Raw genomic sequence first — 57671 nt, 5'->3', positions numbered from 1 at the left:
CATGGAAGGCGATAACAACACTGGCTGGCGATCCATATGTTCTTCTACATTGATTGAATCCATTTCAGTCCCCTATTTAGCTACTCTTTTTTAGTTTAGCTAACATTTGCCAATTCAGGGCAGGATCAAACAGATAAGATTAACAGTTACAAGCAATTCCATAGGAATAACAAAGAAAACGATTAATAAACTATCCATAGAAAGCATTACTGTAATGAACTTAAACGTAACTGATTAAAAACAAACGAATGCTTAGTGAGCTAAGATTTGGGCAATAAAAAACCGAGTTGTTATCAACTCGGTTTTAAAATAACGATAAGCTTGAGCTATTTACAAAGTGGCTCTCTGAAACTTACGCCAGTGTCCCACGGTTGCTCAATCCAGGTATCTTGAGCGATATCGACAATATAGTCATCGACCAAAGGTTTACCCGCAGGCTTTGCACAAACGGTGACAAACTTAGCCTTAGGGTAGATATCACGTACGATTCTAGCCGTTGAGCCACTATCAACAAGATCATCGATTACAATAAAGCCTTCGCCATCGCCAGGCGCTTGCTTAATGATCTTCGTTTCTCTTTGGTGGTCGTGATCGTAACTTGAAATACAGATCGTATCGACATGGCGAATGCCCAATTCACGAGCCAAAATGGCTGCAGGTACTAAACCACCGCGGCTAACTGCAATAATGCCTTTCCACTGCTGTGCAGGTAACAGGCGCTCAGCCAACTCACGGGTATAACCTTGCATTTGATCCCAAGTGATCAGAAATTTCTTGCTCATGTGCAACCTTTTTATGCGAATACGCTATTTTAGGGGAAAGAGATTGCGCGGCATTTTGGCTTTTTATTCAAAACCATACAAATATAAGTTCGTGACCCAATTCACATATTTTAACTAACGGGTCATTGGACATCAGCTAACGACTCGCGTTAATGCCAAAGCGTTAATCTATCGGTCTCATTGTATAGATATTTGTTAATCAATTTGTTGGTGCCATGATTATAAACACGTTGAGCCGAGGTTTAGGAAATGAGTATTTTGCGCTAAAAATTGCTAGGCATGGGTAAGCTATTTTAGATCAGCACTTTTTAATTGTTGATATTTGTCTAATACACCATTACGGGCCAGGCCACGCTTTACACTGCTGCACAATTTTCCAAAGCGGCGTATTTCATCAAATTGGGGGGTTCTGCCATTTGATATTGCTGACTCCCAGTAGCTTAATTCGCTATCCACTAACTCTATGAGTTTCTTCGGACAACCTATACAGCTGCCATCTGGGCCGCAGACAAAAGTTTCAGGTTCATATAATGGGAGCTCCTGCTTAACCTGCTCAATAATGTTTAGCATAGCCGTGGCACGATCGGGCTTAGTCTCTTTATTAGGAGTAGGAGCTGTTTTAGGAGCGGTTTCAACAGCTATAGTTTGCTTCGTCATAAAATGCTTAAACAGTCAAAATCTAGCTACATTATATAAGCTAGTGGCTCTTTACATTAGTGAATATTTATTTAAGTACTTATTTACTAAAACACTCGCTTATCTGAGCTCGTACTCGTTTAAGCAAACACTCACTTTAGCAGTCACTTATTTATGTAGGTATTTATGAGCGAGTTTCTTAAGTGAGTCATCGCGTTTTTCCCTTTACCTAAATCCCTTTTTCTAGCTTCCTTGTTCTAACTCCCTTGTTCTAGCTATTTTCTCTAGGTTTAACCCTCTATAGGTATAATATTGCATCGCTTTAAAATATTGTAAATAGAGGTGCACGATAGGAAATGTTTACCTTCCGTGCACATCACTTCACATTAAAGATCTGACCAAATCATCACTTGCGCAGGTTCGTTGTTTTTTCGAGTCGCTCGGTACATGCCTTCGGTATTAAAAGGGGTTGCGATATTACCTCGTTGATCGATTGCAATCACACCGCCTGTGCCACCAGCCGTGATCAAACGTTGATTTATCACTTCATCGGCCGCTTGAATAATGGACTTGTTTTGGTATTTCACTTTTGCACAAATATCGCCTGCCACGTGGTAACGTATAAAATACTCACCATGGCCCGTTGCCGAGACTGCGCAAACACCGTTCTCAGCATAAGTTCCCGCACCTATCACAGGCGAATCACCAATACGGCCAAAGCGTTTAGCCGTCATACCGCCCGTAGAGGTGCCGGCTGCAAGGTTACCGTCTTGATCTAAGGCTACTGCGCCTACCGTGCCAAATTTATAGTCAAACTCACTGTAATCAAGGGCGCTTTGCTGATAATTATGGTGCATATTAGCGCCAGTACTGGCTTGATAATCTGGATTCGACTCCGCTTTTTGGATTTTTCCTTTGGCAGTTTTTAACTGTTGATAACGACTTTCTGTGTCAAAGTGATTAGCCGGTACTAACGTGAAGCCTTGAGTTAAGGCAAACTCTTCAGCGCCCTGACCCGCAAGCATCACATGGGGAGATTTCTCCATGACGGTTACAGCCAAATCGATAGGGTTTTTAATGTGTCTTACCCCTGCGACAGCCCCAGCATTCATGGTTTTACCGTCCATGATAGAGGCATCCATTTCGTGGCTGCCATCATAAGTGTACACAGCGCCAAGTCCAGCATTAAAAAGTGGGCTATTCTCTAGGATATTTATTGACGCTCGAACAGCAACTAAACTGTCGCCACCTTTAGCGAGAATATCATAGCCAGCATCCACAGCTTGTTGTAATTTTTCCCGATACGCAGTTTGCTGCTCAGCGGTTAAATTGGCCTTGGAAATAGTGCCCGCACCACCATGAATCGCAATTGAGAATGGTTTATCACTGGCCACCACATTTACAGACAAGAATGACGATAAAACAACTAACATTGTAGAACTGAACGACTGATACTTCACAAACCGCACCCAATTATATTTATTTGCTCTCTTTGTAACTATTTTCGGCCATAATTACAATCAGCAACTTGCTTGAGTGCACTATTCTAGTGACAATAGGCTGTCCTAATAATAAGAGTCTAATTTTGTTGATAAGTTTAATCCGAATGCTGAGCTTAATCTTGATACTTGTCACTCTGACAGTAACAACGTTTTCCGCCCAGGCAAATGACTGGTTAACACTTAACATAAAAGGTGTTGAGGGAAGCCTTGCACGTAATGTTCAAGCTCACTTAGGCACCTTACCCGACTCCAGCGTACAACGCCGAGCCTATATCTTTAACGCCGAAGATAACATTAACGCAGCGATGCACTCTATGGGCTATTACCACAGTAAAATATCCCAGCAGATCATCAACAATGAAAAGAAAGCCTGGGTGCTCAAGATTAATATTGATGCGGGACCACCGACATTAATCAGTTGGGTTGATATTCAAGTTAAAGGTGAAATGCGTAATGACCCCATTTTTGAAAAATGGCTCAGTCAATTAACGATCCGTCCTGGAGATAAACTCAATCAAGGTACTTACGACGATATCAAGTCTCAACTACTGACTCTCGCTCTGGCTAGAGGCTACTTTGATGGTAAGTTTGATTTAGCTCAAATCGCCGTCAATCGTGACTTTAACACTGCAGAAATCTCACTTTATTATGACTCAGGTAAGCGATATCACATTGGTAAAGTCAGTTTTACAGGCTCTACCTTAGAGCCACAAATTTTAGAACAGCTGATCCCTTTTAAACTAGATGCCCCCTATAGCACCGCTAATTTAGGTCAATTAAACAGACAACTGTTAGATACCGGTTACTTTTCTAATATCAAGGTGTTGCCTCTTGTTGATCAAGTAAAAGACTTACAAGTTCCGATTCGTGTCGAACTGAGCTCTCGACCTTATCATTCAATAGAGTTAGGTCTAGGTGCAGATATCGGTAACACTGTCGATAACAATCTTGAACCTAGAGTACGAGTCACTTGGCGTACCCCACAAATTAATAAATATGGTCACTCACAGGAAACGACTGCCGAGTGGTCACCGGATAAACCTAAGTTTTTAACGACTTATACTATCCCCCTCACCCATCCCATTGACGATCAGTTAAAGATCCGAGTTGGAATGCTACGGGACAAGTATGGTGTTACACAGGTATACAATGCCGACGAGCGCCAATTTAATAATACCGGGCAACTTGAATCGACCAAAACAGTATTAGCGGTGATAAGACATCAACGCCTTGAAAGTAAATGGCTGTTTAACTATTCAGCCGAAGTGATGAGCGAGAACTACACTCAATCGGGGGTTGACTATGATCCTAGATACGTTTTATTTGGCACTAGCCTCTCTAAAACGGTTCGTGGTGATAATTCTCTCGATCCGAAATCAGGTTTCTTCCAATTCTATAGTCTCGAATATGCCGACCCTAATTTAGGTTCGGAAGTTAGGCTTGCACGTTTACAGTCCAAGTTCATATGGATAGATACATTTTTTGAAAAGCACAGGATAGTTTCCCGGTTAGATATGGCAGCCAACTTAACCAGTAACAATTCACTGGCAGAGATCCCGCCTTCATTACGTTACTTTGCAGGTGGAGACCAAAGTATTCGTGGTTATAGTTACAATGAGCTAGGCCCTTATATTGACAGTGTTAATGCCGAAGGAGAAGTTGTCAGGGAGGTTGTTGGTGGGCGTTACTTGATGGTCGGCAGCTTGGAATATCAATACTATTTAACGCCACATTGGCGGGTTGCAACATTTATCGATGCCGGTAATGCTTTTGACGTTAACCAAGTAGAACTTGTGACTTCCGTCGGTGCAGGTATTCATTGGATCTCACCTATCGGCCCCGTTAAACTCGATATCGGTATCGGTTTGAAAGAGACTGATACTATTAGTCGCCCTTGGCGAATTCATATCACTATGGGGTCGGTGTTATGACGACTTCTGAACAACAGTCACAAACCACATTCCCCCAGCAACCAGCAGCAAATAAACTCAGTTTGAAAGCTAGAGTATGGCGTTGGTTTAAACGAATAAGTCGGGTGATTATTTACACGCCACTGCTTATTTTAGTCTGCGCCGCAATATTAATTGGTACACAGTTTGGCAGTCATATTGCGGTAAAGTTGGCCGACACCTTGGTGCCTGATTTGGAACTTGATTACAAGTCAGGTCAAATTAACCGCCAACTTGAACTCAATTATGCCGCTTGGCAAATGCATGGCGTTAAAGTAGAGATCTCAGATCTGGTGCTTGCTTGGAATCCCATGTGCTTAATGCAAAAACAACTTTGCGTAGAGCAGTTAACTAGCTCAAAAGTCAATGTTGAAATAGACACTGCACTTCTTGGTGAAGAATCCCCAACACAAGCTAAGACAGAGCTCGCACTTAACAATGACCATATCCAGAACTCATCGTTAACCGCTGCCCCTAATACCCTTGCCAGCAACGTCAATAATAACGCCCTTACAACTGGTTCAACACAGAGTGATTCAACTGAGCGCAGTAACACTAAGAGCAATGAAACTGAACCCGATAAAACTAAGAGTGATGAAACAGAAAACCAAGAGATCACTCTGCCATTTGCGATTACCTTAGTCAGCGGAGCCCTACAAAACGTCACTGTTCGCGTGAATGATATGGACTTTAACGCCAATCAGCTCAATTTAAGTGCCGAGTGGCTTGCAACGGGGATCCGTGCAAGCTCCATTTATTCTGAAGGCTTACTTGTCTCTATTCCTTTCGAAGAGACCACACCGGAACAAGCACTGACCACGACTATCTCGCCGAAAGAGAGCAACAAAACCAAAGCAAAACAGACAAATCCAGATATAAATAAAGCGACTGAAGATTGGGCTATGGCAAATCTTCCACCAGTATTTATGCCTATTCCAGTCTTTGTTGAAGCCTTAAATATCGACAATGGTGACTTAGTGCTTGGGCCGCGTAAAGATCATTTTAGCCACCTGCACTTAAGTGGCAGCTACCAACAGTTTTTGATCAATATTGATGATTTTAAAGCTAGCCACAGTTACGGTGACGTTAGCCTTATAGGACAAATGTCGCTTATTGACGATTATCCAATGGATATAAAGTCCTCCATATCACTTCACCAAGTCACTGAATTGCCAGGACTTGAAAAACAAAACGTCAACATTACCGTCAAGCAAGGCTTTAAGGATCTTACAAGCCATATCGTCGGTAGCGGTCAATTCAGTTTCGACATCAACTCGACAATCGACCTCACTAAGCCAAATATTCCCTACCAACTAAGTTTGAACGCTAAAAAGTTACAATGGCCACTAAAAGACGCTGAGTATAGTGCCGCCAATATTACGCTCACCAGCCAAGGCGACTTAGGCACTCAAAGAGTAACGATGAGAAGTTTATTCTCCTCAAACTACCAACCAACGCTCGACATTGACGCTGTACTGAAACACGCTAATAGTCGTGTTGATATTGAAAAGCTACACGCTTATAACGACGTCCTTGGCTCAGTCATCCTACAAGGCCAATTTAAATATGGTGAGCAATTAAGTTGGGACGCCAAAGTTGCTGCGCAAAACTTCGATATTAGTCAGCTAAAAGTAACACAGAGCCAAGTCTTGCCTAACAGTGATATTACTGGCCCTTTAAATACTAGCGGTAAGTTCAGCCTCGCCGACAAGACTTGGTCTATCGATATTGAACAAGCTAACCTTAGTGGGCATGTTATGCATTACCCGCTCAATGTTGACGGCGGGATCGCCATTAACAATAAATGGTATTTAAGCTCTGATGGCCTCAATGTTACTGCTTTAAAGAGCCGACTATTTATCCAAGGAGAAGTCGATAAGCGCTGGGCGTTGACTGGAGAGCTTAATGTGCCCAATTTAAGTCTATGGCAGCCTGACGCCAAAGGGACCATTAACGCAGATATTAATGTATCGGGTGAAAACGAACATCCCGATATTGCGGTCTCGCTCAATGCTAACGAACTGCAGTTTTTAGCGCTAGAGCTTGCAAATTTGTCGCTAGCTGGACACTACAAACCATTCGATAATCAAGCTTTTAAGGCTGCACTCAACTTGCAAGAGTTTAGCTACCAAGAACTCGACCTCTCCAGTATCGTGGTAAACACAGAGGGGGATTTAATCCAACAGTCACTCACTCTCAAATCAGATGGCGATGTTAAACTGACAACGGATATTAGCAGTCAGTACAACGAGCTTAAACAACGTATTAACGCGCGGGTTAATCGGCTTTCACTAAATTCTAAACTCGGTGATATTAGCCTTGAAGCACCGATGACTGCTGAATATAGTTTAGATAAAAATGAAGGCAACATCGCACCATTTTGCCTGTCCCACATCGGTGGGCAATTATGTGCAAAGATGCCAATTCAACTCGGCCTAACTGGCCAGGCTGGAATCGAATTTGTTGGTGATCTTGGCGTCTTAGTCGAACCTTGGTTACCTGAAAGCCTTGATTGGAAAGGCCCAGCGACATTAACCTCAAACTTACAATGGTTTGAAGATAAAAAGCCCACCGGCAATGTAGAATTATCGCTATCACAAGGCCATATCGACTTTAAAGCAACCAATAATAGTGATGTCGCTATTGGCTATAAGTCGCTACTGCTACGTAGCCGTTTAGATGAAAAGCAGCTGGTTAGCTCACTGTCTCTGGAATCCCACGACATTGCCAGTATGGATGCCAATCTGGCGATTAATGTCAGCCCTGATAGAAAAATGCAGGGACAACTGTCGCTACAACAAATTAACTTACAAGCTTTAGCTGAATTACTACCTGAGCTTGAAGTCCTCGAAGGACAAATCTCAAGTAAATTGCAAATAAGCGGTAGCTTAAACGAACCTCAAGTATCAGGTGAAGTATCACTCAATAAGGGGTCAATCATGGCTACAGCAAACCCGACATTATTAGAAGATATCGATCTCGATTTTATCTTTTCGGGCAAAAAAGCAAAAATTGATGGCGAACTCAAAATGGGCAAAGGGAAAGCCTACGTCGACGGCCAGCTAGATTGGGCACAACAAAAGCTCAAAGGTTCTTTCGGTTTAAAGGGTAAAGACTTAGCCGTGATCCAACCGCCGCTTGCTATTTTAAATGTAGGAACGGATTTACAAGTAAAATTCACCGATCATTCTTTCGATATTAGTGGTGATATCAATGTGCCATCAGGGCACATAACCATAGTACAACTGCCAGAAGGCGGTGTTGCCCTTTCAAAAGATGTCGTCTTTACCGACAGCCAGGCATCTGAGCAAGCAAAAGTATCACCGCTCGCCGTGTCAGCCCAAGTAAACTTGAATGTTGGCAATAATCTACGCGTCGATGGCATGGGGTTAACAGGTAAACTGCAAGGTCAGTTAGAATTAAAACAAGATCCTTTTAGACCTCCTTTACTATTTGGAGAAATCAAGGTCGTCGACGGCAATTACAAATTTATGGGGCAAACTCTACAAATACGAGCAGGCGAAATGCAGTTTGTTGGTCCTATTGACGTGCCAAACCTTAATATTGAAGCGGTTAGAGTCATTAAGGATGAAGATGTTGTTGCAGGCGTGCGCATCACCGGCACCCCGATGAAACCCATTGTTAATCTATTTTCAAATCCTGCCAAAGAGCAGGCTGAAATTCTCAACTATATTGTCAGAGGGACTGGGTTGAGTGACAACAGCATAGATCAAAATAGCGGCTTAATGATGGGAGCCGCCCTTTCATTGAGCAGTCAAATTGACGGCGGCGCTATTGGTAACATAGGTAATACCGCCACCAGCATTATTGAGAAGATTGGCTTCTCTAATGTGCAACTCGATGCAAATGATGATGGTCGCTTCGCTATCAGTGGCTTTATCGGTGACAAACTGATGATCAAATATGGTGTTGGCGTATTTAACCCAGGTTATGAAATGACAGTTAGATACTACCTGTTATCGCAATTGTACCTAGAAAGTGTGTCAGGCTCCATTGAGCAGTCTCTCGATCTCTATTACCGCTTTGACCTGTAGCCCAATAATCACTATCTGTTGCTCAGTTAATACTAAAAGCAAAAAGCCATCGTTACGATGGCTTTTTAATTAATTTGATATACGTGACATTCTAGGTATCTGATTGACCCAGTTCTTTTGGCATGTCATCACGTAGGCTCTGCCACATAACGCCACTATTAATACCATAAGTGCGCATTAACGCAGGTACATCAGTGTAATTTTTATCGATAGCAAGTTGCTGCAACTGCTTATAAAAATCCATCGCCAATGCTCGTGCTTCAGCACTTGAGAAATAGTAACGCCCCACTCTGCTATATAAGCCTTTAAATCCATTTAGGATTAAAACATAAAGTGGATTACCTGACGAAAATGCTAAGGTGTGCTGTAGTTCGTAATCGAAATCCGCATAGGCCTGAGCAGTATCTTCAAGCTCATTAATCGTCGCCAGTGCTGCAACTGCTTTATCAGGACTATTGCGAATAGCACCTCTAAAATAAATTGCACTGACACTGCTTCTCGCAGACAGCAACTGGTCTACTAATTCAGGAAAACCATCCGGGTTAAGATCAGCAATCGTCTCTAGAATGTTTAGTCCTGACGTTTCCCAGAAATTATTAACACGGGTTGGTTTACCGTGCTGAATCGTAAGCCATCCGTCTCGAGCCAAACGCTGCAGTACTTCACGCAATGTCGTACGGGTGACACCAATCAATTCTGAAAGCTCACGTTCAGCGGGCAGAATAGAGCCTGGAGGAAACTTATTTTCCCAAATGGATCGTACAATATACTTCTCTGCAAAGCTTGCAGGGCCTTTGGCATTGATGATCATAAGCCTACTCTATCCGATTATTAGTGTTGTTCTGTGACTGATCATACCAGAGCGGTAGGAAATGAAAACTAAAACAGGCTTATTAGACGATGACTAGCGAAATAAAGCTGTCGAACCGCTCACTTTTTGCGCTAACAGTTCAGTTTAAGTGATATTTTTTTGATATAGATAGCTGTTTCGTCATTAGGGGCTTTTTAAGTTATCGAAAAGGTTTTACCTTTAGCATTGGCTTATTTATCTCTAGTAGAAAATTCAACCATTTTGGCTACTAGAAACTATAAAAAATCAATAGAGAGGATTCCATGCCTGTGACAATGAGTCGGGCGTTTCTTGACAACTTCTTGGGTAATTCACCTAAGTGGTTCAAACTCGCGATCATATCGTTTTTGGTGATCAACCCAATCGTATTTTACTTTAACCCGTTTATTGCAGGCTGGCTGTTAGTTGTTGAATTTATTTTCACCTTAGCTATGGCCCTTAAGTGCTACCCATTACAACCGGGTGGATTATTAGCGATTGAAGCTGTGGCTATCGGCATGACTTCGCCGAGCCAAGTGCTACATGAAATCGAAGCAAACCTTGAAGTAGTGTTACTGCTGGTCTTTATGGTCGCCGGTATTTACTTCATGAAGCAGCTGCTACTTTTTGTCTTTACCAAGATGATTACTAAGGTTCGCTCAAAAGTTGCTGTATCGATGATGTTCTGTATGGCATCGGCATTTTTGTCTGCTTTCTTAGATGCACTAACTGTTATCGCAGTTATCATTACCGTCGCTGTCGGTTTCTACTCTATTTACCACAAGGTAGCGTCGGGTAAAACTTTTGGCGATAGTCATGATCATACATCTGATGGCCATGAGCAGCTATGTCAAGAAGAACTCGAGTCTTTCCGAGGTTTCTTACGTAACTTGCTGATGCATGCTGGTGTGGGTACCGCTCTTGGTGGTGTTTGTACTATGGTTGGCGAGCCACAAAACCTGATCATTGCAGCCCAGGCAAACTGGCAATTTGCTGAATTTGCTATCCGCATGTCTCCAGTGACAGTACCTGTATTCTTTGCTGGTATTACGACTTGTTTCTTAGTTGAGAAGTTCAAAGTCTTTGGCTACGGTCAACAGCTGCCTGAGGCAGTTCATAAGATCTTATCTGATTACGATGCTCATGAAGATGCTAACCGTACTAAACACGATAAAGTTAAATTACTTATTCAGGCACTTATTGGTGTGTGGTTAATCGCAGGTCTTGCACTGCACTTAGCTTCTGTTGGTCTAATCGGTCTATCTGTTATCATTCTTGCAACAGCATTTAACGGTATCACTAATGAACACGCACTGGGTAAAGCATTCGAAGAAGCTCTGCCATTTACAGCACTATTAGCGGTTTTCTTTGCTATCGTTGCAGTCATTATTGATCAGCAGCTGTTCGCACCAGTAATCCAATGGGCACTAAGCTATGAAGGCAACACTCAGTTAGTCATTTTCTACATTGCTAACGGTCTATTGTCGATGGTAAGTGACAACGTATTCGTTGGTACGGTTTACATTAACGAAGTGAAAGCTGCGCTACTTAACGGCCAAATCACTCGTGATCAGTTCGATCTACTTGCTGTTGCTATTAACACCGGTACTAACCTACCTTCTGTTGCAACACCAAATGGTCAAGCTGCGTTCCTATTCCTACTGACCTCTGCGATTGCACCGCTTATTCGCCTTTCGTACGGCAGAATGGTGTGGATGGCATTGCCGTACACTATCGTATTGTCTATCGTAGGTGTGCTGGCAATTCAATTAGGTGGCCTAGAACAGATGACTCAGTATTTTTATGACAGTCAAATGTTAATCCACCACTCTGCTCAAGCAGCGGCGGATGGTGTAATATCAGCACATTGATAAGCATTATTTGAACTATTTTTTAAATAGTTAGTCATATAAAACGCCCTATTCAATAGGGCGTTTTTTATTTGCAATGGAGACTTTATCGTTGAATGCACTAATTCGTTTTTCCCACTCAAGAACAGCTTGGCTAACCTTAATGCTCTCAGCTGTTGCACTTGAGCTTGCCGCGCTCTTTTTTCAACACATCATGAAACTTGATCCCTGTGTTATGTGTATTTATCAGCGCGTTGCAGTATTTGGAGTCGTCTTTGCAGGCCTAATTGGTACTATCGGTCATCGCTCACGTATCGCTCGTGCGCTCGGAGTTATTGTTTGGGGGGTTAGCGCGGCTTGGGGGTTAAAGTTAGCGCTGGAGCTTGTCGAAATGCAGATGAATCCCTCTCCTTTTGCAACCTGCTCATATCTACCTGAATTTCCAACTTGGCTACCACTTCATGAATGGTTACCTGCTATCTTTATGCCTACAGGCATGTGTACTGATATTCCATGGGAGTTTATGGGCGTCACTATGGGGCAATGGATGATTGTGGCATTTAGCGGCTACCTGCTCGCTTTACTGATTTTTATCATCCCATCATTAAAGAAGTCAATCTAGCTACCTAGGCGCTCCTATCAGTAATTCTTTATACTGACTGCTATAATGCAGGCTTACAAAGCAAAAACGCTCTATTAGAGCGTTTTTATTATTTATATAGATATTGATACCTGAGTATTAATCAACATCTTTCATTGGCCAAAGCACTATGTGACCTTCAATATCTCGGATCTTAGTTTCACACGTTACCTTACCAGCTACCGACATTCCCGCTAAAATCATCGCCTCTTTCGAGCCCGTTTTTAAAGGATGCCAAGTAGGCAATTCTCGCCCCAAAAACAGGCGACGATATGCACAGCTATCGGGCAACCAAGTTAACGACGCGATATTGTCAACGGTGACTTTGGTACACGATGGCACAAAGCTAAAGCGTTGATCGTAATTCTGACAATGGCCCACTTTATTATCGAGTAACTGACAAGCGGCATTCGTGTAATAAAGTTGCTCAGTTTCGTCGTCAATCAATTTATTTAGGCAACACTTACCACAACCATCACATAATGACTCCCACTCTTCGGTCGTCATCTGTGCTAAGGTTTTTTCATTCCAAAACGCCATGCTTAAATCATTCACTCATCCAAATCAGTTAGCTGGCTATTATACAACGCTATGGCTGTCATTCGCACTAGGGCATTGCCCTACTTACACCTTTTAGATGGGCTTATTATTAAAATCTGTGATTATGATTAGAAAAGATACTGCGTATCCTTAAAAGGATTATTAGCGCTAACGCTGCCGAGTTAACGGCAAAGTTAGCGTAAATATGGGCCTAGCGCGGAGGTGATAACAAACAACCACGATAAAATCTCTCTTTTACCGTTTAAGTGAATGCTTAAATGATCGCCGGGTACTTAATTCTCTCTGAAAGATAAGCGACAGTAATAGCAAAGTAATCTGAGTCATTCCAACGTAGTAAACCGCGATAGTTATCATAAACCAGGTACTTACGCCCTTTTTCCCCATCAGGCATCACCAGTGATATCTGCATATCATCGCGCTTAGGTAAATCACTACCATCAAAACGGCGCACGCCAAGTTCCTGCCATTGATTAAAGCTTTTCTTTATCTTTAAGTCTGCAAGACTTGCTTCAAATGACTTAGGTAGCTGAACTTGCCGACCCCAGGTTTCAGACTCTTTCCAACCAGCTTGCTGAAGATAATAAGCAGTAGATGCAAATGCATCACTGATGTTATTCCATATATCCCTCTTACCGTCCCCATCACCATCTTGAGCATAGGCAAGATACGAGCTAGGCATAAACTGAGTTTTGCCCATTGCGCCAGTCCACGAGGCTTTTAATTCAGAAAATCCAATATCGTCACGCTGTGCAATTTTTAATGCGGCAAAGAACTCTTTACGATAAAAGTCTTCTTTGTGCCCTTCATAGGCTAACGATGCGGTTACCGATAAAACAGGGAACTCACCGCGCAATTGACCGAAGTTAGACTCTACGCCCCATAACGCCACAATGAAGCGTGGCTGCACACCATAACGTTGACCCATTTTCTCAAGTTCAGGATAATGTTGTTTATACAAAGCACGCGCCGCATCAACAGTTGATTGCGGCACGGCTTTGGGGAGATAGGTTTCAAGCGTAACAGGGCCTTCAGTCTGGTTTTGTCCAGTTACCATCGCTTTTTTAAACAATTTAATTTTTGGAAAAACATCATCTATCGTTTGTTTACTGATGCCTTTATCAATGGCATCTTGTTGTAGCGAGTTAACGTAATCACTAAAACTACCTTTAGGCTCACTTGCCGCACTGACGACGTTAGGCGACAAACTTAAACAGCAAGCCAGTGCTAGAACATGTTTTCCAAAAACCATAATACCCCTTGTGTTACATCTTTTATGGCATTAACCCTTTTTAATCCGGATTAAAACCGATGTCTTTTTTATGTTGTTCTAATAAATTAACAACAGGAGGTGGTAACTGTAAATAAAATCCTTTTTCTTTCAGTTCAGATCTTACTTTTTTTATATCGGCAAAACCTAAATGATCACGCTTTTCGATGGGTAGCATCATCACTAACTGCGGCTCGCCAAACATGGCCATTAATGCTTCAGGAACACGTTCAAAATCATTACGTTTTTCAACGAAAAGATAACTTTCAGCCTTTCTACGGCTTTTATATACTGCACAGATCATATACGACTCAAATTCCAAACTATTCAACTTGCCAGCTACGAATGCACACTATAACATGGACCGTTAGGAATATAATGGATATCGGCCCTGTGCTGAATTTTTTCTAGAGAGCGATTCAGGAATGCAAACACCTAGCCTCGAATTAAAAGGCTCTTCTTTTACTCTTTCTGTACTGCATATCAACAATAATGATATGGCAGTTATTGCCGCAGAGTTAGATGCTAAGCTTGCCATTGCACCACAATTTTTTATTGGTGCGCCTTTAGTGGTCAACCTTAGCGCTATAAAAGCTCCAGATTTTGACATACTGGGTTTAAAAGAAATTTTAACCAGTCGTCAATTGATTATTGTTGGCATAACCAGTGCGTCTAATGAGCTAACTAAACAAGCTAAATCGATTGGTCTAGCCATAGTCAAATCAGGTAAAGAAGCCACTTCACAGCCTCAAATGCCTAAAACGACCAAAATCGTTAAACAAAATGTCCGCTCAGGGCAACAAATCTATGCCAAGAATGCAGATTTGATTATTGTCGGTGCGGTGGGCAATGGTGCAGAAGTGATAGCCGACGGCAGTATCCATATATATGGCACATTACGTGGTAAGGCGATGGCTGGCGCTGCTGGCGACAGAAACGCGATTATCATGGCACAAAAAATTGAAGCAGAGCTCGTATCGATTGCAGGTCAATACTGGCTAACTGAAAATCTTCAGCAAAACGGAGCCGCTCCAAGCGGTTGTATTCGCCTAGAGGGCGAATCGCTTACGGTTGAATCATTGCCTCTGTAAGAGCGCAAAATTGAAAGGATTATTATAAATGGCGCAAATTATTGTTGTCACATCGGGTAAAGGTGGCGTGGGTAAAACCACCTCAAGTGCTGCTATTGCCACAGGTCTTGCGATGAAAGGCCATAAAACCGTGGTTATCGATTTTGATATTGGTCTGCGCAACTTAGACTTAATCATGGGTTGCGAGCGTCGTGTGGTGTATGACTTTGTTAATGTTATTAATGGTGAAGCAAATCTAAATCAAGCACTGATTAAAGATAAGCGCTGCCCGCAGCTTTTCGTATTACCCGCTTCGCAAACTCGCGACAAAGATGCCTTAACCAAAGAAGGTGTTGGTAAAGTCTTAGAAGATCTAGCCAAAGATTTCGAATATATTATTTGTGACTCACCAGCGGGCATTGAAACTGGCGCTATGATGGCGCTATATTTTGCCGATACAGCGATTGTAACGACCAACCCTGAAGTCAGCTCTGTGCGCGATTCAGACCGTATTTTAGGCATGCTACAAAGTAAATCTAAGCGTGCAGAAGAAGGTTTAGAGCCAGTTAAAGAGTACTTGTTACTGACTCGCTACTCTCCTGCCCGTGTAACAACAGGCGAGATGCTAAGTGTACAAGATGTTGAAGAGATCTTAGCGATCCCATTGCTCGGCGTGATCCCTGAATCACAAGCCGTATTAAAAGCCTCTAACTCTGGTGTACCTGTAATTATCGATCAAGAGAGCGATGCAGGTATGGCCTATAGCGATGCTGTAGCAAGGTTATTAGGTGAAGAACTGCCTTTCCGATTTCTTACGGAAGAGAAGAAAGGTTTCTTAAAACGAATATTTGGTAGCTAATTATGTCTCTTCTTGATTATTTCAAAACGAAAAAGGAACCAAGCACTGCAGTTACAGCAAAAGAACGACTGCAGATTATCGTCGCACACCAACGTGGTGAGCGCGGCGCTCCAGATTACTTTCCTCAGATGAAGCAAGAGATCATCGAAGTGATCCGTAAATATGTGCAAGTCGGCCCCGATCAAGTATCGGTGCAACTTGAACAGACAGATGACCATTTTTCAGTGTTAGAACTAAATGTGACGCTACCAGAGCAAAACTAATAGCGATATTAAATAAAAATGCCCGCATATGCGGGCATTTTTATTGGTATTTAAAACCTGAGCAGCTACAATTTCAGCGCGGCTAAAGCCTCTGCAACAATCGCTTCTCTCCAACCAGTAAGAATAAGCGGTTTATCACCTTTCTTATTAGCCCATATCCACTCCAAATATTCATGGATATACTTTTTAGAGCCAAGCAGTTCAATCGGAATAGCGTTCGCTTCTGCCTGCTCTGTAATACAGTTTTTGATGCTCTTAAATGCCACTTTGTAACCCGTTTTAAGTGCAATCACATCTAAAGGCTTAGGTGGGTTATCATAGTTTACATTGGCAATCAGCTTAATAAGCTCTTTACCATGAATACGCTTCTCTTGCTCGGTCAGCTCTGTCAGCTTATAGAGGTCATTACTCGTTTTAGGCTGTTTCTTTGCCAACGCGATTAATGCGTGATCTTTGACAACAAAACCCAGTGCCAGATCTTTTTGCAAAGCACGCTGTAGGCGCCACTTAGCTAGATCTCGTAAAATGGCAAGTTGATTCGATGTCAGCTGGAAGGCATTTTTAACTTTTAAATAAGCAAGTTCAGGGTCCGGCATATCCAAACGCCCCTGAGTCATACGAATGCCCTCTTCGTACACCCAGTCAAGCCTGCCTTGCTCTTCAAGCTTATCAACTAATTGAGCATACAGTTTGTACAGGTAATACACGTCGTTAGCAGCATAGTTTAACTGAGCTTCAGTCAGCGGTCGCTTTAACCAATCGGTGCGTGACTCACCTTTATCTAGACTCACGTCTAAGGTTTGCTCAACAAGCTTGGCATACCCTAATCCATGCCCCATCCCCGCTAAACCGGCGGCGATTTGACTATCAAACAAGTTTGTTGGCTGGCATTGACCATAACGCGCGAAGACTTCTAAGTCTTCACTGCAAGAATGCAGTAGTTTTACGCTACTTTCTTTATTAAGCAATTGCCAAAACAAGTCAAGATTGCTGATGGCTAATGGATCAATCAATGCAAGCGTCTTACCGTCATAAGCCTGGATCAGACCTAGTCTTGCATAGTAGGTGCGAGTACGAACAAATTCTGTGTCTAGCACCAATAAATCAGCTTCTTGGTATTGCTCTACAAGGGCCGCTAAACTGGCATCATCTTCAATATATTGAAACGCTAACAAAGTTGTCTACTCCATAAATATGCAAAAGCCGGCAATCGCCGGCTTTAAATTTAATCAAAAGTGGCAATCACCACTTAATGACTAATAAAGTTAAGCTTGCTTAACCTCATCTCTCAATTCCCTACGTAAGATTTTACCTACGTTGGTTTTAGGCAGTTCATCTCTAAATTCTACCAGCTTAGGAATTTTATAGCCCGTCAAATGCACACGACAGTGCTTGATTACTGCTTCTTTGGTCAAAGATTTGTCATTTGCGACAACAAATACCTTAACCAACTCGCCAGATACCTCATGAGGGACACCAACGGCTGCAACTTCAATCACTTTAGGATGTAAGGCTACCACTTCTTCAACTTCATTTGGGAAAACGTTGAAGCCAGAGACCAAGATCATGTCTTTCTTACGGTCGACAATAAAGAAGTAACCTTGTTCATCCATATAGCCAATATCACCAGTCGCTAAATAGCCATCTTTATCGATAACTTGACTCGTTTCTTCAGGGCGCTGCCAATAACCCACCATCACCTGTGGTCCTTTAGCAAACAACTCGCCAGTCTCGCCTTGAGCAAGTACCTTACCGTCATCATCACGAACTTGCACATCGGTATTAGCCACAGGAAAGCCAATAGAGCCGTTATAACCATCAAGGTTATACGGACAACATGTCACAAGTGGCGCCGCCTCAGTCAAACCATAGCCTTCTAGCAAGCGGGTTTTAGTTAAACCCTGCCATTTATCGGCAACAGCACGCTGAACAGCCATTCCGCCACCAATCGACAACTTAAGATCTGAGAAATTCAACTTACCGAAATCTTCGTTATTAACTAACGCATTAAACAGCGTATTAACCCCAGTTAACACCGTAAACGGATGCTTCTGTAACTCTGCGATGAAAGCAGGAAGATCTCTAGGATTAGTGATAAGTAAATTATTAGCGCCTTTATGGATAAACAGTAAACAGTTAACTGTTAACGCAAAAATATGATACAGCGGCAATGCAGTAACGACGAACTCTTTACCTTGATCAAGCATAGGCCCATAAGCTGCATCAGCTTGCAAAAGGTTACTGACGACATTGCTGTGGCTCAACATAGCACCTTTAGATACCCCGGTCGTTCCACCGGTATACTGTAAAAAGGCTAAATCTTCTCTTTTAACAACAGGCTTCACGTACTGCATACGTCGACCTTTAGACAAAGCCTTACGCATAGAAATTGCATGTGGTAAATGATACTTAGGTACCATTTTCTTAATGTACTTAACGACAAAGTTAACCACTGTACGCTTAGGAGCACTTAATAGATCGCCAAGACCCGTTAAAATAACGCTCTCTACAGGTGTATCATCAACCACTTTTTCTAAAGTATGTGCAAAGTTTGACACCACAACGATGGCTTTAGCGCCAGAGTCTGTCAGTTGATGCTTAAGTTCACGTGGGGTATACAGTGGGTTAACGTTCACCACCACCATGCCCGCACGTAAAATACCAAACAATGCGATAGGATATTGTAAAAGGTTAGGCATCATAATTGCGACACGGTCGCCTTTATTCAGCTTTAACTCGTTTTGGAGATAGGCAGCAAAAGCTCGGCTTCGCTCTTCCAGTTTACGGTAAGTCAGGGTCGCGCCCATATTCACAAACGCTGGTTGATCCGCATATTTAGCCACTGAAGTTTCGAACAGATCGACAAGCGATGCATATTGTTCTATATCAATTTCAGAAGGTACGTCATCTGGTAGATTATTAATCCAAAGTTGGTCCACAAAAATCTCCTAATATCTCCACCAGCGGTAAGAACTATACCGCTATGGTCGTTAGCAGCTTGCCAATAAGCAAGCTAAAACACTGTCTATTCTTTATATTTATTGGGCACGCCCGTAAATCATACGAGCGTTTAAATTTTGATTATCATCACATAAACGAAACAAAAAACCTAGCCCCTTTTTTTGCTTAACTATTTAAGAAAGCACTAATCGCTGTTGACACCTTTTCAGCATTGCCCATATGAAGGTGATGATCACCCTCCAGCTCTATGGTTTGTAATTGATTAAACCAGCGATTCGCCATTGGGATCGCTTCTCGTAACTGAGGGAAACCTCGGTTACCTGAAATTAATAGCGTATTGACTTTATGGGCTTGCATTAAGGCATCGACTTGAGAATAAGTCAGTCTTAAAGGGGAATCTAATTTTAAGCGAGGATCACTGCGCCAGCATACCCCAGAATCAAGGTTTTGCATATTGCGCTGAGTCAATAATTCGCACCATTGCAGGTCTAGTGCCGTAAATTTGTGCCGTGCATGTGCAGCAAGTGCGATATCTCGATGACTCTTTGCAGGTTTAGCCAAATTAGCAAGATAGCGTCGATGATCTGCAAAGCTATTTTGTAAGCGTTTTTTTGATTTCCCCTCCCCTTCGTATAACGGTGAGAGCGCTTCAATTAACAGCAAATTACTGACTTTATCAGGAAATGCTGCAGTATAAGCCGACGCAATAATACCGCCTAAAGAATGGCCTAAAATAGCATGTGGTTTCAACGTTAAAGGGAGTGTTTCAAGCAAGATATCTAAATCATAGAGGTAATCGACCCAATGCAGAGGATAGCGACCAGGTCGATGCTGCGATGCGCCGTGCCCAGGCCAATCAATGGCTAAGATTTGATAATCCGTTAAATATTGACTCAAGGGCTCAAAGCTATTGGCATTATCTAACCAGCCATGTAACGCTAAAATAACGGGCTTATCTGGTACTCCCCACAATCGTCCAGCTAGCGTGATATGGGGTAGCACCAAGGTTATTTCATTATCGGGTTCGCAGGCCAAGCGCATGTAGACTCTTACTTTTTGATAAATTTCAGCGTCATTCTATCGCTTTCACCAATAGCGAGATACTTTTCTTTGTCTTGCTCATCAAGGGCAAGTCTTGGAGGAAGTGTCCAAACGCCTTTAGGGTAATCCTTAGTATCTTTTGCATTGGCATTGACCTCTGAGCTTGCGACAAAAGTGAACCCCGCTTTTTCAGCAAGTTTAATCACCTCAGCTTGTTCCATATAGCCCGTTTTCACATCCATTCCAGGATTAGCTCTATGCTCAACAATACCAAATATTCCACCTGGTTTTAGCACTTTATAAGCGGAGTCAAATACAGGTTCGAGATAACCTTTCATCGCCCAGTTATGCAAGTTTCTGAAAGTGAGCACCACATCGACGCTATTGTCAGCCCCCATTTTATAGTAAGCAGGTGGATCAAAGGTGACGGTACTGGCACTACCTAGCTTGGCGCTATTATCTTCGAGCCACTGCTCAAATCTCTTACCCGCTTTAGGACGATAGCCGTTACGCGCCTTCTCATCTTCAGGGTGTGTATCAAAATTCCCCGCAATATATTGGCCTTCATTGGCTAAATATGGCGCGAGAATTTCAGCATACCAACCACCACCGGGCCAAAGTTCAATAACCGTGTCGGATGGTTTGATATCAAAGAAAGAAAGGGTTTGCTCTGGGTGACGATACTCATCGCGAGCGGTGTTTTGAGCAGGCCTAAAATCACTGTTAACGGCAGCTTCTAGCCCATTATTTTCGTGTTCAAGGGCAATTCCAGCTGTGCTAAATAATGATAAGCTACATGTGCTTGCAAGCAAAACGCTTGCTGCTAAGATTTTCTTTTTCATTGTAATTCTCCCTAAGATGACAGGCATCAACCTAGCAGTCGGTTAACAAAAAACCAACCCATATAAACAGAGATTTACATTTTATAATTTAACTAAAACAAAATAAGGTGCCAAATATGGCGTTAACTGGCGAGTTTAACGATCACGTTATCTTAGTCAAACGCGAGGCCGCAGCATCGACTCTACGCCAACATAAATATAGCATGAAGGCACTCGTTGCTAACCAACCGAATACCCAAAACCAAGCTGGCAACCAACTTTCTCCCGCGAGCATATTTGCATCGCCTTGGCCGTCAAGCCCTAACAACACCATCGGGCTCGCCAATGCATTTAAGATAATCATCAATGCCATCACGCGCAGACCACTGGCTAAGAAACGATTTTGTTTAAGCTTTAAAGGCAACAAAAATAGCACTGCTAAGCTTGCTAAAATCGCCACGGTCAATAGATCCCGAGCCCAGAGTATAATCGTTAATACCACTACGCCGCCAAGTAGTGCGAAACTCAAGCGGATCCCTTTTGCCCAGGTGGCAAACATAAAGATCAAGTAGCCCCAAAGAGCCGCACCAAAGTAACCAGAAAAGCCGATTAGGATTGGCCACCCTCCCTGGCTAAAACACAAACCTGCACCATTGGGAAAGAGTTCGATATGGCTAACAACACCACCAGAAACGATGGTTGCTAACCCATGTGAGAGTTCATGAAAATAACTTTCTAACCATTTGAAAGGTACGCTTACAAAAGGCAATCTCGTTACCATAAAAGCAATGAAGAGTTCAATTAAGAATCGGGTCCGCCCCGGAACTCCTGAAGATGATATGTGATTACTGTATTGCGAGGCTGATGCCGTATTGTGTTGAGCACCAGGTTGAGAATTGGATTGAGGTTTATGCATAGGTATCTATACCCACCATCTGCTTAATCTCTTCTCGCTTAGCAGCATGTTGATTAACTAAATACTCAGCCACCGCGCCGCGATGTCCACCCGTATGATCCTCATACTCAACATGAGCACCTAACCTTGACTGTAACGCAAACTCATCTTCTTGGTAATCATGAGTCACGAACGATTGCGGCGCTTTGGTTGTCTGAGACGGCTCAACGCCGCCAGAAGCCAAAGCACTAATATGATTTGAAGCACTGGTTAGGTTTGAAGCAACAGACTTGTTAACTTCCCCCCTACTTGTTGTATTAATTGCAGCTTGAGTTGTTGCAAGCGGGCTTGAATTAATCTGCATCAAATCGTCCTTAATACATTCGCTTTATCGTAGACCTTAATATCAGAGCACTAATACCTTTCGCGAATATTAGCCTGCAAATATCCAGTTCACAAATATCTAGTCCGCGATTACAGTCCGTAAAAAATGCTGGAGTACGGTCTTAAATTACTCTCTACCCGGCAGTTTTTGCCAGGTTACTGTATCACGAAGATAAACCGGCGTTAACTCATCGACCGAAGTGCTATGGCCCTTACTCACTCCATCTTGAGCAAGTGCTAGCATATACTTAGCTTCAGGAAACTTAGCCTTTTCACAAATGCTCATATTCGTAGTCAATTCAAGTATTTGCGGATAAGCGTCAAAACCAGTACCACAAGCAATAACAGGCAAAGTTAAATCTAAACTTAGCACTATAGCTTCTGGTGCACTAACCACTTCTTCGTTTACTAACGTCGCTAACCCATCGACTGCAATATATTGGCCCCAGTAAACCTCTCCCATACGAGCATCTATTGCAGCGAGAACTTGACTCGCGCCTTGCTCAATAGCTGATTGAGCCATAGCCGCTAATGTAGAAATACCGATAACAGGCAACTCTTGGCCAAGAGCCAAACCTTGAGTAATGCTGGTACAAATACGAATGCCAGTAAAGCTACCTGGACCTCTGCCATAAGCAATCACGTCGACATCTTTCAGTGCTAAGTTTGCCTCAGACAAAACAGCCTTAACCATAGGCAACAAACGTTGACTATGTTCACGTGGTGCATCGGCTTGCTCGCTGTACGTTGCACCTTTATGGCTAACTGCTGCTGAACACGACTCAGTACAAGTATCGAGTGCTAAAATGCTCAACGGCGTCGCATCGTTAGATTTATCTGTCATTAATTACTTACCAAACTTGTTATTTAAATCAACTACCGCCGATTAAAAACTTGGCGACGACAGTATATGTTAGGAGACTATTTAAGCGGTAATATCGGCCACGTGCACCTTAAAAGCCTGGAGTTTAATGCTTAACCGATTAGACCTTCAGTACTTAACCGAGTAAATAGACTGTTTTTATGATTATACCCTAAGTCACGCTATGGCATTAAGTCTTATAGTTAAAATACTTGCCTTTTGTAGGCCTCATGAGTGATCCACAGGCAAATAGCGACTTAAGTAATAGCGTCAACTTACGTTCGGAACTACTGAGTGTGATGTAATCCAGACACACTCAAGTCATAGCCCAATAAAATGAGGTTAAATAGATACAAAAATCGCGGTTTGTCCTAAATTTATAAGTGGCTATAAATTAAGTGACTATAAATTAAGTGACTATACATAAATTTATTACATATCAGTGACTATACTCACTCTAAAGCACTCAATTTAAGCTTGCTTTGAAGTCCTAATCAAGGGGGGAGGATGCAACAAATCAGAATCGATTGGTTTAGGCTACTTCGTTACTCCTTGCTATTTATCGTGTTCTCTATGCTAATGACAGTTTTCATGTTGCTATGGTTTTCAAACAGTTTAGAGGAAGCTTGGCAAAAAGGTTTAATGTTGACGTTAGCAGAACTTGAAATGACTACTGAGTTAACACTCACCCTGCTCATCTATATTAGCTTTCCAGTGCTACTTTTTCGCTTCCTCTATTACTTTTCCAAAATGTTGTATCGAGGACGAAACCCAGGCGTCGCAATCATCAGCTATAAGACCCTGTTTAACCCATTAAACTTTTTATTGTTTCCAAGCTTACTGAACTCTGAAGGTTTACTTTACCGGCGCCGCTGCTTATTAGCCCTTATCTTACTCACCAGTATTTATTTTGTTATTTTACTTATCACTTAATTTACGCTACTTAATCTTCGCTAAGAAGTCTGTCGCCTTGTCTAAATCACGAGTTCGAGACATTGGCGGTAACGAATTTAAAAATGCCTGTCCGTAGGGTTTATTGACGATACGGTTGTCGCATAAAATGAGTACGCCTTTATCTTTTTCATCTCGAATTAACCGACCTACCCCTTGATTTAGGCTGATCACCGCTTGCGGCAGTGAGATCTCGCTAAACGCATCTTTGCCCTCACGCTCAACACTTTCGCTACGCGCGCGAAACAGATTGTCATCGGGTGACACAAATGGCAATTTATCGATGATGACGCAACTTAACAGTCGACCACGAACATCGACCCCTTCCCAAAAAGCGCCTGTACCGAGTAATACAGCATTACCAAGTTGGCGGTATTTTTTAAGCAGGCTTTGCTTATTCGCCTGCCCTTGCACAAGAAGTGGATAAGCGACGCGCCGTTGAAGTGCAGGTGCCACCAAATTAAGCATTCTATGACTGGTAAATAAAATAAAGGTGCGCCCTTTAGCAGCATTCACCGCTTTTACGCAAACATCAACAAATTGATTTAATGCCACATGATGATTATTGACACTCGCTAAATGTCTTGGCACACAAAAAAGCGCATTATTTTGATAATCAAATGGGCTTTCCAGTAACATCTCTTGGCATTGACGTAAGCCTAGTTGTCGGGTGAACAAGCTTAAATCACGGTTGATTTGTAATGTTGCCGAGGTAAATATCCACGCCACATTAGAATCAAACAGTTTACGACACTCTTTAGCAACGTCTATTGGCGCAATGCGCAGTACCAAATAACGATGGCCGAAGTCGATACTATAAGCGGCTTGATTGTTCTCACATAAGAAAAACAGCTCTAGTTTATTGGCTAAAACCTCAAGCTTTTCTATTTGATCATCTAGATTATTGCTGCGACCAACATGGCCTAATAATAGCTGTTGTAATACCTTAATCTCTTTGAGCAGCCCCCATGAAAGGACTGATAAGTCTTTATTGGCCAATAGTCGACGCCAGTCAGACTCGCCAATATTAAACAGTATTTGATGCCACTCATTTAACATTGATGAACATCGTGCACTTAACAACTCTATCTGTTTAGCATCTCTTAGTTCGAGTCTATAAATCTCAATCAAGTTATCAAATAGCGCTATGAGCTGTCGTGTAGAGCATTGCTGACCAAAATAAGTGACAGCAATATCAGGCAATAGGTGCGCTTCATCAAAAATTACCACATCAGAATCTGGCAGTAATTCGGCAAAACCAGTCTCTTTTAAAATTCTGTCGGCTAGAAAAAGGTGATGATTAACCACAATGATCCGTGCATCCATGGCTCTATTACGGGCTTTGCGAGTGAAACAGTCATCATAGTGATCACAGCGTTGACCAATACAGGTCTCTTTTGCGCTAACGATCAGCGGTAAAGCCTGAGAATTCTCCGTAACCGAGGTTAACCCTCCAATATCGCCGTCAGTAGTCTGCCCTGCCCACTGATTTATACGCAGCAAGTCATCTAATACTTGTGTGTCCATCGAGCTGGCTCCCGATAGCTCTTTTTCCATTAGGTGTTGGCACAGGTAGTTATTACGCCCCTTTAGCAGCGCAACCTTAGGCGTGAGCTTAAGCATGGATAATAATGCAGGAAGGTCTTTGTAAAATAGCTGCTCTTGTAAATTTTTACTGCCTGTACTGACAATAACTTGCTTGCCACTCAATAAAGCAGGAATTAGGTAAGCAAAAGTCTTCCCCACCCCCGTCCCAGCTTCCACCACCAAGTTATTGCAACTACTGATAGATTCAGTCACCGCCTTGGCCATAGTCACCTGCACATTACGGCAGCTAAAACCCTTAATTGAATGTGCCAGTACGCCATCATTTGAAAATGCAGCAGCGACTTGCTGTATGAGTTTACTGCTCAAGAGTCATTAAACCTTTAATAAAAATGTTGATGATGCATATACCCAAGCGACTTGAAATGCGCGTTTCACAGGCCTTGTGTGAGCTCTATTCTAGCCGCTTAGGTTAGGAATAGTTACTCCCTTTTAAGCGAGTGCAGAGAAAGACTCAGTGATCGACTTCGGTTACCAGATTCAGTTATTAGCTTCAATATGTGATACGGGCATATAAAAATGCATGGCAGTTTATCTTAAATAAATATACAAGATTAGCTTTTGTTGGCGGACTGAGAGCAAGTTCAGGACAAATGCGCTCTAGCGGCCTTAACAAAAGCCACTCCCGCATGTGCGGTTAATTGTTCTCAGTTGAGAACACAAGACTCTCAAATGTCGGTATAAATCGACTTTAGGCAACCAAAAATGAAAAATAATGACATTTAGATGAAGTTTACTCAACTGCTTAAATAAGAGGTTGCAATCATTTTAAAAACTGATTAATTTAAATACCAACAACACGAAATGATTCATCAATGGCTTAGCACAGCAGCAAGCGTTGGATCATGACAGGCCACTTGGCCCACAGAAACAGATTGAGAGAAACAAATATGACACAGCTTTTGAACACTATGCATCATCATCACCATATGCGGTAGCCTTCGGAAGCTCACTGCCGAAGGACTATTTTCCTTCCGGCGGTTGATTTAAAAATATCAAAACCCTTGGAAGGAATTCCAAGGGTTTTTTGTTTTTTTCTTAACAGATTGTTTTATAAGATTTTTAAATTAACTAATAGGAAGTATCTCATGTCAGAGTCAACAAGATTACGTATCGCCATCCAGAAATCTGGCCGCTTATCAAAAGAGTCACAGAAGTTACTTAAAAGCTGTGGCGTTAAATTTAATGTCAACGAACAACGTCTAATCGCCCACTCAGACAACATGCCAATCGACCTATTACGTGTACGTGATGACGATATTCCAGGCCTTGTCATGGACGGTGTGGTGGACTTAGGTATTATTGGCGAAAATGTGCTGGAAGAAGAACAGATCGAACGCCAAAGCCTAGGCAAACCAGCTGAATGCATCAAATTACGTGAACTTGACTTTGGTGCTTGCCGCCTATCATTGGCCGTGCCAACTGAATTTAGTTACCAAGATGCAAGCTCATTAGAAGGGCTTCGCATTGCGACCTCTTACCCCAACTTGCTACGCCGCTACATGCAAAAGAAAGGCATTAATTATCGTGACTGCATGTTGAAGGGTTCTGTTGAAGTTGCACCACGTGCAGGTTTATCAGACGGTATTTGTGACTTAGTGTCAACAGGGGCAACACTTGAAGCAAATGGATTATATGAAACGGAAGTCATCTACCGTTCTATGGCCTGCATCATTCAATCAACCCAATCGCAACCTGATGATAAACAAGCACTAATAAACAAAATACTGTCTCGAATTAATGGCGTTGTACGTGCCAAAGAGAGTAAATACATCTTACTACACGCACCAACGGAAACGTTAGAGCAGATTGTTGCACTGCTTCCTGGCGCAGAAAACCCGACTGTTTTGCCACTCAACGACGATACTAACCGAGTGGCTATCCACGCCGTTAGCACTGAAGACTTGTTCTGGGACACTATGGAGCAATTAACGCAGCTGGGCGCCAGCTCAATTCTTGTTATGCCTATTGAAAAAATGATGGGGTAGAGTCATGCAGATCCTCAATTGGCAATCTCTCGACTCTCAAGCTCAAGCTAACACGCTTGAGCGCTCACCACTAATAGGTGATAACAGTCTTGAGCAAAGTGTGGCAGATATCATTAATGCCGTCGTCGCTGATGGCGATAAGGCCTTATTTGAATTTAATCAAAAATTTGATGGGGTCAATATCGATAACTTAAGGTTGTCGAGCGCCCAAGTTGAGCAGAGCTGCGCCAAGGTTTCTAGTGAGGTAAAGCAAGCAATTGCTCAAGCAAAGGCCAACATTGAGACTTTTCACAAGGCACAGATCCAGCCACACATCGATCTAGAAACTCAAGCAGGGATCCGCTGCGAACTCCGCTCTGAGCCGATAGAGCGCGTTGGCCTGTATATTCCAGGAGGCACGGCGCCACTTATTTCAACCGTACTGATGTTAGCCCTACCCGCTAAAATTGCCGGTTGTAATAAGCGGGTTCTCGTAAGCCCTCCACCAATTAATGATGCCATCATTTATGCGGCAAAAGAATGTGGTATTGAAGAGATCTATCAAGTTGGCGGCGCCCAAGCTATTGCTGCACTTGCATTTGGCACTGGTTCTGTACCTCAAGTCGATAAGATTTTTGGCCCAGGTAACCGATTTGTGACTGAAGCTAAACGCTCCGTTAGTCAAGATAACCGCTGCACAGTGAGCATCGATATGCCTGCCGGCCCATCAGAAGTGCTCATCATTGCCGATACTGAGGCTAATCCAGAGTTTGTTGCCGCAGACCTGTTATCACAAGCCGAGCACGGCGCTGACTCACAAGTTATGTTAGTCACCGATTGTAACGTGTTAGCTAAGCAGGTTAATCAAGCCTTAGCAAAGCAACTGGCGCAGCTGCCACGTGCTGATATTGCCAATCAAGCCCTTAAAAGCAGCCGCACTATTATCGTTAACGATATGACCATCGCAGCGGCAGTTTCTAATCAATACGGACCTGAGCACTTGATCATTCAAACTCAGCAGCCACGAGAAGTGCTAGCCAATATTCGAGCAGCGGGCTCTGTATTTTTAGGGGCGTATACGCCTGAATCTGTGGGTGATTATGCCAGCGGCACGAATCACGTCTTGCCGACCTACGGTTACAGTAAAACGGTGTCGAGCTTATCACTTGCAGATTTTAGCCGTCGATTCACTGTGCAAGAGTTATCAGCAATAGGACTTAGAGCCTTAAGCCATAGCGTAATGATCCTTGCCGAAGCTGAGCAGCTTGATGCACACAAAAATGCAATTGCAGTTCGAATGGCCAGCCTTGATGCTAACGCAGGTAATGAAGCGTTAGCTAGCAATAGCTCAGTTACGGAGGCCCTATGACAACATCAAGCAAGCTAAATTTAGCCGAGCGCCTCGCTCGACCAGAACTGTTAGCGTTACAGGTTTATCAGTCAGCAAGGCGTATTGGCGGCCAAGGGGATATCTGGATCAATGCCAATGAGTCCCCCTTTAACAATAGTGAGCTTATGGGCCTTAACCGTTACCCAGAATGCCAGCCACCTGCATTAATCAGCGCATATAGCCAATATAGTGGTGTCAATGAGAACAGTATTATCACTAGTCGCGGCGCCGACGAAGCGATTGAGCTGTTAATTCGAGCCTTTTGTGTACCAGGTCAAGATAGTATCGCAACCTTTGGCCCTACGTATGGAATGTATGCCATCAGTGCCAAGACCTTTAATGTTGGGGTAAAAGCGCTGTCTTTAACTGATGATTTTCAGCTGCCAAGTGACTCTATCTCCAGTGTCAGTGGCGCAAAATTGGTGTTTATCTGTAATCCCAATAACCCCACAGGCAGTGTCATCACAAGAAACAAAATCATTGAGATCATTAACGCTTACCCTGAAGCCATAGTGGTTATCGATGAGGCATACATTGAATTTAGTCCCGAATACAGTGTCGCCGATTTAGTCGATAGCTGTGCAAACCTAGTGGTGCTTCGCACCTTATCAAAAGCCTTTGCCTTAGCTGGCGCACGCTGTGGTTTTTTGTTGGCAAACCCTGACATTATCGAAATCTGCATGCGTGTAATCGCCCCTTATCCCGTGCCGCTTCCCGTAAGCGAACTTGCCATCAAAGCCCTCAACACAAAAGGCCTTGAAACAATGCAGCAGCAAGTGGGTCTGATGAAGCAACAAGGGTTAAGACTGGCGGACGCATTGAGCGGCTATGGCGCTAAGGTTATCAAAGCACATGGTAACTATGTACTCGCAGAGTTTGAGGACAAAGCGCTAGTGCAGCAAAAGTTAATATCTGCTGGCGTGATTGCCAGAAGTTACAACGATCCCCGCCTTAGTAAGGCGATTCGTTTTAGCTTTACAAACCAGGAACAAACGGACTATCTGATCCAACTATTTCAACAATAAAAATATACAGTGCGCTGATATTTAAAAAGAATAACAATAGCTTGGCTGAGATTTGAATGAATGTTCAATGCGTTCCGATTTGTTTAAACTCAGTAAAGCCAGAATCTGAAAGGTATAACCGCTATGAAGCAGAAAATTTTATTTATCGACCGTGATGGTACGCTCATCGAAGAACCAGTTACAGATAAGCAAGTCGATAGCTTAGCCAAACTCGTTTTTGAGCCTAATGTGATCCCTGCTCTACTGAAACTGCAAAACGCCGGTTATCGATTAGTTATGGTCAGTAACCAAGATGGTCTGGGCACGCCTTCGTTCCCAAGAGATGATTTCGATGCACCGCAAAATATGATGATGCAGATCTTAAACAGCCAAGGCGTGCTGTTTGATGATGTACTTATCTGCCCTCACTTTAATGATGAGAACTGTAGCTGTCGTAAACCTAAGCTTGGCTTAGTTAAAGACTATCTCACCTCTGGGAAAATTGATTTTACCCAGTCCGCTGTCATAGGAGATCGTGAAACTGACTTAGGTCTTGCCGACTCGATGGGCATATTAGGTTTGCAATATCACCCAGAAAATCTTAACTGGAACGCCATTGCCGATAAGCTTTTAAATAAGAACCGCAGCGCCACAGTCACTCGTACCACTAAAGAAACCGATATTCGCGTCACTGTCGATTTAGATTCAAATGATAAAAGCGAAATCAACACAGGTATTGGCTTTTTCGACCATATGCTTGAGCAGATCTCAACCCACGGCAACTTTAAAATGGATGTCAAGGTTGATGGTGATTTGGAGATAGATGATCACCACAGCATTGAAGATACCGCACTGGCAATCGGTGATGCCCTGCGTCAAGCTCTAGGTGACAAACGCGGCATAGCCCGCTTTGGCAATGCACAAATCAGTAGCGTTTTTGAGCAAGCGATTCCTATGGATGAAGCCAGTGCTGAGTGTTTGTTAGATCTATCGGGGCGTCCATTTATCAAGTATCGCGGCGACTTTGACCGTGAACTTGTTGGCCAAATGTCAACTGAGATGGTGCCGCACTTCTTCCGCTCCTTTGCCGATGGTCTGCGCTGTACTTTACACATCAGTACCCAGGGCAATAACGACCACCACAAAGTTGAAAGCTTATACAAGGTGTTAGGTCGTACCCTAAGACAAGCTGTGGCAGTTGAAGGAGACACGCTGCCCTCAAGTAAAGGTGTGTTATGAGCCAAGTCAATCTAGATAACAAAAACGGCATCAAAGGTAATACCGTTATTATCGATACCGGTTGCGCCAATTTAAGCTCGGTCCGCTACGCTTTTGAGCGTTTAATGACTGATACAGAGCGAGAGTGCCTGTTTGTAAGCGATGATATTGAGCTGATTAACTCGGCTGAACGCGTTATTTTACCAGGTGTAGGTACTGCAAGGGCTGCAATGACGGCGCTAAATGACAAAGGTTTACTCCAGGTTATCCCCTCGCTCACCCAGCCATTACTCGGCGTGTGCTTAGGTATGCAGATGCTGACACGTGCTTCAAAAGAGCGCGGCACACAAAGCGATAACTGCCAATGTCTTAATATCATTCCAACCGATATCGACCTGCTTAATACTCAAGGCTTACCGCTACCGCATATGGGCTGGAATCAAATTACGCCTTCAAACCACCCTATTTTCGAGGGAGTGACTGCCGGCAGCTTCGTATATTTCGTCCACAGCTACCGCGCCCCCGTTAGCGACTTCACCATTGCAACTGCCCAGCATGGTGAGTACTTTAGCGCTGCCATTGCAAAAGATAATTTTATTGGACTGCAATTTCATCCAGAAAAAAGTGCAGAGGTCGGCGCTAAGATACTGGCAAACTTCCTCAACATGAATAGAGATACCTTTTGCCAAGCTGGCAATGAACCCGCTAATAAGCTAACGATTAACCTAAGTAATGAACCGGAGGCACTGTAATGATTATTCCAGCAATCGATCTTATCGACGGCCAAGTTGTTCGCCTCTATCAAGGTGATTACGAGCAGCAAACAACCTTTAATTTAAGTCCATTAGATCAACTTAAATCTTATCAGGCTCAAGGGGCTAACTTACTGCATATCGTCGATTTAACCGGAGCAAAAGAGCCAACTAAGCGTCAAACGGCATTAATTTCAGAATTAGTTAATCACCTAGACACTCCGATCCAGGTTGGCGGTGGTATTCGCACTGAAGCCCAGTTAAATGAACTACTGGAAATTGGTGTAAGCCGTGTGGTTATCGGTTCATTGGCCGTAAAAGAGCCTGAGCTTGTAAAAAGCTGGTTTGAAAAATATGGTAATGAAGCCATTTGTCTCGCACTCGATGTCAATATCAATGAGCAAGGCGAAAAAATAGTGGCCGTATCGGGATGGCAAAGTGGCGGTGGTAAGAGCTTGGAGTCGCTGGTAGAAGAGTTTAAAGCTGTTGGCCTTAAGCATGCATTAGTCACTGACATTAGCCGTGATGGCACACTGCAAGGCGCTAATACCGAGCTTTACCGTGAGATTGCCGCTACTTACCCAGAGATCCAATGGCAAGCTTCTGGAGGCATCGCGACATTAGCCGATGTCAATGCAGTAAAAGACAGCGGTGCCAATGGCATTATTATTGGTAAAGCCCTACTTATCAACCAATTCACCGTCCAGGAGGCGATTGCATGTTGGCCAAACGCATAGTCCCCTGCCTTGATGTCAAAGAGGGCAAAGTGGTTAAAGGGGTTCAATTTAGAAACCATGAAATTGTAGGCGATATTGTGCCGCTCGCTAAGCGCTACGCTGAAGAAGGTGCTGATGAATTAGTCTTCTATGACATCACGGCCAGCGCTCACGATAGAGTCATTGATAAGTCATGGATAAGTCGAGTCGCCGAAAAAATTGATATTCCTTTTTGTGTTGCCGGTGGGATAAGAACCATAGAGCAAGCACGAGAAAAGCTGGCCTTTGGCGCCGACAAAATTTCAATTAACTCACCAGCATTAACAGACCCAAGCTTGATTGCCAGACTGCAAGATGAGTTTGGACGTCAGTGTATCGTGATAGGTATCGATTCCTATTATGACGCCAATAGCGACAGCTACATGGTTAAGCAATTTACTGGCGATGAAGCGGCAACTAAAGACACTCAGTGGTTTACACAAGATTGGGTTGAAGAAGTGCAAAATCAGGGCTGCGGCGAAATCGTACTCAATGTCATGAATCAAGATGGCGTCAGACAAGGTTATGACATTAAGCAATTGTCGATGATCCGCGCTATCTGCGATGTACCGTTAATTGCATCGGGTGGCGCTGGCACTATGGCGCATTTTAAAGAGGTGTTTAGCCAGGCAAACGTGGATGCGGCATTAGCCGCAAGTGTGTTCCATAAAGGGATCATAGATATACAGGCCCTAAAACGTTATCTCAACAGCCAGCAAATTGCTGTACGCATTTAGATAAGTTAGACGTTGACTCACATTAAGGATGTAACATGACTAATTTTAACCAAAACCCACTGGGTAGCGACTTACTGAGTCAATTGGACTGGGAGAAAACCGACGGCTTAATTCCGGCGATAGTGCAAAATCACCTCACAGCCAAAGTCTTAATGCTCGGTTATATGGATAAGGCTGCATTAGATCAAACCTTATCGACAGGAAAAGTCACCTTTTTCAGCCGCAGTAAACAAAGACTCTGGACTAAGGGCGAAACCTCAGGCAACACCCTCGACTTAGTATCGATTGATAAAGACTGTGACGATGACAGTTTACTCGTGCAAGTTATTCCCAACGGACCGACCTGCCATAAGGGCACAGAGAGTTGCTGGAAAGACGGTAACGCCCACAGTTTTATCGACAACTTGTCAGGCTTAATCGCATCACGTAAAGGCCAAGACCCAGAGTCAAGCTACACCGCTCACCTGTTTGAGCGTGGCACTAAACGTATCGCGCAAAAAGTCGGAGAAGAGGGGTTAGAAACGGCATTAGCCGCTGCAACCCATGACAAACCGGAATTGATTGATGAAGCCTCTGATCTGATCTATCACTTGTTAGTGCTACTTGAAGATCAAGAGTTAAGCATGCAAGACATCAATCTCAATTTGATGAAACGTCACAATAAGGCAAAGTAGAAAAATAACCTCCGCCTTAACGAGTAGGAAATGGTCGCAGTCTCTGCGGCCATTTTATTTCCTGTTTAGCCACGGCTATTCCTGCTGATAAATTTACTCTTCAGCAAAGATGAAACGAGCTTATAACTGCACTCTGAAACAATGAAACGCTTAATTGACGGGCAAGCATTATCATAAAAAGGATTGACGACTTAAAAGATAATCAATCGGTATTTAAAACCAAAAGTAGCGCATTGCTTCAATTTTGCCATCTTATTCTTGCTGATTTTGCGCAATAGAAAACACTGTTTTTACAAAGAGTAAATCCGTTATTGCTAGGGTGTTGCAATAGGTAACTTCTGATACAATCTGCGCCACTAAAATTAAGCTTCTCAATAATAAAAGTGTGCCCTATGAATCTTGCAGATAAAGTTTTAGTCGTAAATGACAACCTCCCAATTCGTACCAACAAACCTGTTCACTCAGGTAAGGTCCGCAGTGTTTACTGGTTAACCGAGGAAGATAGCGCACGGTTAATTAAAGATAAAGGTTACGATGTACCTGCCGATGCACCACTAGCCATTATGGTCATTAGCGATCGCATCTCAGCATTTGATTGCGTATGGCAAGGTGAGAACGGTTTAGATGGCGTTCCAGGAAAAGGAACGGCACTAAATGCTATCTCAAATCATTGGTTTAAACTTTTTAAAGATAAAGGCCTTGCTGATAGTCACATCTTAGACATCCCTCACCCATTGGTGTGGATTGTGCAAAAAGCACGTCCGGTGATGATTGAAGCGATTGCACGCCAATACATTACGGGTTCTATGTGGCGTTCATACACTAAAGGTGAGCGCGAGTTTTGTGGCATCACTATCCCTGAAGGCTTAGAGAAAGATCAAAAGCTACCTGAGCTATTAATCACCCCGTCGACAAAAGGTGTATTAACGGGCCTAGAAGGCGTACCTGAAGCTGATGACGTGAATGTATCTCGTAGCGATATTGAACGTCATGTTCAAGGTTTCAACTTTAGTAAGCTTGCAGACGTTGATCTTTACGAGAAGCTGCTTAAAGAAGGCTTTGATGTCATCAGTGACGCACTCGCTGAGCATGATCAGATCTTTGTTGATACCAAATTTGAATTTGGCTACGTAAACGATGCTGCTGGTAATGAAAAACTTATCTATATGGATGAGGTCGGCACGCCTGATAGCTCGCGTATTTGGGATGGTGCAGCTCACCGTGATGGCAAAATTATCGAGCAATCAAAAGAAGGTTTCAGACAGTGGCTACTTAACCACTTCCCAGACGCTGATATCTTACTCAACAAGAACCGCATGGAAGAGCGCTTTGCGCTAGCGAAAGATAATAAACTACCAGAATCTGTCATGATGGATATCTCTAACACTTATGTTGGAATTGCTGAGAAAGTGATTGGTAAGAAGCTACATATCAGCGACACACCTAAACAAGAGATCATTGATATTTTACGCGATGAATATCAGCTAATCGTTTAGTTATCCGCTCTGCTATAGTGCTGGTTAAGTGCTTTATTTAGTGCAAAAATGGGTAGATGTATGCAAGCGCGTAATGAATAAGTAGCTCAGCCAATCAAACACTGCCCTTAAACGCTAGCTATAAAGCTAAGCGCTAGATATAGAAAAGCCGCAATATCCATTGCGGCTTTTTTGTGTAGCCATGGTTAATAACAATTGCAGCGCTATTTTTAGCAACCAGATTAATTATAGATCGATGCTTCGCCTTCGGGGCGGGTTTTTAGCACCTTAAGGAACCACATATATTGCTCAGGGTACGCTAAAATAACTTGCTCAACCGCCTTATTTAAGGCGATCGCCTCATTTTCTTTACCTTGCATGGTATCGGGATCAATGGCAGGCATAACCGTTAGATCAAAATGACGTTTGTGTTGATCATAACCAATCTTTACCGGCATGACTTGAGCGTTCCCCGCCTGAGCTAAACGCCCCACTACTGGCAAGGTTGCTTTAGTCGTCCCCAAAAATGGCGCAAAGACACTCTTCTCACGACCAAGATCTTCATCGGGTAGATAAAAAAAACTATTGTCTCGCTTTAGCTCTGTCAGCAAAGCTCTGATCCCTGCTTCACGCATGTAGATATTGCCGCCTTGGGAGCTTCTCATACGATTATTGAACCAGTTAAATAATCCATTTTTATGGGCTTTTGCCATCGAAACCATAGGCAGTTCAAGATTGAGCCTAAGTCCTGCATACTCAATACCCCACACATGCGGCATGATAAAAATCACAGGCTGACCTGCAGCACGTGCTTTTTCTACATGTTCAAATCCATGAAGTTGTACACGGCGTCTCATATTCGCGCGAGATTTCGCTAACAACTCGGATTGCGCAAGTAAAATCATCACAAAATTTTCCACGTTATCTTTTATTAACGCTTCAATCTCATCATGGGATTTTTCAGGAAAGCAGGTCGTTAGATTCGCCCTTGCCACATTAATCGGCTTCTTAGCAATTTTCATCACTAGTCTGGCAAGTGTGCGTGCAATGGGATCTCTGAGCCAGGCAGGCATAAGACCAAATATTAACAACACTAAAATCGCGACCCAGGTTAGCCAATATTTAGGGTGTAACAGGCTAAAGCTAAAACGTCGATCAAAATATTTTGGCTTTCTAGACAAGGAATTAAACCTCTACTGCAAATGAATAACAGAAAAAGCCACTCGATTGAGTGGCCTCTTCATTATAACGCTAAAGCAATTACTTCTTTGCGTTAGCCTCTTCGACGCGGCTTTTCAGCTTCTGTCCCGGACGGAACGTGACTACACGACGTGCCGAAATTGGGATATCTTCTCCCGTTTTTGGGTTCCTTCCCGGTCTTTGATTCTTGTCCCTCAGGTCAAAGTTGCCAAAGCCAGACAGCTTGACCTGCTCACCACTTTCAAGAGCTAGACGAATTTCTTCGAAAAACGTCTCAACCATCTCTTTCGCTACTCTCTTGTTGATACCTAGCGTTTCAAAAAGATGTTCTGCCATTTCAGCTTTGGTAAGTGCCATACTTTTAGTCCCTCAACGATGCGTTGAACTCGTCTTTCAGAGCAGAAACCACGACGTCTACCATCTCAGCGATTTCTTTTTCTTCCAGTGTACGAGCGTTGTCTTGTAATAAGAGTGCTATTGCAAGGCTCTTTTTGCCTTCCTCTACACCTTTACCTCGGTATACATCGAACAAGTTTATGCCAACCAACTGATTTTCGCCAACTTTTCTTATCAATTTTACAACATCATCTGCTGCAATAGCGTCATCAACTACGATTGCGATATCACGACGGTTAGCTGGAAACTTAGATACAGTCTGGGCTAGCGGCAAATTAGCGTGCAATAACACGTCTAATTCTAGTTCGAAAATAATTGTCTTTCCGTTTAGGCCAAATGGCTTCTCTAGGCTTGGATGAACGGTGCCTATAATGCCAATTACGCGATCATCTCTTAAGATTTCAGCACATTGTCCCGGGTGAAGCGCTGGGTGGCTTGCCGCTCTAAAGCTAAATTCAGCTTCAGCAACCGTCAAACCGATGACCGCTTCTAAGTCACCTTTAAGGTCGAAGAAATCAACCGTTTTTGACTCCATTGACCAATGTTCATCGTTTTGGTTTCCGGCAATAACAGCTGCAAGCATAGGTTGCTGTGACACACCTGACTCAGCGGTTTCATTCGGAACAAAACGCAGACCAGTTTCAAACAGTCTTACACGGTTTTGTTGACGGCTTTGGTTGTAACCAACCGCAGTCAAAAGACCGGTGAACATAGACAGACGCATTGCTGACATTTCAACCGAAATTGGGTTCGGTAAAATCATCGCCTCTGCACCAGGGTGGAGCAACTCTTGCTGCTTAGGGTCGACGAAGCTGTATGTTACCGCTTCTTGAAAACCACGGGCAACCAACATGCTACGAACACGCTTAAGACTGATATCAGACTCTTTATGATCAGACATGCTTAATTGCGCAACAGGCGCAATATTTGGAATATTGTTGTAACCGTAAATACGGGCAACTTCTTCAATCAAGTCTTCTTCAATCGCCATATCGAAACGGTAAGTGGCTGTGATTACATTCCACTGCCCTTCACTCACTTCAACATTAAAGCCTAAGCGCTCTAGAATTTCTTTGACTTCAGCATCTTCAATATGATGACCTAAAGTCTTATCTAGTTTGCTTCGACGCAATACGATATGTGCAGGTTTTGGTAAGTTGTCTTCAGATTTAGCTTCAACGACTGGGCCTGCTTCGCCACCACAGATGTCTAGCACTAGACGGCTAGCACGGTCCATGACTTTTTGTTGCAGCTGTGGGTCAACACCACGCTCAAAACGGTGCGATGCATCAGTATGCAAACCAATCTTACGGGCTTTACCTAAAATAGCTAAAGGAGCAAAGAATGCGCATTCTAAAAGAATGTCGGTAGTTTCAGTGGTAACACCTGATTGCTCACCACCAAATACACCAGCAAGTGCTAATGGCTTAGCCTGGTCAGCAATAATCAACATACCTTCAGGAATAGTAATTTCATTGCCATCAAGTAGTGTCAGCTTCTCTTCGCCTTTAGGCTTACGAACTTGAATGCCGCCATCTAACTTAGCTAAGTCAAATGCGTGCATTGGCTGACCGAACTCAACTAATACATAGTTAGTGATATCAACGATCGGGTCGATAGAGCGAATACCACTACGACGCAGCTTTTCTTGCATCCATAGTGGCGTTTCAGCTTTAACGTTAACGTTTTTGATAACGCGGCCTAGGTAACGTCCACACTCTTGTGGCTCTTGTACGTCAATGCTCACTTCATCAGCGATAGTCGCAGCAACCGCTTCCCAAGTCGGCTCAGTTACTGATTGGCGGTTTAATACGCCAACTTCACGAGCAAGACCAGCCATACCTAGACAATCAGCGCGGTTAGCCGTTAAATCCACATCGATAACTGCGTCATCAAGATCTAAGTATTCACGTACGTCTTGGCCAATGGGTGCATCAAGTGGCAATTCAATAATGCCGTCGCTTTCAATATCAACGCCTAGCTCGCCAAACGAACACAACATACCAAATGACGGTTGACCGCGTAGCTTAGCTTTTTTAATTTTGAAATCGCCAGGTAGCACAGCGCCAACCATAGCAACTGCAACTTTAAGCCCTAGACGGCAGTTTGATGCGCCACATACGATGTCGATTAGCTCTTCGCCACCCACATTGATTTTAGTTACACGTAGTTTGTCAGCATCTGGGTGCTGACCACACTCAACAACTTCACCGACGATAACACCGCTAAACTCAGCAGCTACAGGTTCAATACCGTCAACTTCAAGACCGGCCATAGTAATTTGGTGTGATAACTCTTCGCGATTGACACTCGGGTTAACCCACTCACGAAGCCAAGATTCACTAAATTTCATGCTATTACAGCTCCGTTTATTTAAATTGCTTCAGGAAACGTAGATCGTTTTCGAAGAATGAACGTAAATCGTTAACGCCATAGCGCAACATAGAAAGACGCTCAACGCCCATACCAAACGCAAAACCAGAATATTTCTCTGGATCGATGCCTACACTACGAAGCACATTTGGATGAACCATTCCGCAACCAAGTACTTCTAACCACTTACCATTTTTACCCATTACATCAACTTCTGCTGACGGTTCAGTAAATGGGAAGTAAGAAGGACGGAAACGCACTTCTAAATCTTCTTCAAAGAAATTGCGTAAGAAATCGTGCAAAATGCCTTTTAGTTCTGCAAAGTTAACGTTCTCAGCGACAAGTAAACCTTCTACCTGGTGGAACATTGGCGTATGCGTTTGGTCATAATCGTTACGATATACACGACCAGGAGAGATAATGCGTAAAGGTGGCTTTTCATGCTCCATGGTACGGATCTGTACACCAGATGTTTGCGTACGCAACATCACTTTCGGATTAAAGTAGAAAGTGTCGTGATCTGCACGTGCAGGATGATGCTCAGAGATGTTTAATGCATCGAAGTTATGAAAGTCATCTTCGATTTCTGGGCCGTCTTTAACCGTAAAGCCTAGCTCACCAAAGAAAGCTTCAATACGCTCAATCGTGCGAGTTACAGGGTGCAGTCCACCGTTCTCAATGCGACGACCCGGCAGGCTCACATCGATACTCTCAGCTTTTAATTGCGCTTCAAGTTCAGCGGCTTTAAGACCATCAATACGAATTGACAGTTGTTGTTGAACCGCTTGTTTTGCTTGATTCACGGCTTGACCAAAAGCGGGCTTCTCTTCCGGAGGAAGTTTCCCCATCATTTTCATCATGTCGGTGATTTTACCTTTCTTACCAAGGTAATCGACACGGAGGTCATCGAGAGCTTTTAAATCTGTAGCTCCTTCGATGGCGGCTAAAGCCTGTTCTACGATCTCTGTTAACTGTGACATCATCTCTTCCAGTGCAAGTAAGTGCTAGACCTACGACTTTTGGGCTAACGTATTTTCTTAGTGAAAATAGAAAAAGACTAAAATTTTACGTTAGACAGGATGATTTGACTAGGACTAATTCACCTTTTCCCCTGCTAACTGTCTATTTTGTTTAGTCCTTATACAAGGCTTTACTCAATGAGCATTAAATCCATCAATTGTTAATCTAACTGCCACTTAGTGAAGCGGTAAAAGTACAACCTAAATCACAACAACTACTGAAAACCTAATGATAGCCACACTATTTGACTGCCAAGCCGCTACAAATTAGAAACATTAATATTCAATCACTTAAAAACAATAGTGAACAACAAACAAGCAAATTACCGATAATGAGCAAAAAAAGAGTTAAGAAACGGCATAATCTTCCGATAAATAGTCAGGTATGCGATTTATAAATAAGAGAACATTATGAAAGAAGTTAAGTTCCGCTGGGTAGATAAGTACCTTATCCATATGACACTAAAAACCAAATTCGCTCTAATGGCGATAATTCCTATCATCACGCTAGTTGGTTTGGCTGTTTTGTTAAATAGCGAATACAAACAAAACCTACTTGATGCTCAGCTCTCTCAAACCCAAGTATTCAACCAGACACTCAATGAAGCACTCGATAGCGCTTATCAATATATTCCCGAAGCAAACAGAAGCGCATTCTTAAGCTCCATTGAAGGTGAGCTCACTGTCACCCACCAGCAGACGGGGTCCAGCCAATTAGTCTCGCTTGCAGAAAGCGGCGGCAACATCAAGATTAATGGCAATAGAATAGAAAGTGTCAGCCCGGTGAGCCCAAACGGTCTGATTACAACCCTGTATGGCGAACAAATCAACGACATCCATAACGAGTATGTCGCCTATATCGCCTTAGCGATATTAATCTCGATAATCTTAATCACCAGTTACTATATCTCTAGCTTCGTTGGTGGTGCACTGTTTACCAATGTGATGGCGCTTAAAAGAGCCGCTGATGGCGATTTAACGGGTCGACTCAACTTTTTTGAAGTTAAAGACGAATTTAGCATTCTTGCGATTAGCATAGATACGCTAGTTGAGCGTCAGCATAAGCTTGTAAGCGAGATGACCAACGCCAGTTCACAGATCCGTAATATTGTGCAAGCCTTTAGAAATACTGCTGAAGAGGGCCAATCGTTAGCCATGAATCAACGCCAGCACATTGATTCTTTAGCAACCGCGATGGAGCAGATGACCGCAGCCGTCATAGAAGTTTCACGTAATGCTGAGCTTTCATCAAGTGAAACCCAAGAAGCCAATGTGCAAGTTGATGCAGGTTCTCGTGATATAGCCATCACTGTTGACGCGATAGGCAGCTTATCAAATGAAATTGCAGATGCCTCTGATGCTGTTAATAACCTCAATGAAAACGCAGCTAAAATTGACGAGGTCGTCACCACCATTAATGCCATTTCCGAGCAAACTAATTTACTCGCATTGAACGCAGCCATTGAGGCTGCCCGAGCCGGAGAGCAAGGGCGTGGCTTTGCTGTCGTTGCCGATGAAGTCAGAACTCTGGCTGGTCGAACTCAGGCTGCAACGGTTGAAATTAAAACCATGATTGAAGCGCTTCAGTCAGGTGCCCGCGACTTAAAACAGGTAATGAGTCGTACCGTAGAGAAGGCTGAGGACGGCAAGAAGCACGTACTTGACACAGGCAAAGATCTACAAGGGATTGCTCATCACAGCGCTAAAGTTTATGAGATGAGCGTTTTAATTGCGACATCTGCTGAAGAGCAATCAGCGGTCGCTAATGAAATCGCAACCAATCTAATGGATATTCGCAATCAGTCTCATGATGTGGAGCAATCAGCCAATCAATCCGTTTCAGGCTGTGATGAACTGCATGCGACAGCCGAGCAATTAGATAAACTGCTCGTTGGTCTAAAAGTATAGCGCCTGTATTAACGTTATAAAAAGCAGCCAATAGGCTGTTTTTTTTTATTTTTTGCAATAAAATAAAAACATAGATCAACGAGTTTGTTTTACAATAAAACAACAAGGCTTATATAATACGTTCAATAGGACTTCCACGCTTCATTCCTTTTTCAGTACGGATACTAAATAAGGGGATACTCTTAACCTGAGCACATAACAAACATGGCCAAAACGAGTGCAAGCTCCATAAAACTGACCAATTGGCGTTCAAGCTTGCCAATGAAATTAATGTTGGTTCAACTCATTGTTGCAGCCGTGATTATTATCGCTAGCGTAGGGTTTCTAAAATCCATTGAAACTGCCCGTTTAATCGACAACCAACAATCACTGAGTATTAATCTGGGTAAAACTATTGCGGCTAAACTGCAGCAAAAAACCAACAGAATTGAAAACCTTGCCGTATCGATAGGAACACTTGGTGAATTGTATCAACAGCAACCTAATCAATTGGATCTGGCCATTCCCGCACTGCTCAATCAACCTGGACAACAAGAGGTAATATTAGGGGGCGGCATTTGGCCTGAACCATTCGCCTTTGACACAGATAAGCGAAAAAATAGTTATTTTTGGGCACGTAATTTGGCTGATGAACTGATTAAAGTAAATGACTATAACGCCGATGCCCCCCCTCACTATTACAACGAAAACTGGTATATTCCAGCTAAGTATTACCCGACAGATACGACTTATTGGTCAAAATCTTATATTGACCCTTTCACTGAAATCCCAATGATAACGGCCTCGGTACCTATGTGGTCAGAGCATAAGTTTATCGGCGTCTCCACTGTTGATGTCGCGTTATCGAGCATTGATAATTTTTTCACCACGGCAATATCCAGCCAAGGTGGTTATGTGTTTGCTCTTGATCAACAAAACCGCTTACTGTCTTATCCAGATATCGATATCGATGATAGAACTCCAATAAAGAATCCTGAACTATTTCAGCCTTTTGCAACATTTTCTAAAACCTACACCGAATTTGCCTCATTACAGAATATCATTGCAACAATTGATGCCGACTTCATTGAAACCGCTAGTGCAACAAAAGCTTACGAAGACAAATTACTTGAAAAAGATATCACGAATGTGCCGAGCCATGAGCGTGCTAAGCTGATCGCGCTAATCAATCAAAATGCAAATAACAAGCTCATGCAAGTTAAACTTGTCGCCAGCCTGCGCTTAGATAGTGATCCTAGGCTCAAAGAGCCGGTCATAGTGACCATCTTCCTTATGCCTGGTACGTATTGGAAAATAGTGCTCGTTACCCCTATATCTAGTATTGCCTACAATAACCAATCATTAGCAAGCTCTGTTGGTATTTATCTTGTTAGCATACAGATTATTGCCTTGATGCTACTTTTCATCATGCAAAATAAACTCTTTATCACTCCAATTAGCCGTATGGTTCGAGCGTTAAATGACAGCAATGCCGCTAAAATTGAGCTTGAAGCAAGTACACGTAGTGATGAAATAGGTATGCTAGCCAAAGCCTTTAGCTCGCGTACTCGGCAGTTAGAAATAGCGTTAGCCAGCTTAGATGCAACAAACCTCGCTCTAGAGCTTCAACTGGATGTACAGCAGCAAGCACAAACAGAACTTAAACAAAGTAAAGAGCAACTGAACTCTGTACTTAACTCCGCTCATAACTTAATTTTCATTATCAATATCAAAGGTGAATTTACTCTAGTCAATGATCAATTCTGCCGCACATTGTCACGTAAGCGTGAAGATATCATTGGGGTAAGAGACCGTCTTATCATGCCAAGAGAGATAGCGCAGATAAACCATGAGAACGATCTTAAGGTTATCGAGAGTAAACTTGAACTCAGTTATGAGCAAACGTTCCCAAGGGAGGGAAAACAGCACACTTACCTTGTGACTAAGTTTCCAATTCTGGACGCACAGCAACAAGTGAGTTCGGTCGGAACCATCGCTTTCGATATCAGTGCAACTAAAGAGATTGAACTTAAGAAAAAAGCGCAGTTTGAAATACTGACAAGGGAAACAACCGATAATATCCGCTTTATTGAGCAGCTTGAGCTAACTAATAAGCGGCTACTCAGTGAAAGTGAACAAGTAAAACTTGAAACAAATCGTAGTGCTAGCTTTGAGAAGGTTAAAATTGAGAATCAAGCATTATACCCCTCTCTTGTTGCCGCAATCGTGAAACCCATCTTTAGAAAGCAAGATGATTTAGCTGCAAATGCCTACAAGTTAGCGAAAGGCGAATTGCCTATCGTAGACTTTAACTCAGAATTAGCAGAGCAAACCGTGCGCTTAAGGCACTTGGAGTACCTGTTTTCGGCCCAGGACTATGTCGCTAAGCCTATCGATTTAGTCCTACTGCTTGAGCACATCGTTGCCCTATTACAACCAAAACTCGCTTCCAACAATATTGAACTCACTGTAGATAGCGACAGTCGACTTATTGTTGATGGTGTTCATTGGCATTTTCTTCTGATTTTTTACCGCGCAATTAGCAATACCATTATCGATGCGTTTACCCAAAGAAAAGAAACGCAGCATATAAAGATAGAACTAAGCAAAAAGCAGCATCAAGTCCTAATGCGTATTTATGATAATGGTAAAGGTTTCGATGACACTAAATTAGCCGCTTTACAGCAAGTACTGAAGAATAACGAAGTCAAAGGCACGCTATCGGCACTATCAGTTTGGCTGAAAAGTGAGTTTAGAGGCCAACTTGACGTCACGCGTTTAGAGCAAGATCCGCACTACAAAACGTTATTAACCTATCAGTTAACGGTGGCGTCTTTAAGCTAAATCAAAAAAGCCGCACAAAAATGTGCGGCTCAGCTCTTTATATCAAAAAGTGTATTTTTAACGCGATACATCCACGATATAATGTCCTTGTAGCCAGTTACGACCGATTAAGAGCTTATAAGACATCTTACTTCTATCTCTTAAATTCACCTTCACTTTATACTCTTGACCCGGCTCGCCAATCTTGAGCTCAACCATATAACGGATCTCACTGCCTTGAGCATTTCGGATCAGCGAAGTTTCAACAATGCGAGACTTTACTAAATGAGACTCACCCTTTTCATTTTCAGTCATGAAGTGAATGACTTTGCCGACATTTTTTTCCATGTCAGGATCTTCATTATCAATTTTCATATCATAGGCATGCAGCGAATTCTCAACCGCGCCAGTGTCTATGCGTGTCTTAAACATTAATCCCGACTCAACAACACTAATCGCCGCCGTTGGGCCTATCAGCTTTTTCTCTGATACATCGACAACATAACGACCTTTAAGCCAGTTACGACCGATTAAGAGCTTATAGTCCATGTGACTACGATCCCTTAAATTCACCCTAACCTTACGCTCTTTGCCCTTATAGCCAACATCTAAATCGACCATATAACGAGTTTCTGTACCTTGAGAATTGCTCACCGTTGAGGTTTTTACGATTTTGGCTTTTAAACGCTGCTTCTCGCCAGCATTATTTTCAGTCGTAAAAGACACCATTTTGCCAATGTTATCTTTCATATTCTTAGCACTACCGCCCTCAACCTTTAAATCGTAGGCATGTAACGACGTGTTAACTGCCCCAGTATCGATACGGGCAACATATGAAAGGCCAGAAGCAACTGACATCTTTGCGGTTGAACCTATCACCGCTTTCTCGCTTGCTGTCGCCGACAATGATGACGTCAGGATCAATAAGCACAACCCTACGTTTTTAAGCATCGTGATTCCTTAATTCGTTAAAAAAACAACATAAATGATCTTGCGTTTATGATAGCAAGATTTAGAAGTGAATAAAGAGGTTGAGACTATCTATAGCAATTGTATGACATAGCTAAGCTGTATGAACGCTTACAACTGGGCGACTAAAAGGCCGCTATCAGTTGATAAAAAACTACCAGCATTTAATAAAAAACGTTAAATACAAACAAACTAAACAATGCGGTTGTACAGGTACAGTGGCAAAAATGCCATTTTTGATTTATATGTGTTCTTAATAGCTTAAAGTGTCGATAAAACTGCACCGCTAACCACACTAGAATAAAAGGCACAAATGGCAAAGAGATCACCAAAGGAAAAAATCCCCAACCAAGATCAAACGCATTCTCACTGAACAGTCTTAGAAAAAGCCAGAATATGAACAAACACGCATAAACAAACAAATACTGCCTATTCATAGACTTTTTAACTTTGGTCAGCATATCGCTCTCCTATACCATTGCAGCTACATTATGCCTTTAGGCAAAAGCCAACAAGCTGGAACAGCGAAAATACTGTAACTAAATATAATATTTTTGGCGTTAAGCCACTATCAAACTTGCTATTTCTTGATCAAATAAATTCTTAATAAGACATGAGAATTCAGTAATAAACACAGATTGCTCTGCAGTTGCTTTATGAGTAGAAACCCTCGCTAATATTTCTTCAAGATCATACACAATTGAGTCGACCTCACGGATCACTATGTTCCTTTGACTAAAGGTCAAAGAAGGATTTTGGCCACAAACCATAATAATTTGTGCAGCCAGTTGCTCTTCAAAAAGCTCCATTACCGTGTCTTCGGTAACACTTTGTTGCTGCGAGTTTTCAAAAATACCTAAATGTTCAGTCAGATACTGAACCAAGTGGATATAGCCGTCTTTATCGGTAACCATACTCAACCTAAAACACATCAAATGTGTTCATTGCTTATACGCTTCAATGACGAAAAGCGTTTAACAAGCCTATTATTAAATTATGTAAGAATATTATCTGAGTTTTTACCTAATTGAAAATCATCTGAATATAATTAATAAAGACTCGGCACACGTTTTTGAATACGTTAATGCTGTAACTCCTTTAGACAAGCCCTGAAACCTAAAATCATGCAAATAAAAAGGCCTGCATGCAATAGTGTAGCATTGCATGCAGGCCTTACATTTTGCTTAATCGAATATAGCTTTAACATTAGGATAGGCTATATAGAACTCATTTATCACAGGATCATCAGGTGTCCAAGCAATCAATCAGGACGTTACAACTACTTGCTAAGACTAAGCATAAAGGAGACTGGAACAGCCTTACTTATCGCTGATAAACCTGCAATTTCTCGCAATTTATCAACCCCTGAAGATAAGCCAAAGCTCTCAGCATTGACTATAGTCGGCATCACGCTAGCCACGAGGATCTTAGAGTCTGATAACTTAGCGATACTCACTGTAAACGCCATAGTTTGCTTTTTACCGTGTAATGCAACTTCAGCATCTATGCTAGTAATTAATATTGAACCAACTGGAATGTCATTGACAAGTTTAGGCTCAATGTTTGCAGAGAGTGTTAACTTAGGATATTTATCCACTTCAAATAACAATGACTCCATACGCTCATCGCGGATCTCAACATTGGTCACGACACTCGCTAACGAAATCGATAAACTGAACTTTCCCTTATCATTGAGCGTACCGGCCATCGACTCGAAATAATGGATCTCGCCTATATCGCCTTTTTTAATCGATATAAAATTCACATTTGAAGCATCATTGTCAACATTCCATGTCGCTGCTGAAGCAATAAATGATAACGGCAATAATAGTAAACCAGTGATAATACTCTTCATATTCCTTCCCTCTCGTTAAGATGATTATTGGTATTTACATCCATATTAAGTTACAGCTAATTTAGCACGCTCAAGGTAAACAAAAAGTACTTTTTGCAACACTGGCTAATTTTCACTCTTTATATTAGGGCAAGTTCTCCTATCTAGCGTAATTTCTTAACGACTAAAAACGAGTAACCAATGTAAAACGAGCTGTGCTGCCCTGACTCCTGCCCCTACTCAGTATTAAGAACATCATCAACTAAGAGTACTTCTTGGCAAACGCATTGAAAGCCAAAGGATGTGCTATTCCAATCGATATAAGAGTGTTTTTGACGAACTAATTCAAGGCGAATAAATGAGGGATTGACGATGGCCTTGCGACGTCGTTTAATGCGGAAGTCGACAGCGAAAAATACAAAAGCCGCAGAGTATGCGGCTTTTATGTTTTTAATTATGGCGCTAAACGACTTCGTTCCCAGTCATTACCAACTTTAGTATAAATAAATCGGTCATGTAGCCGGTGCTCTCCGCCCTGCCAGAATTCAATACTTTTAGGGCGAACGAGATAGCCTCCCCAAAATTTAGGTAAAGGCACATCACCATTAGAGAACTTTGCTTTCATCTCGGCGAATTTAGTCTCTAGTGCTTTTCTCGCGCTAATCGGGCTAGATTGCTTTGAAACCCAAGCGGCTATCTGACTCTCTTTAGGACGGCTGATAAAGTATTTAAGCACCTCAGTGGTAGACAGAGGTTCTGCAACGCCAGTAATAGCAACTTGCTTATCTAAACTGTGCCACGGAAATAAGATACTAACTTGAGCATTATTGGCAATATGCTGCGCTTTACGGCTCTCTAAATTAGTGAAAAAAACAAATCCATCATCACCAAAACGCTTGAGTAATACGATTCGTTGAAAAGGCTGACCATGCTCATCCACAGTGGCAACAGACATAGCTGTAGGATCTTGAATTTGTGAATCTCGAACCACTTCAAGCCAGGCGTTAAACAGGTCCATAGGATCATTGGGTACATTTTCACTATGTAACTCGCCTAATGTGTATTCGCGTCTGATATCGCTAAGTTCTGACATTTATCAATCCTTTCATCGAACCTAAAAAAAGAAGCGCTCAATTTAGCGCTTCTTTAATGATAACAATCTTAAGCATTCTACGGGAGCCTTTTGATAAAGACTCTAGCGAAATGTGCTCACCTAGTAACAGGCGACTTAGATAAAATTACTTCACTTTACCGTTAGACTCAGCCCAAACATGCAGCATCTCTAAACCAAGAGTCGCACCCGCTAATGCGGTGATTTCAGCGCTATCGTAAGCTGGAGCCACTTCTACAACATCCATACCGACAATCTTCATGCCTTTTAGACCACGAATAATCTTCATCGCTTTGTCACTTGTCAGGCCTCCACATACCGGCGTACCAGTGCCTGGTGCAAAAGCAGGATCTAAACAGTCGATATCGAAAGTCACGTAAAGCGGCATATCACCAACACGCTCACGAATTTGCGCAACAATCTCATCTGCGCTCATTTCGTTGGCGGCGGCTGCATCGATCACTTTGAAAAGATGGTTTGCAGTATCGTACTCGGTACGAATACCCACTTGAATTGAGTTTTCTGCAGCAATTAGGCCTTCAATTGGAGCATGATAGAACATGGTACCGTGATCATACTTACTACCTTGACTATATGTGTCGGTATGCGCATCAAAATGCAATAGTGCCATCTTACCGTGCTTCTTATAGTGAGCACGTAGTAGAGGCAGAGTCACAAAGTGATCGCCACCAAAGCTAAGCATCGCCTTATCTGCCTCTAGGATCTTGGTCGCGAAATCTTCTACACGCTGGGTAAAGTCAGCTGAATCACCACAGTTATAAACTAAGTCACCGGCATCAACGATTTTCACGTGGTCACTTAATTTAAACTGATAAGGCCAACGGGTCTCTTCCCACGCCAAGTTCACTGAAGCGTTACGAATAGCGCCAGGGCCCATACGGCCGCCAGAGCGGCCAGTAGTCGCCATATCAAATGGTAAGCCTAGTACTACGACATCTGCGTCACCTTCAAGCGGTTTAAAGTCTAACGGCTGTCTTAAGTAACCAAATGCATTTGAGTAAAGCGAATAATCAGGCTTATCTGCAATAGTGGTCATACATACTCCATAAAGTGTCTAGAGTCACAATACTTCAGCTAATAGCGTCTCACAATCAGACTGAATATAGTGATTATAATTAAAGTCATTGAGTTGATTTAACTGTAGATCACAACTCGCTAGCCTTCGATGTGAAGGAAAGCCTAGGTTGTCTATCTGCATATTCATCCCAATGATGTCCCAACTGCTGGGGTTCAATATATTTAACATCTCAACAAAAATATTGAACGGATAGTGTAAAAAATTCAAGTTAGTTTCAATACTCACGTAAGAGCTTCGCTCCTGAGGCGTGATATGTATGGTCAGAAACTTGTCTTCAAACAGTCCATTGATTGAATAGCCACACGGTTGAAACAAGTGATCGTCAAACTCAAAATGAGGTAACAAACGTTCAAGATCCAATAAGGTGCGGATCTCTGTCGCCGACTGCCTTTCCCCACGTAGATACTGAGCCACCGCCCCCTTGATGTGATACATCAACAAGCACGAACTCGCATCACTTTTTTGCGCGTTCTCGCTGCAATACAGGTAGTGGTGATGGTTATCTAAATGTCCAACTCGATAAGCTGTGCCTGCCATTTTTGCGTTAAGCTGTTCAACGTCGTCTTCAAAGCGCGTCGCTTGTAAGTGGGATAAAAACTCACTTTTACGTTGGTAGCTTAATCCGGATATGTGCTCGGTCCCAACCCTATCAATAACACACATCACGGCATCGATAAGGCGTGTATTACCACAGGTGATTAGCAGCAATTTTTGCTCCCAAACAAATAAGCTCGACTCACTTAATACATAAGCATCGCAGTGCGAATTTGAAAGGCTCGACAGGATCTCGGCATCTGCAAAACTTAATACTTGCTGCCAAAATGAATGAGGTAAAAAGCGTAGTGACACAGAACTACTCTTGACTTGTAGCTCTATTTTCTTTTCTGAACCTTCAAAAAACATCCTATCGGGGCTCCTAACCATATCGATTTTTTAACGCTGAACACACCTTACATCTACGTCATGAACGTACTTATAAAGGCTAGCAGCCGCCTTGCATGCTGACGTAAAAACAAAACCAGCTTCAAGCGAACTTAAAGCTGGTTATAGCAAACAAGCTATTTATACCATTGTGGCATAGCTTACGCGCAGCTCATCTCTGGGTTAAGAGAAATCTTCTAGGTAAGTGTAACCTTTAAGACCTAACTGCAGCTCTTCAAGAATATTGGCGCGTTCATCTTCAGCAATATGCTTGTTCACTAACTCTTCATAGGTTCTCATAAATGAAACCGCATCCAAGTTCACATACCTCAGTACGTCAGCAACCGTATCACCAGCTAATACCGACTCAACGTTAGTGCGGGCATCTTCGTCCAAACGAACAACCGCCGAGTTTGTATCACCAAATAGGTTATGCATATCACCTAAAATCTCTTGATATGCGCCTACCAAGAAGAAGCCGATTAAATATGGGCTCTCTTGTGTCCATGCAGGCACGGGTAGCGTGGTTTCAATACCTTGACCGTCTACGTACTGATCTACGGTCCCGTCAGAGTCACAAGTAATATCTAGCATAACAGCGCGACTTTCTGGCTTTTTATCTAAACCAGACAGAGGCATCACAGGAAATACCTGATCGATACCCCATGCATCAGGAAGCGACTGGAACAAAGAGAAGTTTACAAAGAACTTGTCAGCTAACTTTTCGTTTAACTCATCTATAATCGGTCTATGGAAACGATACTTAGCGCTCATGCTGCCCTGAAGTTCGTAACAAACACGTAAATTAACCTGCTCAGCCCATGCTCGCTCGGCTAATCCCAACTGACCAACAGCAAACAGAGAGTGAACTTCGGTCAGATCGCTTTGGCAATCATGGAAAATTTCAATCAAAGCACGCTGGTCTGCTTTACCACTGACTTCAACCCACGACTGCCACATGTTGTGCAATAACTGAGGTGCATCTTCCGCTGGCGGTTGAATATCTTCAGGCTTATATGCTTCAGTACCGATCACATCAGTTAGCAATACCGCATGGTGTGCAGTTAAGTAACGACCAGACTCAGAGATAATTCTCGGCATTGGCTGTTCGTACTCTTTACACATATCGGTCAACACACTAACGATATTGTTAGCGTACTCGGTTAAGCCGTAGTTCATTGAATGACTACTTTGGCTTCGAGTACCATCATAATCAACAGCAAGACCGCCACCGACGTCGAAACACTTAACGCTAGCGCCAAGCTTCATCAACTCGCAGTAGAAACGACCCGCTTCACTTACGCCTTGTCTAATATCACGGATATTGGCAATTTGAGAACCTAGGTGGAAGTGCAGTAACTCTAATGACTCAAGCATATTTTCATGCTTAAGCGAATTGATCACTTGCAATACCTGTGCAGCACTTAGGCCAAACTTAGACTTCTCGCCGCCACTGGCCTGCCACTTGCCCTTGCCTTGGAATGCAAGACGTACACGTAAGCCTAAGCGAGGTCTTACACCTAACTCTTTCGCTTGCTCAAGTACGACTTTAAGCTCTGACATCTTCTCAAGGACAATGTACACCTTGTGGCCAAGCTTCTCGCCAATTAGCGCAAGTCGAATGTACTCTTTATCTTTGTAGCCGTTACAGATAATAACAGAGCTTGCCTTTTGTGCCATTGCCAAAACAGCCATTAGCTCTGGCTTACTGCCCGCCTCTAGGCCAAGCTGTGGCACTTCTTTTGCCACTTGGCTAGCCAGGATCTCTTCCACAACAGTTTGCTGTTGGTTTACTTTGATCGGATAAACAAGCAAGTAATCATTTTCATATTGATACTTTTGAATAGCCTGATTAAATGCCTGACACAGACTATTAACTCTATGATGTAAAATTTGTGGGAAACGCACCAAAACAGGTAAAGCCACGCCCGACTTAACCATATCTTTTGCCATTTCATTTAAACCAATCTTACAGTCTGGACGACTTGGATCCGGTGAAACGGTCACCTCGCCCTCATCGCTAATGCCGTATAATCCTTGGCTCCAGTGATTTACGTTGTAACTTGCGCGTGCATCATCAATAGACCAATTGCTCATATTTGTCCTAACCTGTGTATTTAACTCAATTAAGTTGACTGAATACTAAGGTTGCAATCAACTTGCGAATATTTTAATCAGTAAAATTCTGATCGACCTATAAAGTATAAACTGTTTAAGTAAACTCTCTACGACCACACAACGCGTAGCTGCAAGAGCATTAACTTACTTAACAACAAGCCATCTCTCAAAAGTAGAGATCACTTCAAATTCTTATGAAGTAATAAATGTATGCCTTTAAAACTAGCATGTAAAACTTAATCCATAAAAATCTATTTGTTACTTCAAGTATCGCCTAACCATTGCAAGGCACTTTTTTAATGAGAATACGAACGAAGCGCTTTTCCCACTGATTTTTGCGGCGCAATTAAACCTTGAGACTCATGATAATGCAAGACTCATAAGCGCATTTAGTGGTAATTAATCCCCAAATTATCATTAGCTTATAATAGGGTGATAACATTACGTAGCATTTCCTCCCTAATTCGTGATAAATGCCCTTTTGTCATTACAGTGAAATACGAGCTATTGAGCATTAGTTTCAACGGGCTAAAGCATATTGAAACAATTTCCACTATAATCGCAGCTGAAATTAATCGTTACTGTTTTTAAAGTAGAGAACATCATGATCCAGATAGGTAAAACCTGTAAGCTCGAAGTCGTCAAACAAGTTGATTTTGGTGTCTATTTAGACGCGAAAGAGATGGGCCAGGTACTGCTTCCTCGTAAGGCTGTGCCGAAGGATTGCCGAGTCGGAGATATGGTTAATGTATTTCTCTATCTAGACTCAGAAGACATGATCATTGCGACCACGAGCCGCCCATACGCTCAAGTGGGTCAATTTGCTTATTTGGAAGCAAAAGAAAACGGCCCATACGGTACGTTTTTGGATTGGGGCTTAGAAAAAGACTTATTATTACCTTTTGGTGAGCAACATCGAGAGATTGAAGTTGGAAAGTCGTACCTCGTTTATATCTATACTAGCCATGTTGATGACCGAATTGTTGCGTCTGCAAAAGTAGATAAATTTCTTGACCTCACTCAGCCAACATTCCGCGAAGATGAAGAAGTTAACCTTATTATTGGTGGCAGCACCGATCTTGGCTACAAAGCGATTATCAATAACACCCATTGGGGCGTACTGTATAAGAACGAGGTTTATACTCGCTTAAGCTTTGGCCAAAAGCTTAAAGGCTTCATTAAGCGCATGAGAAGCGACGGTAAAATCGACCTGATTTTACAAAAAGGAGCAAAAGAAGAGCTAGATAAGCATTCAGTGACTATCATGATCAAGCTCAAGCAAGCTGGCGGCTTCTTACCACTTAATGATAAGACCGATGCAGAAGTTATTTACTCTCAGCTATCGATGAGTAAAAAAGCCTTTAAAAAGAGTATCGGTGGCCTATATAAAAACAAACAGATCACTATTTCTCCAGATGGCATCCGTCTAGAAGAATAAATTAAATCGCTATATTGCTTATAAACAAAGCAATTGCGTAGTTAACTCGATTAAAGCTTCTTTGCATTAAAGCATGGCTCTGTTATAACAAAGTCATGCTTTTTTATTAAGAGGTGAATATGGAGCTGACTCCACACGAAGCGCGCATTATTGGTGTATTACTCGAAAAAGAGATCACCACGCCAGAACAATACCCACTTTCTCTCAACAGTTTAACCTCTGGCTGTAATCAAAAAACCAGCCGTGATCCGGTTCTGGATCTCAGTGAATCAGAAGTACAAAATACCTTAGATAATCTCACCAAAAAAAGGCTGATCTCAGAACAATCAGGTTTTGGCAGTCGAGTGGTAAAATACAAGCATCGTTTTTGTAATACTGAGTTTAGCGATCTACAACTTAAATCTTCTGAATTAGCAGTTATCTGCCTTCTATTACTCAGAGGGCCACAAACACCAGGCGAACTAAGAACCCGAAGTAATCGATTACACGAATTTCATGATGTCAGCGAAGTTGAAGCGACGCTAAATGAACTCCAAAGGCGAGAGTCCCCTCTTGTGATGTTATTAGCTAAAGAGCCTGGTAAGCGTGAAGCTCGCTACCGCCAACTGTTTACTGAGGCCAATGACAGTGAATTACACTCTCAACCATCTCAAAATGCAGATCATGCAATCATTCAACAAAATAGTGGGCTTGAAACGAGAGTTAACATACTTGAACAAGAAGTCATTGAGTTAAAAGCACTGCTCAAGCAACTGCTGGATAAATGATAAAGCTTAACTATCTATCATGTTAATTTACCAGGTTAAGGTTAACCCATTTAATCAATAGGTGTTAACCTGACCCTTTCTACCGCTCTTCACATTAAGGGATTAGTTTGCAAAACGCCCCCCAAAAAAATAGTATGCTTCGAAATACGCTTTTACTTGCACAATTCGAAGTCAAAAAGATGCTATTCAATCCTAGAGGATTAATCGCTCTTGTCGCATTCGCCCTCGTTTGGCTACTGATCTTGCTCTACCCCATTAGTGGCGCATCAAGCTTTTTGATCAATCCAGATTTTAGAGGATTAATAGAAGGCATTTTTGGCCAACAAGCAGTCAGTGAACTCTTTAAATGGCCTGTTGCCGAAATGGCCGTCTACTGGATTGCTGCGCTTTATATCTTCCCTCTTTTCAGTATTTTTGTATCCGCGGATCAGTTTGCAACAGATAAATCCCGAGGAACCTTTCGATTTTTAACCCTTAGGGTGGGTCGAGACAGCCTATTCTTTGGCCGCTTTCTCGGTCATATGGCACTGCAAAGCTTGCTGCTAGCCTTAACCGTTATCGCGACGATCTTATTCGCAATTAGCAGAGATCCGAGTTTACTCATACCGGCGCTATTTTCCGGACTCATCGTTACCCTTAATTTGATTATAGTGTTGCTGCCCTACACCGCATTAATGGCAATTCTGTCTCTTTATGCGAGCTCTGCCCGCCAAGCAACGATCTATGCCATCTTAGTCTGGGCAGCTATGTCTATTAGCATCGCGATTATCAACAACTACTTACCTATTATTAGTGAATTAAAGTGGCTTCTTCCTGGCTCGCAGATTTCGTTAATGATAAATACCCAAGGGCTTAGCAGCTTTATGTATGCTCCAGTGCCGTTAATCCAAGCCGTTGTGCTGTTATTTTTAGGCAAAATGTATATCAATAGGAGCGCACTATGAGTTTAATTAACTGCAAAGGTCTATCTAAGTCCTACGGCAATAAACAAGCGCTAAAGCAAGTTGATATTACACTCGATGCAGGCAGGCCTATAGCACTGGTTGGCCCTAATGGTGCAGGTAAAACCACGCTATTTAGTCTGTTGTGCGGCTATATCACACCAACATCTGGAGAAGTAACATTATTAGGCCACAAGCCTGGTAGTCCTGAGCTACTTGGACGTATTGCCTCACTACCACAAGATGCTGCGCTTGATCCAAATCTTGATGTGATCAGTCAGCTAACGTTGTTTGCTACCTTGCAAGGTTATGCTAAAAAACAGGCAAAAGCAGAAGCTCTACGAGTATTGTCTTTAGTTGATCTAGCCGATAGCGCCCAGCAAAAACCCAAGTCATTAAGCCATGGCATGTCAAAGCGTGTGTCTATTGCACAAGCGCTGATAGGCTCACCAGAGCTGGTTTTACTAGACGAACCTACGGCGGGTTTAGATCCTGCAAATGCGAAGAAAATCCGTGAGCTAGTTAAATTTCTCTCAGATAGAATGACTTTTGTCATTAGTTCACACAATTTGGATGAGCTTGAAAAACTATGCGATCAAGTACTTTATCTTGAGCAAGGCCAACTCAGCCAATCAGTGTCTATGAATGAGTCTCAGCATGAAGATTATTTAACACTAACGATGCAGCAATGTGAGGCAAGCTCCCTTATAGAAGCGGTATTGGGATTGGCGGATATCAGCTCCATAGAGGAGCGTCAGTCTAACCAGTTTCTCATCAAACATAATAGCGAAGAAGCCTATGCAATTGAGATGGCGTTGTTAACCCTATTTAAACAGCATAACTGGCAATATAAAGCGTTGTTGAAAGGTCGAACGTTAGAAGAGAAGCTATTCTCCTAGTGGACACAATCACTCGCCTTATTATTAAACGGTGCCATTAGGCGCTAATGCCGTTCACTTAAGGTGAACGGCATTTTTATTTTTGGCATACCGTTGAGGCCTTGGTTTTACTGTTCTGGGG

General features: G+C 42.7%; 50 protein-coding genes and 1 other annotated feature (1 of these 51 running past the window's edge). Of the genes, 23 read left to right on the top strand and 27 right to left on the bottom strand.

Annotated features, from left to right (window positions below; genetic code table 11):
* From ACVBIU_RS13505 to ACVBIU_RS13490, 4 genes are all read right to left on the bottom strand, one after another.
* On the bottom strand, nt 1-63 hold the beginning of the coding sequence (locus tag ACVBIU_RS13505) for a CBS domain-containing protein (RefSeq protein ID WP_447159897.1). Its footprint begins 354 nt before the window's first position; the window shows 63 of its 417 coding nt (coding positions 1-63); the start codon lies at nt 61-63; its stop codon lies beyond the left edge, outside the window.
* Between the two features lie 263 nt (nt 64-326).
* Entirely contained in the window at nt 327-782 is a 456-nt protein-coding gene (gene gpt, locus ACVBIU_RS13500; RefSeq protein ID WP_447164070.1) for a xanthine phosphoribosyltransferase, read from the bottom strand.
* Nucleotides 783-1070: 288 nt separating this feature from the next.
* On the bottom strand, nt 1071-1439 hold the full coding sequence (locus tag ACVBIU_RS13495; RefSeq protein ID WP_447159900.1) for a hypothetical protein: 369 nt from the start codon (nt 1437-1439) through the stop codon (nt 1071-1073).
* Nucleotides 1440-1804: 365 nt separating this feature from the next.
* The gene (locus ACVBIU_RS13490) at nt 1805-2851 is read right to left on the bottom strand and encodes an isoaspartyl peptidase/L-asparaginase family protein (protein WP_447164069.1); all 1047 of its coding nucleotides are present in this window, start codon (nt 2849-2851) and stop codon (nt 1805-1807) included.
* A 173-nt stretch (nt 2852-3024) separates the two neighbouring features.
* Here ACVBIU_RS13490 and ACVBIU_RS13485 point away from each other — a divergent pair, with 173 nt between their 5' ends.
* Complete coding sequence (locus ACVBIU_RS13485; RefSeq protein WP_447160016.1) at nt 3025-4851, top strand: autotransporter assembly complex protein TamA; 1827 nt, start codon at nt 3025-3027, stop codon at nt 4849-4851.
* The gene (locus ACVBIU_RS13480) at nt 4848-8924 is read left to right on the top strand and encodes a translocation/assembly module TamB domain-containing protein (protein ID WP_447164068.1); all 4077 of its coding nucleotides are present in this window, start codon (nt 4848-4850) and stop codon (nt 8922-8924) included. Before ACVBIU_RS13485 ends, ACVBIU_RS13480 begins: the two co-directional genes overlap by 4 nt.
* Nucleotides 8925-9015: 91 nt before the next feature.
* On the opposite strand, the gene fadR is transcribed toward ACVBIU_RS13480, so the two are convergent.
* A complete protein-coding gene (gene fadR / locus ACVBIU_RS13475; protein ID WP_447159902.1) occupies nt 9016-9735 on the bottom strand; it encodes a fatty acid metabolism transcriptional regulator FadR in 720 nt (239 codons plus the stop codon).
* 302 nt (nt 9736-10037) lie between these two features.
* Between fadR and nhaB the strand changes: the two genes are divergently transcribed.
* Both nhaB and dsbB read left to right on the top strand, forming a co-directional pair.
* Nucleotides 10038-11624 (top strand): sodium/proton antiporter NhaB, encoded by a 1587-nt coding sequence (nhaB, locus tag ACVBIU_RS13470; protein ID WP_447159903.1) that lies wholly within the window; start codon nt 10038-10040, stop codon nt 11622-11624.
* A gap of 91 nt (nt 11625-11715) precedes the next feature.
* Nucleotides 11716-12225, top strand: a complete 510-nt coding sequence (gene dsbB, locus ACVBIU_RS13465) for a disulfide bond formation protein DsbB (RefSeq protein ID WP_447164067.1) — start codon at nt 11716-11718, stop codon at nt 12223-12225.
* 117 nt (nt 12226-12342) lie between these two features.
* Here the strand turns inward: dsbB and ACVBIU_RS13460 are convergent, their stop codons facing one another.
* From ACVBIU_RS13460 to ACVBIU_RS13450, 3 genes are all read right to left on the bottom strand, one after another.
* Nucleotides 12343-12783 (bottom strand): YcgN family cysteine cluster protein, encoded by a 441-nt coding sequence (locus ACVBIU_RS13460; RefSeq protein ID WP_447164066.1) that lies wholly within the window; start codon nt 12781-12783, stop codon nt 12343-12345.
* Nucleotides 12784-13057: 274 nt separating this feature from the next.
* Complete coding sequence (locus tag ACVBIU_RS13455) at nt 13058-14053, bottom strand: lytic murein transglycosylase (RefSeq protein WP_447159906.1); 996 nt, start codon at nt 14051-14053, stop codon at nt 13058-13060.
* Nucleotides 14054-14093: 40 nt separating this feature from the next.
* Complete coding sequence (locus tag ACVBIU_RS13450) at nt 14094-14375, bottom strand: YcgL domain-containing protein (protein WP_447159907.1); 282 nt, start codon at nt 14373-14375, stop codon at nt 14094-14096.
* Between the two features lie 121 nt (nt 14376-14496).
* On the opposite strand from ACVBIU_RS13450, the gene minC reads away from it, so the two are divergent.
* From minC to minE, 3 genes are read left to right on the top strand one after another with little or no spacing between them, the layout of a single operon-like run.
* Complete coding sequence (gene minC / locus ACVBIU_RS13445; RefSeq protein ID WP_447159908.1) at nt 14497-15162, top strand: septum site-determining protein MinC; 666 nt, start codon at nt 14497-14499, stop codon at nt 15160-15162.
* A 28-nt stretch (nt 15163-15190) separates the two neighbouring features.
* Entirely contained in the window at nt 15191-16000 is an 810-nt protein-coding gene (gene minD / locus ACVBIU_RS13440) for a septum site-determining protein MinD (protein WP_447159909.1), read from the top strand.
* A gap of 2 nt (nt 16001-16002) precedes the next feature.
* Nucleotides 16003-16263 carry a cell division topological specificity factor MinE gene (gene minE, locus ACVBIU_RS13435; protein ID WP_447159910.1) on the top strand — a complete coding sequence of 87 codons (261 nt, stop codon included), beginning with the start codon at nt 16003-16005 and terminating at the stop codon, nt 16261-16263.
* Nucleotides 16264-16328: 65 nt separating this feature from the next.
* On the opposite strand, the gene rnd is transcribed toward minE, so the two are convergent.
* The 7 genes from rnd to tsaB form a co-directional block, all read right to left on the bottom strand.
* Entirely contained in the window at nt 16329-17438 is a 1110-nt protein-coding gene (rnd, locus tag ACVBIU_RS13430; RefSeq protein ID WP_447159911.1) for a ribonuclease D, read from the bottom strand.
* 90 nt (nt 17439-17528) lie between these two features.
* Nucleotides 17529-19202 carry a long-chain-fatty-acid--CoA ligase FadD gene (fadD, locus tag ACVBIU_RS13425; RefSeq protein WP_447159912.1) on the bottom strand — a complete coding sequence of 558 codons (1674 nt, stop codon included), beginning with the start codon at nt 19200-19202 and terminating at the stop codon, nt 17529-17531.
* A 187-nt stretch (nt 19203-19389) separates the two neighbouring features.
* A complete protein-coding gene (locus ACVBIU_RS13420) occupies nt 19390-20265 on the bottom strand; it encodes an alpha/beta fold hydrolase (RefSeq protein ID WP_447164065.1) in 876 nt (291 codons plus the stop codon).
* 8 nt (nt 20266-20273) lie between these two features.
* Nucleotides 20274-21107 (bottom strand): class I SAM-dependent methyltransferase, encoded by an 834-nt coding sequence (locus ACVBIU_RS13415; protein ID WP_447164064.1) that lies wholly within the window; start codon nt 21105-21107, stop codon nt 20274-20276.
* A gap of 142 nt (nt 21108-21249) precedes the next feature.
* Complete coding sequence (locus ACVBIU_RS13410) at nt 21250-22002, bottom strand: M50 family metallopeptidase (protein ID WP_447159915.1); 753 nt, start codon at nt 22000-22002, stop codon at nt 21250-21252.
* Entirely contained in the window at nt 21995-22345 is a 351-nt protein-coding gene (locus tag ACVBIU_RS13405) for a hypothetical protein (RefSeq protein WP_447159916.1), read from the bottom strand. Before ACVBIU_RS13405 ends, ACVBIU_RS13410 begins: the two co-directional genes overlap by 8 nt.
* Before the next feature lie 147 nt (nt 22346-22492).
* Complete coding sequence (gene tsaB / locus ACVBIU_RS13400; protein WP_447164063.1) at nt 22493-23209, bottom strand: tRNA (adenosine(37)-N6)-threonylcarbamoyltransferase complex dimerization subunit type 1 TsaB; 717 nt, start codon at nt 23207-23209, stop codon at nt 22493-22495.
* Between the two features lie 525 nt (nt 23210-23734).
* Here tsaB and ACVBIU_RS13395 point away from each other — a divergent pair.
* Nucleotides 23735-24160 (top strand): hypothetical protein, encoded by a 426-nt coding sequence (locus ACVBIU_RS13395; protein ID WP_447164062.1) that lies wholly within the window; start codon nt 23735-23737, stop codon nt 24158-24160.
* Nucleotides 24161-24166: 6 nt separating this feature from the next.
* Here the strand turns inward: ACVBIU_RS13395 and ACVBIU_RS13390 are convergent, their stop codons facing one another.
* Nucleotides 24167-26092 carry an ATP-dependent DNA helicase gene (locus tag ACVBIU_RS13390; protein ID WP_447164061.1) on the bottom strand — a complete coding sequence of 642 codons (1926 nt, stop codon included), beginning with the start codon at nt 26090-26092 and terminating at the stop codon, nt 24167-24169.
* A gap of 604 nt (nt 26093-26696) precedes the next feature.
* Nucleotides 26697-26815: a sequence feature (His leader region), on the top strand.
* Nucleotides 26816-26871: 56 nt separating this feature from the next.
* Here ACVBIU_RS13390 and hisG point away from each other — a divergent pair.
* The 9 genes from hisG (at nt 26872) to ACVBIU_RS13345 (ending at nt 35776) form a co-directional block, all read left to right on the top strand.
* Entirely contained in the window at nt 26872-27771 is a 900-nt protein-coding gene (gene hisG / locus ACVBIU_RS13385; protein WP_447159920.1) for an ATP phosphoribosyltransferase, read from the top strand.
* 4 nt (nt 27772-27775) lie between these two features.
* Nucleotides 27776-29119, top strand: a complete 1344-nt coding sequence (gene hisD / locus ACVBIU_RS13380; RefSeq protein WP_447159921.1) for a histidinol dehydrogenase — start codon at nt 27776-27778, stop codon at nt 29117-29119.
* Complete coding sequence (hisC, locus tag ACVBIU_RS13375) at nt 29116-30165, top strand: histidinol-phosphate transaminase (RefSeq protein ID WP_447164060.1); 1050 nt, start codon at nt 29116-29118, stop codon at nt 30163-30165. Before hisD ends, hisC begins: the two co-directional genes overlap by 4 nt.
* 123 nt (nt 30166-30288) lie before the next feature.
* Entirely contained in the window at nt 30289-31383 is a 1095-nt protein-coding gene (gene hisB / locus ACVBIU_RS13370) for a bifunctional histidinol-phosphatase/imidazoleglycerol-phosphate dehydratase HisB (protein ID WP_447159923.1), read from the top strand.
* Nucleotides 31380-32114, top strand: coding sequence for an imidazole glycerol phosphate synthase subunit HisH (gene hisH, locus ACVBIU_RS13365; protein WP_447164059.1), 735 nt, complete (start codon nt 31380-31382; stop codon nt 32112-32114). The genes hisB and hisH overlap by 4 nt, the downstream gene beginning before the upstream one ends.
* Nucleotides 32114-32851: a 1-(5-phosphoribosyl)-5-[(5-phosphoribosylamino)methylideneamino]imidazole-4-carboxamide isomerase gene (gene hisA, locus ACVBIU_RS13360; RefSeq protein ID WP_447159925.1), complete on the top strand. Its 738-nt coding sequence runs from the start codon at nt 32114-32116 to the stop codon at nt 32849-32851. Before hisH ends, hisA begins: the two co-directional genes overlap by 1 nt.
* Nucleotides 32833-33606, top strand: a complete 774-nt coding sequence (gene hisF / locus ACVBIU_RS13355) for an imidazole glycerol phosphate synthase subunit HisF (protein WP_447164058.1) — start codon at nt 32833-32835, stop codon at nt 33604-33606. Before hisA ends, hisF begins: the two co-directional genes overlap by 19 nt.
* A gap of 35 nt (nt 33607-33641) precedes the next feature.
* Entirely contained in the window at nt 33642-34280 is a 639-nt protein-coding gene (gene hisIE, locus ACVBIU_RS13350; protein ID WP_447164057.1) for a bifunctional phosphoribosyl-AMP cyclohydrolase/phosphoribosyl-ATP diphosphatase HisIE, read from the top strand.
* A 392-nt stretch (nt 34281-34672) separates the two neighbouring features.
* The gene (locus ACVBIU_RS13345) at nt 34673-35776 is read left to right on the top strand and encodes a phosphoribosylaminoimidazolesuccinocarboxamide synthase (protein WP_447159928.1); all 1104 of its coding nucleotides are present in this window, start codon (nt 34673-34675) and stop codon (nt 35774-35776) included.
* Nucleotides 35777-35997: 221 nt separating this feature from the next.
* Here the strand turns inward: ACVBIU_RS13345 and lpxM are convergent, their stop codons facing one another.
* From lpxM to pheS, 4 genes are all read right to left on the bottom strand, one after another.
* Nucleotides 35998-36936, bottom strand: a complete 939-nt coding sequence (gene lpxM / locus ACVBIU_RS13340) for a lauroyl-Kdo(2)-lipid IV(A) myristoyltransferase (RefSeq protein ID WP_447159929.1) — start codon at nt 36934-36936, stop codon at nt 35998-36000.
* Nucleotides 36937-37015: 79 nt separating this feature from the next.
* A complete protein-coding gene (ihfA, locus tag ACVBIU_RS13335; RefSeq protein ID WP_142870772.1) occupies nt 37016-37312 on the bottom strand; it encodes an integration host factor subunit alpha in 297 nt (98 codons plus the stop codon).
* A gap of 4 nt (nt 37313-37316) precedes the next feature.
* On the bottom strand, nt 37317-39704 hold the full coding sequence (gene pheT / locus ACVBIU_RS13330) for a phenylalanine--tRNA ligase subunit beta (protein WP_447164056.1): 2388 nt from the start codon (nt 39702-39704) through the stop codon (nt 37317-37319).
* 16 nt (nt 39705-39720) lie between these two features.
* Nucleotides 39721-40704, bottom strand: a complete 984-nt coding sequence (gene pheS / locus ACVBIU_RS13325) for a phenylalanine--tRNA ligase subunit alpha (protein WP_447164055.1) — start codon at nt 40702-40704, stop codon at nt 39721-39723.
* Between the two features lie 450 nt (nt 40705-41154).
* Here pheS and ACVBIU_RS13320 point away from each other — a divergent pair, with 450 nt between their 5' ends.
* Entirely contained in the window at nt 41155-42651 is a 1497-nt protein-coding gene (locus ACVBIU_RS13320) for a methyl-accepting chemotaxis protein (protein ID WP_447159932.1), read from the top strand.
* A 261-nt stretch (nt 42652-42912) separates the two neighbouring features.
* Complete coding sequence (locus tag ACVBIU_RS13315; RefSeq protein WP_447164054.1) at nt 42913-45474, top strand: PDC sensor domain-containing protein; 2562 nt, start codon at nt 42913-42915, stop codon at nt 45472-45474.
* A 57-nt stretch (nt 45475-45531) separates the two neighbouring features.
* Here ACVBIU_RS13315 and ACVBIU_RS13310 read toward each other — a convergent pair whose 3' ends face one another.
* From ACVBIU_RS13310 to speA, 7 genes are all read right to left on the bottom strand, one after another.
* Nucleotides 45532-46404, bottom strand: a complete 873-nt coding sequence (locus ACVBIU_RS13310) for a putative ATP-dependent zinc protease (protein WP_447159934.1) — start codon at nt 46402-46404, stop codon at nt 45532-45534.
* A gap of 578 nt (nt 46405-46982) precedes the next feature.
* Nucleotides 46983-47336, bottom strand: coding sequence for a DUF3802 family protein (locus ACVBIU_RS13305; RefSeq protein WP_447159935.1), 354 nt, complete (start codon nt 47334-47336; stop codon nt 46983-46985).
* Between the two features lie 365 nt (nt 47337-47701).
* Complete coding sequence (locus ACVBIU_RS13300; protein ID WP_447159936.1) at nt 47702-48277, bottom strand: YceI family protein; 576 nt, start codon at nt 48275-48277, stop codon at nt 47702-47704.
* A 433-nt stretch (nt 48278-48710) separates the two neighbouring features.
* Complete coding sequence (pdxH, locus tag ACVBIU_RS13295) at nt 48711-49349, bottom strand: pyridoxamine 5'-phosphate oxidase (RefSeq protein ID WP_447159937.1); 639 nt, start codon at nt 49347-49349, stop codon at nt 48711-48713.
* A gap of 145 nt (nt 49350-49494) precedes the next feature.
* A complete protein-coding gene (speB, locus tag ACVBIU_RS13290; protein ID WP_447159938.1) occupies nt 49495-50424 on the bottom strand; it encodes an agmatinase in 930 nt (309 codons plus the stop codon).
* Nucleotides 50425-50448: 24 nt separating this feature from the next.
* Nucleotides 50449-51369, bottom strand: coding sequence for an adenosylmethionine decarboxylase (locus ACVBIU_RS13285; protein ID WP_447164053.1), 921 nt, complete (start codon nt 51367-51369; stop codon nt 50449-50451).
* 201 nt (nt 51370-51570) lie between these two features.
* The gene (gene speA / locus ACVBIU_RS13280; protein WP_447159940.1) at nt 51571-53484 is read right to left on the bottom strand and encodes a biosynthetic arginine decarboxylase; all 1914 of its coding nucleotides are present in this window, start codon (nt 53482-53484) and stop codon (nt 51571-51573) included.
* Between the two features lie 625 nt (nt 53485-54109).
* On the opposite strand from speA, the gene ACVBIU_RS13275 reads away from it, so the two are divergent.
* The 4 genes from ACVBIU_RS13275 (at nt 54110) to ACVBIU_RS13260 (ending at nt 57550) form a co-directional block, all read left to right on the top strand.
* Entirely contained in the window at nt 54110-54943 is an 834-nt protein-coding gene (locus ACVBIU_RS13275) for a CvfB family protein (protein WP_447159941.1), read from the top strand.
* Nucleotides 54944-55062: 119 nt separating this feature from the next.
* The gene (locus ACVBIU_RS13270) at nt 55063-55710 is read left to right on the top strand and encodes a YceH family protein (RefSeq protein ID WP_447164052.1); all 648 of its coding nucleotides are present in this window, start codon (nt 55063-55065) and stop codon (nt 55708-55710) included.
* Between the two features lie 134 nt (nt 55711-55844).
* Nucleotides 55845-56654, top strand: coding sequence for an ABC transporter permease (locus tag ACVBIU_RS13265; RefSeq protein WP_447160017.1), 810 nt, complete (start codon nt 55845-55847; stop codon nt 56652-56654).
* Nucleotides 56651-57550: an ABC transporter ATP-binding protein gene (locus ACVBIU_RS13260; RefSeq protein ID WP_447159943.1), complete on the top strand. Its 900-nt coding sequence runs from the start codon at nt 56651-56653 to the stop codon at nt 57548-57550. Before ACVBIU_RS13265 ends, ACVBIU_RS13260 begins: the two co-directional genes overlap by 4 nt.
* The last annotated feature ends 121 nt before the right edge of the window (nt 57551-57671 follow it).

This window comes from Shewanella sp. 30m-14, assembly GCF_052977125.1.
The sequence above is the reverse complement of the archived record's forward strand: the minus strand, read 5'-3'. Positions and strand labels throughout refer to the sequence as shown.

Excerpts from the sequence above, each read along its gene's own strand:
- gpt (WP_447164070.1), bottom strand. The coding sequence starts at position 782 with ATGAGCAAGAAATTTCTGATCACTTGGGATCAAATGCAAGGTTATACC.
- ACVBIU_RS13495 (WP_447159900.1), bottom strand. The coding sequence starts at position 1,439 with ATGACGAAGCAAACTATAGCTGTTGAAACCGCTCCTAAAACAGCTCCT.
- ACVBIU_RS13490 (WP_447164069.1), bottom strand. The coding sequence starts at position 2,851 with ATGTTAGTTGTTTTATCGTCATTCTTGTCTGTAAATGTGGTGGCCAGT.
- ACVBIU_RS13485 (WP_447160016.1), top strand. The coding sequence starts at position 3,025 with ATGCTGAGCTTAATCTTGATACTTGTCACTCTGACAGTAACAACGTTT.
- ACVBIU_RS13480 (WP_447164068.1), top strand. The coding sequence starts at position 4,848 with ATGACGACTTCTGAACAACAGTCACAAACCACATTCCCCCAGCAACCA.
- fadR (WP_447159902.1), bottom strand. The coding sequence starts at position 9,735 with ATGATCATCAATGCCAAAGGCCCTGCAAGCTTTGCAGAGAAGTATATT.
- nhaB (WP_447159903.1), top strand. The coding sequence starts at position 10,038 with ATGCCTGTGACAATGAGTCGGGCGTTTCTTGACAACTTCTTGGGTAAT.
- ACVBIU_RS13460 (WP_447164066.1), bottom strand. The coding sequence starts at position 12,783 with ATGGCGTTTTGGAATGAAAAAACCTTAGCACAGATGACGACCGAAGAG.
- ACVBIU_RS13455 (WP_447159906.1), bottom strand. The coding sequence starts at position 14,053 with ATGGTTTTTGGAAAACATGTTCTAGCACTGGCTTGCTGTTTAAGTTTG.
- ACVBIU_RS13450 (WP_447159907.1), bottom strand. The coding sequence starts at position 14,375 with ATGATCTGTGCAGTATATAAAAGCCGTAGAAAGGCTGAAAGTTATCTT.
- minC (WP_447159908.1), top strand. The coding sequence starts at position 14,497 with ATGCAAACACCTAGCCTCGAATTAAAAGGCTCTTCTTTTACTCTTTCT.
- minD (WP_447159909.1), top strand. The coding sequence starts at position 15,191 with ATGGCGCAAATTATTGTTGTCACATCGGGTAAAGGTGGCGTGGGTAAA.
- minE (WP_447159910.1), top strand. The coding sequence starts at position 16,003 with ATGTCTCTTCTTGATTATTTCAAAACGAAAAAGGAACCAAGCACTGCA.
- ACVBIU_RS13420 (WP_447164065.1), bottom strand. The coding sequence starts at position 20,265 with ATGCGCTTGGCCTGCGAACCCGATAATGAAATAACCTTGGTGCTACCC.
- ACVBIU_RS13415 (WP_447164064.1), bottom strand. The coding sequence starts at position 21,107 with ATGAAAAAGAAAATCTTAGCAGCAAGCGTTTTGCTTGCAAGCACATGT.
- ACVBIU_RS13410 (WP_447159915.1), bottom strand. The coding sequence starts at position 22,002 with ATGCATAAACCTCAATCCAATTCTCAACCTGGTGCTCAACACAATACG.
- ACVBIU_RS13405 (WP_447159916.1), bottom strand. The coding sequence starts at position 22,345 with ATGCAGATTAATTCAAGCCCGCTTGCAACAACTCAAGCTGCAATTAAT.
- tsaB (WP_447164063.1), bottom strand. The coding sequence starts at position 23,209 with ATGACAGATAAATCTAACGATGCGACGCCGTTGAGCATTTTAGCACTC.
- ACVBIU_RS13395 (WP_447164062.1), top strand. The coding sequence starts at position 23,735 with ATGCAACAAATCAGAATCGATTGGTTTAGGCTACTTCGTTACTCCTTG.
- hisG (WP_447159920.1), top strand. The coding sequence starts at position 26,872 with ATGTCAGAGTCAACAAGATTACGTATCGCCATCCAGAAATCTGGCCGC.
- hisD (WP_447159921.1), top strand. The coding sequence starts at position 27,776 with ATGCAGATCCTCAATTGGCAATCTCTCGACTCTCAAGCTCAAGCTAAC.
- hisC (WP_447164060.1), top strand. The coding sequence starts at position 29,116 with ATGACAACATCAAGCAAGCTAAATTTAGCCGAGCGCCTCGCTCGACCA.
- hisB (WP_447159923.1), top strand. The coding sequence starts at position 30,289 with ATGAAGCAGAAAATTTTATTTATCGACCGTGATGGTACGCTCATCGAA.
- hisH (WP_447164059.1), top strand. The coding sequence starts at position 31,380 with ATGAGCCAAGTCAATCTAGATAACAAAAACGGCATCAAAGGTAATACC.
- hisA (WP_447159925.1), top strand. The coding sequence starts at position 32,114 with ATGATTATTCCAGCAATCGATCTTATCGACGGCCAAGTTGTTCGCCTC.
- hisF (WP_447164058.1), top strand. The coding sequence starts at position 32,833 with ATGTTGGCCAAACGCATAGTCCCCTGCCTTGATGTCAAAGAGGGCAAA.
- hisIE (WP_447164057.1), top strand. The coding sequence starts at position 33,642 with ATGACTAATTTTAACCAAAACCCACTGGGTAGCGACTTACTGAGTCAA.
- ACVBIU_RS13345 (WP_447159928.1), top strand. The coding sequence starts at position 34,673 with ATGAATCTTGCAGATAAAGTTTTAGTCGTAAATGACAACCTCCCAATT.
- ihfA (WP_142870772.1), bottom strand. The coding sequence starts at position 37,312 with ATGGCACTTACCAAAGCTGAAATGGCAGAACATCTTTTTGAAACGCTA.
- pheT (WP_447164056.1), bottom strand. The coding sequence starts at position 39,704 with ATGAAATTTAGTGAATCTTGGCTTCGTGAGTGGGTTAACCCGAGTGTC.
- pheS (WP_447164055.1), bottom strand. The coding sequence starts at position 40,704 with ATGTCACAGTTAACAGAGATCGTAGAACAGGCTTTAGCCGCCATCGAA.
- ACVBIU_RS13320 (WP_447159932.1), top strand. The coding sequence starts at position 41,155 with ATGAAAGAAGTTAAGTTCCGCTGGGTAGATAAGTACCTTATCCATATG.
- ACVBIU_RS13315 (WP_447164054.1), top strand. The coding sequence starts at position 42,913 with ATGAAATTAATGTTGGTTCAACTCATTGTTGCAGCCGTGATTATTATC.
- ACVBIU_RS13310 (WP_447159934.1), bottom strand. The coding sequence starts at position 46,404 with ATGCTTAAAAACGTAGGGTTGTGCTTATTGATCCTGACGTCATCATTG.
- ACVBIU_RS13305 (WP_447159935.1), bottom strand. The coding sequence starts at position 47,336 with ATGGTTACCGATAAAGACGGCTATATCCACTTGGTTCAGTATCTGACT.
- ACVBIU_RS13300 (WP_447159936.1), bottom strand. The coding sequence starts at position 48,277 with ATGAAGAGTATTATCACTGGTTTACTATTATTGCCGTTATCATTTATT.
- pdxH (WP_447159937.1), bottom strand. The coding sequence starts at position 49,349 with ATGTCAGAACTTAGCGATATCAGACGCGAATACACATTAGGCGAGTTA.
- speB (WP_447159938.1), bottom strand. The coding sequence starts at position 50,424 with ATGACCACTATTGCAGATAAGCCTGATTATTCGCTTTACTCAAATGCA.
- ACVBIU_RS13285 (WP_447164053.1), bottom strand. The coding sequence starts at position 51,369 with ATGTTTTTTGAAGGTTCAGAAAAGAAAATAGAGCTACAAGTCAAGAGT.
- speA (WP_447159940.1), bottom strand. The coding sequence starts at position 53,484 with ATGAGCAATTGGTCTATTGATGATGCACGCGCAAGTTACAACGTAAAT.
- ACVBIU_RS13275 (WP_447159941.1), top strand. The coding sequence starts at position 54,110 with ATGATCCAGATAGGTAAAACCTGTAAGCTCGAAGTCGTCAAACAAGTT.
- ACVBIU_RS13270 (WP_447164052.1), top strand. The coding sequence starts at position 55,063 with ATGGAGCTGACTCCACACGAAGCGCGCATTATTGGTGTATTACTCGAA.
- ACVBIU_RS13265 (WP_447160017.1), top strand. The coding sequence starts at position 55,845 with ATGCTTCGAAATACGCTTTTACTTGCACAATTCGAAGTCAAAAAGATG.
- ACVBIU_RS13260 (WP_447159943.1), top strand. The coding sequence starts at position 56,651 with ATGAGTTTAATTAACTGCAAAGGTCTATCTAAGTCCTACGGCAATAAA.